Origin of the sequence: Bradyrhizobium lablabi (assembly GCF_001440475.1) — a bacterium.
Taxonomy (GTDB): domain Bacteria; phylum Pseudomonadota; class Alphaproteobacteria; order Rhizobiales; family Xanthobacteraceae; genus Bradyrhizobium; species Bradyrhizobium lablabi.
Genome location: NZ_LLYB01000033.1, coordinates 1 through 56,598 on the forward strand (window position 1 = coordinate 1; position 56,598 = coordinate 56,598).

Here is a 56,598-nt window from a genome sequence, read left to right on the forward strand (position 1 = left end):
CGTCGCGGCAGGCGGGCGGGGGCTTCGCGTGAAAGTTTTCGTAAGGCATCGCCAGTCGTTCCTGGCGCGAAGCGTCGTTCGACCAGCGCTTCGGCATGGGCCGCAAGAAGTCCGGATTCGTTGGTTTCATCGGCCAGCAATGTCTCGTCTTCGCCGCGGCCTTCCTCCTGCAGGCGAACGACTTCTTCATCTTCCGCGCCCGCATGATCGACTGCTTCGCTGCCGAGGAAATGCAGGTCGAACAGGCGATCGTAGGTGGCACGCCGCTCGGGCGGCGGGGCGAGCGTCGCCAGCCCCGCTTGGCGGATCGCTTCCATGCTGCGTGGCCCCAACAGTTCGATCGCTGCCAGGAACGCCGTGGTCTGTTCCGGCGCCACCGCAAAGCCGTTGACGCGCAGCAGCGCGACAAAGGATACGAAGACGCCGGCGGCGCGCGGTAATCGAAGTTCGTCACTCACGCGGCAGCCTCCGCAATCAGGGCATCGAGCCGGCCGGAGATGAAGGTGAGATCCTCCTCGTCCTTCAACGCGACGCCGATCGAACGCTTGAAGGCATCCGGCCAGCGCGCGCCGCGCGCGTGCAGGAGCGTGGCCGCTTCGGCCCAGTCCACGGCTTCCGCAATGCCGGGCGCCTTGCTCAGTGGCTCGCGCCGGAGCTTGCCAACGGCGACGACGACGGCGCGCGCGGTTGCTTCGGCAACACTCGATGCCCGCATCATCACGATGCGCGCTTCGCGCTCGGCGGTGGGATAATCGATCCAGTGATAGACGCAGCGGCGGCGCAGCGCCTCGTGCAGGTCGCGGGTGCGGTTCGAGGTCAGCACGACGACAGGCCGTTCGGCGGCGCGCACCGTGCCGCGTTCGGGAATCGAAATCTGGAAATCGGAGAGGAATTCGAGCAGGAACGCCTCGAACTCCTGGTCGGCGCGGTCGATTTCATCGATCAGCAGCACGGTGGAGTCGGGCGCGCGCAAGGCGGCGAGCATCGGCCGTTCGATCAGGAACGTCTCGCCGTAGATATCGATGCTCTCCTCGCCGGCCTGGCGGATCGCAAGCATCTGTCGCGGATAGTTCCACTCGTAGAGCGCGGCGGATGCGTCGATGCCCTCATAGCATTGCAGGCGGATGAGGCGGCGGCCGAGCACGGCGGCGATGGCCTTGGCGGCCTCGGTCTTGCCGACACCGGGCGCGCCTTCCAAAAGCAGCGGCTTGCCGAGTGCCAGCCCAAGATAGGCCGCCGTTGCGAGGCCGTCGTCAGCAAGGTAATACGCCGTGCGCAAGGCACGTTCGAGCGCCTCGGGGCTGTCGATGCCAACAATGTTGCCGCGAACCGTCATGCAAAACCTCAGCGCCTCGCTTGCGGTCGCGCGCCGCCCTGCGCCTTGATCGCCCGCAGGACTTTTTCCGGCGTGATCGGCAATTCATCCATCCGCACGCCGACGGCATTGAAGATCGCGTTGGCGACCGCGGGCAGCACGGGGTTGGCGCACATCTCGCCGGGGCCCTTGGCGCCGAACGGCCCGTCGGCGGCGGGGCGTTCCAGCACCGCGATATCGTGCGGGCAGATGTCGCCGGGGCCGGGCATCAGGTATTCGACGAAGTCGCGCGGGCCGTGCGCCGGATCGGGATAATAAGGTTCGGGCGTTTCAAACAGGGCGTGGCTGACGCCCATCCACGCGCCGCCGACGAGTTGTTGCTCTACCAGGCGTGGATTCAGTGCACGGCCGAGTTCATATGCGCTGTCCATGCGCACCATCGCGACCTCGCCGGTCTCGTCGTCGACCTCGACTTCGGCGACCAGGCAGGCGTGCGCGTAGCACGTGGCGGGCGACATCTCGCCGGTCTCGGGGTTCACTTCCGACAGCGGCACCAGAAAGATGCCGCGTCCCGAGATCGTCCTGCCTTGCTTGAACTGCGCCGCGATGGCGACGTCCTTGGTGGAGATCGAGCGGTGCGGCGCGCCCTTGACGTGGATGTTGCCGCGCCCGTCGGTGTCGAGGTCGGCGGCGTTGACCTCCAGCTCCTCAGCGGCGGCCTCCATCATGACGCCGCGGGCCTCTTTTGCTGCCGCCATCACCGCGTTGCCGACGCGATGGGTGCCGCGCGAGGCGAACGAGCCCATGCAATGCGGGCCGGTGTCGGAATCGGCGGTATCGACATAGACATCCTCGACCGGTACGCCGAGCGTCTCGGCGCAGATCTGCCGTGTCACCGATTTCATGCCCTGGCCGAGATCGATCGACGACAGCGACACCGTGAACTTGCCGCTGGGGTTGGAGTGAACCAGCGCCTGGCTGGGGTCGCCGCCGAGGTTCATGCCGATGGGATAGTTGATCGAGGCGATGCCGCGTCCGCGATGCTTTGCCATGGTCAGCGCCTCCTAGTGCCGAAGACGGAGGAGAAGCGGGTGGCGCCATGCGAGGGTGACGAAGCCGGGGGCCTTGGCGGCGGGGCAGGCGGTGTCGGCGCAGATGGCGGTGGCTGGACGGCCGCCGCCGCAGGCGCGCGGTCATAGGTGGTGCGCTGCTGCGAAACCGCGGCACGTTGCAGGGCAGGCTCGAGCGGCGTCGGCGAAATCGCCGCGCGGCTGCCGCCGCCGTCCTTGCGCGACGACATCCGCTTCACCTCTTCGCGCAGCGGCCATTTTGCCTTCTCGGCCGCGACCTGCACGCATTCGATCAGGGCGGTGTTCTTGGCCTCGCGCCGGTGCGCCTTCATGTCGCCGTCGCGATAGGCGTTGAGGATGCGGAATTCCATCGGATCCATGCCGACGAGATGAGCGAGCTTGTCCATCTGGCATTCGAGCGCAAAGTCCATCGCGGTGACGCCGAAGCCGCGCATCGCAGTCGCAGGCGTGCGGTTGGTGAACACGCAATAGACGTCGCCATGGACGTTCGGAATCGTATAGGGCCCGGGCAGGTGAGCCACGCATTTGACGACGGCGTAACTTGAGAGCCTTGTATAGGCGCCGCTGTCGAAATAGGCGCGGATCTTGCGGGCGACGATGCGGCCGTCGCGCATCACGCCGTCTTTGATGTAGATGCGCTCGGCGCCGCGCGGCGAGCCGAACTGCATCTCCTCTTCACGGCCGAGCTGATAGCGCACCGGACGTCCGGTCAGCATCGCACCGAGGATGGCGAGCGGCTCGGTTAGCGTATCCACTTTGCCGCCGAAACCGCCGCCCACGGTTCCACCGATGAAATGGAAGGTGTTGGAGGGGACGTCGAGGATTTTTGCGCAGGTATCAAGCGAGAAGAATAGCGCCTGCGTCGAGGTGTAGACGACATAGCGGCCATTGGTGTCGGGCGCTGCGATCGAACCATTGGTTTCGGTCGGCGCGTGCTCGATCGGCGACATCTGGTAGCGCTGTTCGAGGACATGATCGGCCTCGGCAAAGCCGCGCTCGACATCGCCGAAGCGCAGTTTCTGATGATCGTAGACGTCGTGATAGACGAAGGTGTTCTTGGGGTAGACGTCGTTGACGACGGGCGCGCCGGGCTTAAGAGCTTCCTCGACGTCGAACACCGCGGGAAGCGGCTCGTAATCGACACGCACTTTCGCGATCGCCTCATAGGCTTCACGCGGGCTGTCGGCGACGATGGCGACGATCGGCTCGCCCTTGTAGCGCACCTTGTCGACCGCCAAGGAAGGTTCGTCGTCCTTGCCGAAATTGATCAGGCTAAGGAGCGTGTTGAGATTGACCGGCACGTCGGCGCCACGAATGATGCGCCGGACGCCGGGCGAGCGCTCCGCTTCCATCGTATCGACTCGGCGCAGGCGGGCGTGGGCGTGCGGGCTGCGCAGGACCTTGAGATGCAGCATGCCCTGCAGCTTGTGGTCGTCGAAATAGGTCGAGGTGCCCGTGACATGGCCGAGCATGTCCTGCCGCTGCGTGCCCTTGCCAATCTCTTTCAGATTGTCGTCGCGCTCGTCGGCGAAGATGTCCTTGCGCAGTTCCAGCATAGTCGTTTCCTTCAGGCGCGAGCCCGTCCGCCAGAGGCAGCGGCGAGGACGGCATTGATGATCGGCTCGTAGCCGGTGCAGCGGCAGATATTGCCTGATATCGTTTCGATGACCTCGGCGCGGGTCGGCGAAGGATTGCGATCGAGCAGCGCCTTCGCCGCCATCAGCATGCCCGGGGTGCAGTAGCCGCACTGGGCTGCGAATTGCTCCATGAAGGCGCGCTGCAGCGGATGCAGGTTGGGGCCGTCCTTCAACCCGTCGAGCGTTTCGACGGCGCGCCCGTTGACGGTCTCCGCCAGCGTGAGACAAGAAAGATGCAGTTCGCCGTCGATCAGCACGCTGCAGGCGCCGCAGCCGCCCTGGCCGCAGCCGAATTTCGGCGTCATGTCGCCGATCAATTCGCGGAGCGCGACCAGCAGATTGACGCCGCCGTCGACGAACACGGCGACGTCGCGGCCATTGTGACGAAACTGGAGCGGAGTTTTTGTCATGAACGCTTACTCCAGGCCGGACAAGAGACGGCGAAGATGGACGCCAACGATCTCGCGGCGATACCAGGCGCTGCCGAGCGCGTTGTCGGCCGGCGATACGCCCTCCGCTGCCGCCGCGGCAGCCGCGCTGATCGCGGAATCGTCGAGCGGACGTCCTTCGAGCGCTCGCTCGGCGGCCCGGGCGCGAATTTGCGTCGCGGCCATCGAGCCCAGCGCGATGCGCGCGCCCGAGACACGGCCGCCGCTGACCGGCAGATGTGCGGCCAGCGTGATCACCGAGCCGCCCTTCGGCTTGATGCGGGCGATCTTGCGATAGCGGAAGGCGTCGGCGCCCGCGGGGCGCTGACAGGAGACCGCCAGCACCAGCGCGCCGCTCTGGCGTTCGCGGGACTGCAGGAATTCCTCGATGGGCATATCGCGGGCGCCGAGGCCGCCCTGCACGGAAACGGTGGCGTCGAGCGCGAGCAGGGCGACGGTGAAATCGCCATAGGGGTTTGGTGCGAACAGATTGCCGCCCACCGTGCCCATGTTGCGCACAGCCGGCCCGCCGATCGAGCGCGCGGGCGCGTGCAGAAAGGTCAGCTCGCGCTCGGCCAGAATTTTTGCGAAGGTAACTCCGGCCCCGATCGTAACGCGCGAACTTGCGACGTCGATGCGCATCAGCGCGCGGTCGGTCGCGCGCACCACCGTCGAGATCGAAACATCGCCCTCGTTGAGGGCGCGCATGACAAGCGTGCCGCCGCCGAGATAGCGCGCGCTGCGGTCGGACGACAAAGCGGAAGCCGCCTCGCTAAAACTCGCAAATGTCCTCACCGTGACGGGCATGGCGTTGCCTCCGCGTTCATGTGGCCTCCTTCAGGTGCCGGCGAATGGCGTCGAAGCCGGCTTGATAGATCTCTTCCGCGACCATCTGGGTCAGCCGCTCGGCATCCGCGGGCCGCGTGGTGAACCGGGATTCCCAGTGCCAGAAGGTGCGGTCGCCGTCGGTGACCGGCAGCAGGCGGACATGGGCGACATAGTTGAACATCGGGATCGGCGTATCGAGCAGGCAATAGCTGAAGGTCTGTTCGAGGTCCGACAGCGCCAGCAATTGCTCGCGCAACTCCGAGCCGTCCTGCAGCTTGAAGCGCCTGATACAGCCGATCTTGTCGGAGGCCTGCGCGCGCTCGATCGTGCTGGTTGCTACCGCCGGGTGCCAGCGGTCGTGGCCGTTGAAATCGCGCAGCACGTTCCAGACCGCGCCGGTCGGCGCGTCGAGGATCGTGCTTTTGACGATATGCGGCACGCTAGCCTCCGAAAGCGCGCTTGAGCGCGTCGAAGCCGCCCTGGAACACGCCGGCGCCGATGTTGTTAACGAGTTCGTTCTCGCGCTCGGGCGCGCAGTCGAACTCGGCGGTCCATTCCAGAAAAGTCTGGTCGCCGTCGGTCACCGGCGTCAGCCGCAAGGTAGCAACGTAGTTCTCCACTCCCATCGGCGACTCCAGGATGGAGTAGGTGCAGAACATGTCGTAGTCGGAGAGCCCGAGCAGCTTTTCGCGGATGCGATCGCCATTGCGCAGGCGGAAATCACGCACGCAGCCGATCTTGTCCGAGGGCTCGCCGCCCTCGATGCGGCTCTCCGCGATGGCGGGATGCCAGTTGGGCATGCCGTTGAAGTCGCGCACCCGCGCCCAGACGCGGTCATTGCGGGCGTTGACGACGGTAGAGACGTAGACCCGGGCCATGGCTTGCTCTTATCCCTTCTTGCGCGGACCGCGCTCGGCAGGGGGCTCGCCGGGCGCGTCACCGGAAGGCGCTGCGTCGGATTTCCCCTTGCGGGATGTCGAATCCTTGATGCCCTGCATGTCGCGGGCCTCGCGAATGAGGCCGGGCATCTTGGCAAGGCTTCCGCCCTCGACGCCGATATCGGAAAGGATCGAGTCGATCAGTGGCGCCTGGACGCGATAACGCAGCGCCGAATCGATCACCTCGTCGGTGGCGCTGCGGCCACCGCCACCGCCGCCGATGCCATTGCCGTTGAGGCCGTCGACACTGAGAATGCGGATGCCTTCGATCTTCTCCATCGGCTTGACGCTCTCGCGCACGATGCCCTCGATGCGGTCGAGCAGCTTGCGGCGGAACAGCGAGTAGCGCGCCTGGTCGGTGAGCACGTTCTCGGCTTCGTTGAGCAGCCGCTGTGCTTCGGCCTCGACCGCGGCGCGCACGCGCTCGGCCTCGGCCGCGATCCTGGTTTCTTCCGCCTGCTTCTCGGCGAGCAGCACTTCCACGGTCTTGCGCCGCTTGGCGATCTCGCTTTCGCGGGCGGTGACCACGCGCTCGGCCGCTTCCGTCGCGTGCACGCGGGCATCCTCGGCCGCGACTTTGGCAGCGGATTCCTCCAGCGATTTCTGATAGAGGGCGATCGCCTTTTCCATCAGCGCTGTCTCGACGTCCTTTTCTCGACCAACCTCTAACTTCCGCAGGTCGCGCTCGCGGCCTATCCGCGCTTCGTCGAGGCCTCGGTCGGAGGCGATGCGAGCCCGCTCGACTTCCTCGCGGGAGGCGATCTCGGCTTCCTGCAGCGCCTGGACGCGGGCGACTTCGAGTTGCTCGATCGCGCGGCGACGCGCCAGCCGCGCGGCTTCTAGCGCCTGTTCGCGCGTGACGTCGGTGGTCTCGACTTCCTTGCGCGCGTTGATCTCGGCCTGCTTGACCTGCCGGTCGGCATCGATCCGTTCGGAGCGTTTGGCGGCGAGCGCAATTACGCGCTCCTCGTCCGCGATCTCGACCGCTTTCTTCTGGTCGATGTTGAGCACCTCGCGGGTCTTCGATGAGGCGATGCGTTCGGCCTCCAGCGCCAGTTCGACCTCGACGCGCCGGCGTTCGATCGCGTCGCGCCGCTTGAGTTCGGCGGTCTCGATGGCCTCGGTGCGGTCGATTTCGAGCCCCCGCGTTTCCTTCTCGGCCCGGATGCGCTGAGCGGCCACCGTCTTTTCCTGGGAAATGCGGGCGGCCTCGATCGCCTCGCGCGAGGCGATGTCGGCTTCCTCGATGGCGCGGTTGCGCGCGATTTCGAGCGAGCGAACGCGCTCTTCCTGGGCGATGCGAGAGGCTTCGGTGGTCTCTCGCGCCGTGATCCCGGCGACTTCCAGCGCCTGATTGCGTTCGATCTCCAGCTTGCGCGTGGTGTGCTCGGCGGCGATCCGCTCGGCTGCCAGCGTCCGTTCGCGGGCGATCCGTGCGGCTTCGACGGCCTTCTGCGCCTCGATCTCCGCCTCCTGGATGGTGCGAACCTGCGCGATCTCCAGCGACCTTGTGCGCTCGTCGGAAGCGATGCGTTCGACATTGACGATCGTGGTCTGGGCGATACGGGCCTTTTCGGTTGCCTCGCGCGCAGCGATTTCAGCTTCCTCGACCGCACGGGTGCGCTCGATTTCGCGCCTGCGGGTTTCCTCCTCATTGGCGATCCGCGCGTCGGTGATGGCGCGATCCTGCTGGATGCGCGCCTTCTCGACCGCTTCGCGGGCCATGATCTCGGCTTCCTCGACCGATCGCGTGCGTTCGATGTCACGCTGGCGGACTTCGCGCTCGGAGGCGATGCGGGCGGTATCGACCGCGCGCTGATTGGCGATTTTTGCTTTCTCGATCTCCTCGCGCGCCAGCAGTTCCTTTTCCTCTACCGCGCGCGTCCTCTCGATCTCGCGGTGACGGGTCTCGCGTTCGGAAGCGATGCGGGCTTCGGCGATGGCAAGCTCATTGGCGATGCGGGCCTTCTCGATGGCCTCGCGGGCGGAAATCTGCGCCTGTTCGGCCTCGGTCTCGCGCAACGCGCGTTCGCGCGCCACTTCCGTGCGCTGCAGCGCCCGGCGCATCTCGATATCGCGTTCCTGTTCGAGGCGGGCGGTCTCGCTCTCGCGCTCGATTTCAAGTGCCTGGCGCTCGGCTTCGAGATTGCGGGAGCGGATCTTGATCATCGAATCCTGCTCGATGTCATTGCGCAGCTTGCGCCTGGCTTCGATGTCCTCCATCAGGCGGGTCAGACCCTCGGCGTCGAACCGGTTCGACGGGTTGAAATATTCCAGATCGGTTTGGTCGAGATCGGTTATGGCGACCGATTCAAGCTCGAGTCCGTTCTGGGCCAGCGCTTCGGCGGCGGCGGCCTTGACGCGGGCAACGTATTCGCCGCGCTGCTCATGCATCTGTTCCATGGTCATCTCCGCGGCGACCGAGCGGATCGCGGAGACGAACTTACCGGAGAGCAAAGCGTGCAACTGCTCGGGTTCGAGGGTGCGCCGTCCGAGCGTTGCGGCGGCAATCGCGACCGCCTCGCGGGTAGGCTGCACGCGGACGTAAAAGTCCGCCTCGATGTCGATCCGCATGCGGTCGCGGGTAATGACCGCGTCATGCTTGGCGCGCACGATGCCCATCGGCAGCACGTTCATGTTGACCGGCGTGTAGTCGTGAATGAACGGCAGCACGAAGGCGCCGCCGTTGATCACGACGCGTTCGCCCAACAGACCAGTGCGGACGAAGGACACTTCCTTCGACGAGCGGTGGTAGAGCCAGTTCACGATATAGACGATGATGGCGATCACGACGATCGCAACGATCAGCCAGAGGATCAACTCGCCAACCAGAGTCCCCGACATCTTCTCCTCCCTTTGCCCTCGGCGTTACCGCGCGCCGATCGCCTTGAATTTACGAACCTGTTCCGTGAGCGCGCGCTCCACCGGCAGGCGCTCCATCGAGGAAGCGCCGTAGAAGCCGTGGCACTTGCGCGTATGTTTCATGATGAAGTCGGCATCATCTGGCTCGGCGATGGGCCCGCCATGAGCCAGCACCAGTATGTCCGGATTGACGCTGAGCGCCGCCGCCGCCCAGGTGTCGATCTGCTCCGGGCAGTCTTCGAGCTTGGGCGCGGTGTGCGCGCCGATCGCGCCGCCGGTGGTCAGGCCGAGGTGGCAGACGATGATGTCGGCGCCCGCGATCGCCATCGCGGCGGCCTGGCTTTCGCTGAATACGTAGGGCGTCGTCAGCATGTCCTTGTCACGTGCCTTGGCGATCATGTCGATCTCCAGCGCGTAGGACATTCCAGTTTCCTCAAGGTTCGCGCGGAAGACGCCATCGATCAGCCCGACGGTCGGAAAATTCTGCACGCCGGCAAAGCCCAGCGCCTTGAGCTGATCGAGGAAGGCGTCCATGTCGCGGAATGGATCGGTGCCGTTGACACCGGCCAGCACCGGCGTCTTGGTGACGACCGGGAGCACCTCGCCGGCCATCTCCACCACGATCGCATTGGCGTCGCCGTAAGGCATCAGGCCTGCGAGAGAACCGCGGCCGGCCATGCGGTAGCGGCCGGAATTGTAGATGACGATCAGGTCGACGCCGCCGGCCTCCTCGCATTTGGCCGATAGCCCGGTGCCGGCGCCGCCGCCGACGATCGGCTCGCCCCTGGCGGCCATGTTGCGGAACTTCTTCAGGATCGCTGAACGTTCGAACTTCGCCATGGTCACCTCGCGACTTTCCGACGTGTCCCCGGGCGTCCGATCAGAGGACGGAGCGCGCCAGCGATGGCGGATGCAAATTCGGGCTCGTTGATGTGGCGCTTGATGCGGATGAGTTGGCGATTGCCGGTCTGGCGCACGCTGCGTTCCAGCGCGGTGAACAGCGCGGCGTCGGCTTCCGGATCCCAGAACGGCTGTCCCGGTGCATCGAGTGCGGAGACGCCGCCTTCGGGGAGGAAGAATCGCACCGGCCCGTCCATCCGGTTGAGCCTGTCGCCGATCCAGCGCCCGATCCGGTCGTTCTCCTCCGGCGTGGTGCGCATCAAGGTCACCTGCGGATTGTGAACGTGGAATTTGCGCGCGCGGTAGCGTTCGGGAATCGTATCGGGCGCACCGAAATTGACCATGTCGAGCGCGCCGACCGAGCCGATGAAGGGGAGGCGGCTGCGAATGATCGCGCCAAAGCGATCGTCGGTCGCCGGGAATACGCCACCCATCAGGAGATCGCAGACCTCAGTCGTCGTGAGGTCGATCACCGCTGCGAGCATTCCGGAATCGACCAGCTTCTCCATCGAGCGGCCACCGACGCCGGTGGCGTGGAAGACCAGGCACTCGAAATCGTTGCGAAGATCGGCCGCGATCTTCTGCACGGCCGGCGTCGTCACGCCGAACATGGTGATGCCAACCGCCGGCAGATCGGCCTGCCCCCTGCGCTCGTTCGCGGCTTGATTGTCGAGCCGCGCCTTCACCATGCCGGCAATGGCGTTGGCGCCGTTGGCGAGCACGGCGCGCGAGATCGAATTGAGGCCCTGCACGTCGGTGACCGAATACATCATTGTGATATCGGCAGGGCCCACATAGGGGCCGACATCTCCCGATGCGACCGACGAGATGATGAGCTTTGGCACGCCGACGGGAAGGGCTCGCATGCCGGGCGCGACCAGCGATGCGCCGCCGGAGCCGCCGGCCGAAATGATGCCCGCGATATTGCCCTGGCGGCGCAGCCAGTTGGCGAAGGCGTCCGCCATCGCGGAGACCGACGCGCCGCGATCGGCGCCGAACACGCCCGACCCGCCGCGCCCATGATTGAGCGCGATTTCCTGGGCGGAGACGTCGCAGGTGGAAAGCTTGCCGCTGGTGGAGACGTCGATCAGCCGCGTCCGCAAACCCTGTCCGGCAATCACGTCGCGGATGAAACGCAACTCCTCGCCCTTGGTGTCGAGCGTTCCGACCACGAGAACGACGGGAGGGCCGGACGCGCTTTGGACGATGACGCCGGCCTGGCGCCTTTGCCGGGTGGCGTCTTCGATCCGCGTAACGCCCGCTGAAAGCGTGCGCGCTGCGGCCTCGATGCGCGCAATGGGGGCCGGCTGCGACCAGCGTGTCGGCAGCGTGGGATTGGAGATATAGATCCGGACTGGCGCCGTGCCTGGCGCGCGCGGCGGCACGGGACGCGCCTTGGCCTCGGCGCTGGCATCGGCGGCGTCGATTTCCGGGTCCGGCCCGGCATGGACGCCAACGACGCCGACGCCAAGCAGGCGTTGCTGCAGCTCGCGGTCGGCGGCCAGGCGCGCGGAGTCGATGATGCGGTTGACGCGGCCATTGACCATGATCGCCACATTTTTCGAGATCGCGGTGGCGACGCCGATATTCTGCTCGATCACCAGCACCGACATGTCGCCGTCCTCGCCGAGCCGCACCAGCATGTCCTCGACCTGGGCGACGATGACGGGCGCAAGCCCTTCGGTCGGCTCGTCCATGATCAGAAGCTGTGGATTGGTCAGGAGCGCGCGCGAGATCGCCAGCATCTGCTGCTCGCCGCCGGAGAGCTGGCCGCCGCCATGGTCCTTGCGCTCGGCCAGACGTGGAAATGTCTCGTAGATGCGGTCGATGGTCCAGGCGCCGCGCCGCATCCCGGCAGCTAACCGCAGATGCTCGTCGACGCTGAGCGACCGCCACAGCCGGCGTCCTTGCGGAACATAGCCGACACCGATCTGCGCAATCCGCGCCGGACTGAGACGGGTGATATCCTCGCCGCGCACGCGGACCGAACCGCCGCTCGCCCGCAGCAGGCCCATGATGGTCTTGCACAGCGTGGTCTTGCCCATGCCGTTGCGGCCGACCACCGAAAACACGCCGGAATCCAGCGTCAGGTCAACACCCTGCAGCGCATGCGAATGGCCGTAATAGACGTCGAGGCCGCGGACTTCGAGGGCGGGCGTGGAGCGGCGGACCTCACTCATGGCCGGCCCCCAGATAGAGTTCCTGAACCTCGGGGTCGGCTTCGATCTCGTGAGGCAGTCCCTCTTTGAAAACACGGCCGTTGTGCATCATCGTGACGCTTTCGACGACGCGCAGCGCGACGTCCATGTCGTGCTCGATGATGATGTAGCCGATATGGGCGGGCAGCGACGTCAGGATCTCGATCAGCTCGCGCCGTTCGGTGGGGGATAGTCCGGCGGCCGGCTCGTCGAACAGGATGAAGCGCGGGGCGCCGGCAAGCGCGAGCGCGATCTCGAGCTGCCGCTGCTGGCCATGTGCGAGCTCCGCGACCCGCTGCTCCCTGACCGATGTCAGATGCACGGCCTGGATCAGCGCTTCGGTCGCATGCATGAGCGCGTCGTTTGTGCCGGGGCGCAGCACCGAAAATCGCCCGCGGGAAACGCCGCGGCAGGCAAGATAGACATTGTCCCGCACCGAGAGACCGGGGAATAGCGCCGAGATCTGGTAGGTGCGGCGCAAGCCGCGCCTGATCCGCTCATAAGGCGGGAAGTGGGTGATGTCCTCGCCGAAGAAGCGGATGGTGCCGGAGGACGGCGGAAAATCGCCGGTGACGCAATTGAACAGCGTGGTCTTGCCGGCGCCGTTGGAGCCGAGCACGGCGCGGCGCTCGCCCGGGCGAACCGTGATGGTGACGTCGGTGAGCGCCGCGAGCGCCCCGAACAGCCGCGTCACGCCGCGCAGTTCCAGCGCCGCGCCGGCCGCAACCGATGAAAAACGTGGCGCAGCGTTATCCATGCGGCTTCCCTCCGCTTGGACGCGCGCCGGTGGCCGCAGCGCGGCGGCGCCAGCGCTCCCACAGTCCGATCACGCCGTCCGACGACCAGAACACGATCGCGAGGAAGCCGAGACCGATCAGCAGCCGGAAGCGATTGCCGTCGAGCCCGAACTTGACCAGCAGATCGAGCGCGAAGGTGCGCAGGATGACGAAGATGAAGGCGCCGATGTAGGGGCCGACGGGACGGCTGATGCCGCCGACAACGGCGATAATCAGGATGTCGATGCAGGCGCCGACGCTCACCGAGCCGGGCGAGATCTGCCGGTAGTTCCAGACCTGCAGGACGCCGCCGAGCGCGGCGATGAAGGCCGCGAAGGCGTAGGCCGCGACGCGGTGCGCGTTGACATTGAAGCCGAGCGCCGCCATGCGGCGGGGATTGTCGCGCACGCCCTGCAGCGCGAGGCCGAACGGGGCGCGCGAGACATATTGAACCGCGAAATAGCAGAGTGCCGCGACACCCAGCGTGACGTAATAAAAGGGGATGTCGGAGCGCCAGTCGACGCCCCAGAATTTCGGCGTCGCGACCGTGTTGATGCCGGTATGTCCGCCGAAGATCGCCCAGTTCTGGTTGGTGAAGTAGTAAAAGGCCGCGCCGATCGCGAGCGTGATCATGATGGTGTAGATGCCCTCGGTGCGCACCGCGAGCGCACCGCCGAGCGTGCCGAAGGCGGTCGCGAGCAGCAGCGCCATCGGCGTTGCGAGCCACCACGGCCAGCCGAGGCTGATATTGGTGTTGGCGCTCATGCCGAACACGGCGACCATATAGGCAGCAAAGCCGGCGACCGTGAGCTGCATCAGGCTGACCATGCCGCCATAGCCGGCCAGGAACATCAGGCTGAGGGCGATGGTGCCGAGGATCAGCGTCGTGGCAAAGATCTCGATCAGGAAGAAGCCGTTGGCGATGAACGGCATGATCAGGAGGATCACGGCGACCAGCCAGACCGCCGGCTTGTTGAATTCCGGCCACGCCAGCAGTATCGCGCGCGCCTTTGCCGGCTGACTGGTCTGAGGATGGGTGCTCTGGACCAACGACATGTCATCGCCTCGCCAACAGGCCCTGCGGCCGCAGCGCCAGCACCAGCACCATGATGAGGAAGGTCACCACGATCGCGTAGGTCGGGATGTAGACCGAGCCGAGCTGCTCGGCGAGACCGATGATGACGGCGCCGAGCGCCGCACCCGGGATCGATCCCATGCCGCCGACGATGACGACGACGAGGGAAGCCAGCAGAAAGCGGGTGTCCTCGCCGGGCGAGATCGACTGAAAGGTTCCGCCGACGACCCCCGCGATACCGGCAAGCCCGGCGCCGAGGGCGAACACGGCCACGAAAACGAGCTGAATGGGTACGCCGGTGGCGGCGAGCATGTCGCGATCATCGACGCCGGCGCGCACCATCATCCCGATGCGGGTCCGGTTGAGCGCCAGCCACATCGCGATGCCGATTATGACGGCGGCTGCGAAGATCACGAGCCGCACCAGCGGATAACGCAGATAGACGGCCTCGCCGGAGGATCTGACCGCGGTGGCCAGCGGCAATTCGATCGGGCCGACCAGCCAGCTCGGGGTCTGGATCTGGTAGAAGTCGCCGCCGAACGCCCACAGCATCAGATCCGCAAACACGATCGAGAGCCCGATCGTGACCATGGTCTGGCGCAGATCCTGTCCCTCCATGCGGCGGAAGACCACGATTTGCAGCACGACGCCGACCAGGGCGACACCGATAAACGCGACGATGAAGCCGAGGATCCAGGAGCCGGTCCAAACGCTGATGGCGTAGCCGATATAGCCGCCGAACAGATAGAGCGAGCCGTGCGCGAGATTGACGTTGCGCATCAGCCCGAAGATCAACGTGAATCCGCTCGCCACCAGGAAGTAGAGGCCGCCGAGCGTGATGCCGTTGAAGACGGCGTTGAGAAAGACCCGCTTCCTGCCGAACGCCTCTTCGAGGCCGGGCGGCCAGACGGCAAGGATCAGCCACAGCAACACCGCGACCGCGATCAGAAGGATCAGCGCCCATGCCGGATGGCGTTCGATGAATCTTGTCACGGTAGCAGCGCGGCCGTCACCATGCCGTCCTCCCAGACGCCGCGGCCGTTTCGGCTCGCGTTTTGAGGACCATCCTAATGGGGCCGCGGAGCTTGCACTTGATTGTCAGTATCTTTTCGCGCGCTCTGCGCTCAGGGGCGCAAGACTTTGGCGGCGCGGCGGTATTCGGTCGGCGCCATCCCGACATTGGCGGCGAAGAAACGGGTGAAGCCGCTCTGGGAGGAGAAGCCGAGATCGAAGCCGATATCGGCGATCGGCACCTCGGTCGCGACGAGTGCGTCCAGCGCCTGTTCCATGATCAGTGTATTGAGATAGAGGTTCGGGGTGACGCCGGTCTGGGTGCGGAACAGCCGGTAGAAGTGCGGGCGCGACAGCCCGGAGGCCCGCGCGATCGAATCCAGTTCGATCTCCGCGCCCGGGCTTTCCGACATCAGCTTGATGGATTTGCGGACGCGAAAGTCGGTGATGGCACTGGCGGTGCGCGTCTCCTGCACCGGCTCGGAACTCTGCCAGCTTTCCTCATAGCAACCGTCGATCAACTGCCTGAGTTCACTATCGAGGGTGCTTAGCGATGGTGCGCCGCAGACCAGCGCCGCGGTTCGCCGAATATGCCTGTCGAGGGCGACCGTGCGCTTGAAACAGGTGTGGCCGAACCGCAGGCCGTGAGCCCGTGCCGCGTCGGGGGCAAACCATTCGGCATTGACGTAGAGCACGAAGAAGATCGCGCCGTTCTCCACATCGGTTGGGACAAAATTGTGTGGTTCCCAGGGGTTGATGGCAACAATGGAATCTTCTGCAAGAAGCCATCGCTCATCGCACACATCAATGCGCGCCGGCGTTCCACCGACATGAAAAATCAGGTGCCCTTCGCGATGCGCATGCATGTTGAAGGGGCGGTTCAACTGATAGACCGTCGCGCGACCGAACCGGCCGTGGAAGACGGCGAGAGCCTTGCTCATGCCTTCCCTCCCGCGGGATGTTCTTGTCTTTTGGAACCAGCGTTCAACATCCGCCGCGAGAATGCAAGGGAAGATCACGTCCAGGTTCGGGCCCCGGCGTCGCCGGAGCCCGTTCGCAAATGCGAAGAGTCAGTACTTCTTACACTCCGGAACCGTCCGGCTCGGAAGCCCGATCTTGGAGAACACCGCAGGATCATAGCCGAGCGTCTGGTTCACGTTCGGAATCACCTTCACCACCTTGCTGAACAGAGCGCCCTTGCCGTCATCCACCACCTCGGTGACGAAGTTGGTGCCGATGGCCTGGCGGTTGGAGTCGAGCTTGATCTTGCCATTGGGCGCATCGAGCTCGATCTTGGCAAGCGCTTCTCTGTATTTCGCCTGGTTGTTGCTGAGATCGCCGTTCACCTGACGCAGTGCCAGGATCAGCGCCATCGTCGAGCCGTAATAATTGGTGGCGAGCAGCGAGGGGCTGGGGAAACGCTTGTTGGGCGGGAAGGCGTCTTGGTAGGCCTTCACGAACTTCTGCCAACCCGGATCCTCCCAGGTGTCGGCCTGGCCGCTCGCGGCAATGGTGCCGAGCAGAGCGTTCTTGGCATTGCCCTTGGCGGAGAGGATGGTCTGGTCGACCATGATCGAGCCGCCCATCAGATGCGCCTTGCCGCCGGCTTGCTGATACTGGTTCAGGAAGTTGACAGCGTCGGCACCGCCAAGGCCGAGATAGATCGCGTCGACATCATCCGGCAGGGCGGCAATGACGGAGGCAAAGTCCTTGGTGCCGAGCGGCACCCATTGCCGGTTGGTGATCTGTCCGCCGGCGCCGCAGAACTCGAGCACGAGCCCGAACACCTGCGTGTAGATGAACGAATAGTCTTCGCCGACCGTTGCGATCTTCCTGTAGCCCTTGGTCTCATAGGCGTATTTGCCAAGCCCGACCTGCCATTGGGCGCCATCCATGTTGTAACGGAAGAAGTTCGGCGCCGGGTCGACGAAGGTGGTTTCCTGCGCGCCGGAAGCGGCGTTGATGAAGGTCAGCTCCGGCCGGGTCTTGGCAAAATTCTTGACTGCGATGCCTTCATCGCCGGACAAGGGTGAAAGCAGGATCTGGACCTTGTCCTGCTCGATCAGCTTGCGTACGGCGCGAACCGCTGAATCGGGCGTGGCGTCCGTCGAGGCGATGATGAATTCGAGTTCCTTGTCGCCGACCTTCTTGCCGAGCGTGTTGATGGCCGTCTGATGTCCGCGTATGCCGTCTTCGCCGAGCACGGTATAGGTGCCTTCGAGTGTCGCGGTAACGCCGACCTTGATCTTCTCTTGAGCTAAGGCGGCGCCGGAAAGCAACAGGCTGCTCAGCGCGACCAGGCCCGCACAGCTTTTAAACATCGAACCCCTCCCTTGTATCGTCAGTTTTTGTATCTTCAGGTCGTTCCAAACTCGCCATGCCGTGAACGGCCGATTGCTTGATCGTGCAGCCGGAATGCATGGCGACCGGGACCGACGGGCGAAAACTAACTGATGACGGAGGCAGAGCGCTCAGCTTCACCTGCCACAACTTGACCGGTAGTCTCATTTTGCATGTTGCGCCGCGACGAGGTTTTGCAGTGATGGAGGGCGGCGATTGAAGGTGGCGGACTGCAAAGATGACGCAATAAGTCCCTGATTTCACTGATGGGCAGCGCTGTTTGGAAGGTTGGGGTTTCCGAGGATACGAACGAATGCCCAAAAGCAAACACATGACCGAAGAGAACAGCATCCCCGAACGGAACCGCGCGATTGTCAGGACATTTCTTGCAGCCGTCTTGATCTGGTGTGCCGGCGGCATGGCCGCCGCGGGCGCCGAGCTTTATCGCACGAAGGTCACCGTGACAGGGCAGGGCGAAGCGAACCGCATCGCCGGCTTCGCGACATGTCTGGAAGACGTCCTCATCAAGGTATCCGGCGCGCAGAAACTCGCCGGTGATCGGCGATTGGCACCCTACAAATCGAAAGCAAAGGATTTTGTCACGACCTTCAGCTATCGCGATCAATTCCTTGGCAAACCCATTCGCGATGAGCAGGGCACCCGTGATCGGCCCTACGACCTGACGGTCGATTTTGAGGAAAGCAAGATCGATGAAATTCTCAAGAAGCTCGGCCTCAAGCCCTGGCTGTCACACCGTCCGGTGCTTGCGGTCTTTGTCGCGATGGAGCAAGGCCCAAGGAACTACATCGTGACCATTGATGGAGCCCTGTCCGACCTGCAGCGCGACGCCTTGCTCGCCGCGGCTGACAAGCGCGGCATGCTTATCGTGCTGCCCGGCGGGGCGGCATTGGCGAAATCGAACATCAATGGCGAGACGCTCGGGACGATGCCATTGTCGGCGCTTGCGCCTGTTGCAGCCGAGCAGGACGCGGAGGCGGTTCTGATCGGGCGACTGGTCTGGGATGACCGGCAACTCGGCTGGACCACGCAATGGCAGATCGATTGGGCCGGCCAGACGCACCGCTGGCAGGTTCGCGGCGTGACGTTCGATGAAGCCTTCCGGCGCGGCATCGGCGGTGCGGCGCAGATATTGTCCGGGCAGTAGCGGCCCGAGCAGCCGCTTGCGTTACGGTGATCCGCGCCGGGGATTATCTTGAGGTCTGACCGGCGGGCCCCCATCCACGGAGCCAAAGTGCGGATGCGACGATGCCGCCGGAAATCAGCGAGCCCGCGGCCACGGCGATGAAGAGCTCGCGCAATCCTCCGCCAATGTAGGCGACGACGATCCAGCCTAGCCCCGCGGCGACGATCAGCCGGACCGTTCCTCCGAGAACCGGCCACATCACACGGCCTGCCCCTTGGCCTGCGAAATAGAGCAGCATCCCGAGGCCGACGACGCCGTAGAACGGCGCGACGATGCGGAAATAGGTCGAGCCGGCGGCGAGAACCTCGGGCTCGGTGCTGAACAGCGCCAGCCAGGCGTGTGGAAATATCGTCACGACAAGTCCGAGCAATTCGGTGACAGCGGCCGCAAACAACGCGGCAACCCATGCGATGCGCTCCGCCCTTCCGATCTGGCCTGCTCCGATATTTACCCCGACCATGGTGAGCGCGGCGCTGCCCAGCGCGAACAGCAGCGGAATCTGGATGTAATCCAGCCGCGAGGCGATGCCGTAGCCTGCGATGGCGTCAGTGCCGAACAGCCCGACGGCGCCGGTGACGAGGACGACGGTGAGATTGGACTGGATGGTGCCGATCGCCGACAACCCGCCGACGCCAAGAATATTGCCGAATAGCCGCCACTTGACGAGCCGCACGTCGAAGGGCAGGCGCAACGAGGTCCGTGCCGAGCGCATGTAGGCGATCAACACGAGTGCGCCAACGAGATAATAGACGATGACGGCGACGCCGGCTCCCGTTACGCCGAGCCGCGGAAAGGGGCCCCAGCCGAAGATCAAGGCCGGCGAAAGCGGAAGCAGCACGAACACGCCCAGCAGAGTGATGGCAGCGGGCGCAACCGTGTTGCCTGCGCCGCGTAGGGCTGCTGCCAGAAGGCTGACGATCCAGACCAGGACCGCGCCGGAGAAGATGACGTGGCCATATTCGAGGGCCGCGCCGAGCGCTCCGGCCTGACCGCCGAGCAACCGGTAGACCGCCTCGCCAAACAGCCATTCGGCGCCGGCAAAGACGATGCCGAACGCAATGGCGAGAACGAGTGCGTTCAATGCGAGTGCCTCGGCCTCGGCCATATGGCCCGCGCCGATCGCGCGCGCGATCGCCGATGCCACGCCGCCGCCGATGCCGCCGTTCGACATCATCTGCATCAGCATGAAGATGGGAAACACCAGCGTGACACCCGCCAGGGCTTCCGTGCCGAGGAAGCTGACGAAATAGGTCTCCGCGATCCCGACAAAGGTTTGCACGATCATGACGACGAGCGTCGGCAAAGCGAGCTTCAGAAGCGTCGGCAGAACCGGCCCGTCGAGCATCGCCTTCTTGACGTTCACCGCGTCGCTTTCTTTCCGGCCGCCGGCCACGGCTACCGCTCGCGGCAAGGACGGCTGTTGGGAGGACAGGGTCGTCATGATCGGCTCGGCAGGTCTCGAATGAACTCCACCAGCGCGGCGCTGACCTCGTTCGGCCGCTCCTGCTGGGTCCAGTGGCCGCAGCCCGGAAGCATCTGAATCTTGCGCAGGCCGGGAACGAAATTCTTCTGGCTGGCGAGCAACTGGTCCGTGCCGGGAAAGGAGAGCAGGAAGTCGCGATCGCCTGCGATGTAGAGCGCTGGTACAGTCACCTGCAGGCCGGCGATCGCGCCGGTGATTTCCCAGTTGCGATCGATGTTGCGGTAGTAGTTGAGCGCGCCGCGAAAGCCGGTTCGCTTGAACTCCTCGCCGTAAAAGTCGATGTCGCTTTCGTTGAGCCAGGATGGCAGAGTCTTGGGCGCGCCGGGTCCCTGCAGAAATCCGCCGCCCTTCGGCACCATGCTGAGGTTTAGCGCAGGTCCGCCGGCGGCGACGGCCGCGCGGGCCGCGGCTACGCCATCGCCGGATGCGCCGAACAGCATGTTGCGAATGGTCGCGCGCGGATCGCGTCCCAGCTCCGCTTCGGCCGGGCCGGGCTCCATGAAATAGAGCTGATAGAATTGCGCAGTCTCCGTGCGCGGCATGAGGCTGGTCGGCAGCGCCTTGCCGCGCGGGCGGAACGGGACGCTGAGCGCCGCGACCGCCCTGAAGCGGTCGGGACGCATCAGCGCCGCCTGCCAGGCGATGCTGGCGCCCCAATCATGACCGACGATGACGGCCGTCGCTGCGCCCAAAACATCGAGAATGCCGACCATGTCGCCGACGAGATGCAGGATTGTGTACTGGTCGATCGCCTCCGGCGCGTCGCTCTTGCCGTAACCGCGCAAGTCGGGCGCGACTACGTGGAAGCCGGCGGCGGCCAGCGCGTCGATCTGATGCCGCCAGGAGAACCATGACTCGGGGAAACCGTGCACCAGCAGCACCAGCGGTCCTTCGCCCTGTTCGGCAATGTTGAGACGGATGCCGTTGCACTCGATGATCCGTTGCGTCGTTTTGCTCATTTTTCCATCCCGTTCCGATGTTGCCGCGAATGCACTTGACGCGATCGCGTCAGGTGCAACTCGCAGCGCGAGCGGCGCCAATGCCGCGGTCAGTAGCTGGCGTCTGTTCATGATGTTTCCTCCGGCTCAAGCCTGCGCACGGGCGGCCACCGGCGGCGCCGCCAGTTCGGACTGCTGCTCGCGGACGAATTGCTCGAACGTCTTCGGCCTGGCGCCGCCGATTTTCTCGATCGTGTCGGTCACGGCAAATCGCGCGGCTTCCGCCGAAAGGCTGGCGGCGCGGAGCGATTTCCAGAGCGAGGACAGATGCTCGACCGCATGCGCGTTCCAGCCGCGCGCGAGCACCTCGCTACGCCACTGCTCGTCGGTAATCTCCTCGTAGTGCACGTCCCTGTCGAAGACACGCGCGAAGGCTTCGACGATTTCCCTGATGGAGTTGGTGCTGCCGATGACGGGATATGCGGTGCCGGCCGCCCGCTCGTGACCCGTGAGCAGGCCGACCGCGATCCGCGAAACATCTTCGGCTGCGATCAGCGGAAGGATGGTATTTTCATGGCCCAGCGGCAGGCGGATGGCGCCGCGCGCCGGCAGGCTTGCGCCAACGAGGCGCGCCACGTTCTCGTAAAATACGGTGGCGCGGATATGCAGCGGACCGACGCCGGCCCATTCAAAAACCTGTTCGGAGAGATAGTTCTGCCGCATGCGCGGTGTCGGCGCGTCGATCGACGACCAATACATCACGAGATTGACGAGCCGGGAAACGCCATGCTTGCGCGCCGCAAAGGCCATCGCGGCGGTCGCGTCCGCCAGTCCCTCCTGGACCGGATAGGCGAAGTAGATCGACGAGACGCCACCGGCGGCCTGTTCGACAGAACGGACGTCAAGGAAATCGCCGACGACAATTTCGGCGCCGAGCGACTTCAAGCGATCGGAGCGTTCGTCGCTCTGGCGCACGAAAGCGCGGACGCGAGCGCCGCGTTTGAGCAGCATTTCGGAAACATGCCGGCCGGTCCTGCCCTGCAGGCCGCCCGCCGCCGAAGTTACGAGGATTGGTTTCGTCATCGCGCCGATCCTTTACTGTCGTAGTGGGTTCTGGTACTAGTAAGTACCACGAAGTTCGATATATGGTACCACGTGGTACCAAGTCAAGCGGGATTTGATACCGATGAGTCCAAGGACGAAACCGCGCGAGGAAGAAGCCGACGGGGCCGCCGTCCGGAAGAGGATTCTCGGCGCGGCTATGGCGGCGTTCATGGAGGGCGGCTACGCGCAGACCAGCACGCTGGAGATTGCGACGCGTGCGCGCGTTTCGAAACGCGAGCTTTATTCGCTGTTCGGCAACAAGGAAGCGATGCTGGTCGCCTGCATCACCGAGCGCGCCCAGCGATTGAAGGCGCCGGCCGATCTGCCCGAGCTGCGCGACAGGGAAACCCTGGCCAACGTACTGACCGCTTTTGGAACGAAGCTTCTGACCGAGACGACCGATCCGGTGGTCGTCGCCGTGTTCCGGTTGGCGATATCGGAAACCGTGCATGCCCCTAAGGTTGCGCAGGCGCTGGAATCGATCGCGCGCAAGCCCACCCGCGATTCACTCTGCGCGATCATGGCCAAGGCAAGGTCAGCGGGGCTTTGCGATGGCGATCCTGCCGTGATGACCGAACAATTCCTGGGGCTGCTCTGGCGTGACCTGATGACGGGCCTGTTGCTTCAGGCCGCCGATCGGCCGAGCGACGGCGAAATCGCGCGACGGGCGCGAGAGGCGACGACCGGGTTTCTAAGTATCTATCCGAAGCCCAGGTAACATCATCCGTCATCGCCGGCTGGTGGATCATGTGATCTCGAATGATCAGCCGTTTTGGCTTGACCGCGGTGTGCGGTATTTCTACGTCCATTCGGATCACCCACCCGCACATGGAGAAGGTCACGCCGTGGCATTTGAACTGTTCAATCTCGCCGGCAAGCGAGCGCTCGTCACCGGATCGTCCCAGGGGATCGGGCTCGCCATCGCGCGCGGGCTCGCCGAACACGGTGCCGCCGTCGTCCTGAACGGACGGGAGCGCAACAAGCTCGAGGCCGCCGCTGCGAGCCTGACCGCAGCCGGACATAGGGTTGCCGTCGCCGGCTTTGACGTGACCGTCGCCGAAGATGTCCGCGAAGGCGTTGCCACGATCGAACGGACGAACGGGCCGATCGATATTCTCGTCAACAACGCCGGCATGCAGTTCCGCACCCCGCTGGAGGATTTTCCCGCGGAGAAATGGGAGCAACTGCTCAGAACCAATGTCTCGAGCGCCTTCTATGTCGGTCAGGCCGTTGCGCGCCATATGATCCCGCGCGGAAAGGGCAAGATCATCAACATCGCTTCCGTTCAGAGCGAGTTGGCGCGGCCGGGCATTGCCCCGTACACCGCCACCAAGGGAGCGATCAAGAACCTCACCCGCGGCATGTGCGCCGATTGGGCGAGGCACGGGCTGCAGATCAACGCCATCGCGCCGGGCTACTTCAAGACGCCGCTGAACCAGGCGCTGGTCGACGATCCCGCCTTTTCAGCGTGGCTGGAGAAACGGACGCCGGCCTCGCGCTGGGGCAATGTCGACGAACTGATCGGTGCCGCCGTTTTCCTGTCGGGAGATGCGTCGTCGTTTGTCAACGGGCATACGCTGTATGTCGACGGCGGCATCACGACTTGTCTTTGATTGCTAGCGTGTCGGCGAAGTTTCGAGGACTTCGTTTCCCCGTTAACGCGCGCCTCCGGGAAAGAATAGGGCCCGGCAACCGAATGCCGGGCCCTGCCAGATAACGATAGCCTACTTCTTGTAGGCGGCGATCACGGCTTCGCCATCGGCCCCGGACTTCTTGAGCCAATCGGCGGTCAATTGCTCGCCGATCTTCTCGAGGCCGGACTTCAGCGCGGGCGGCGGCGGCAGCACCTTCATCTTGTTGGCCTGAAGCTGTTCGAGATACCACTTCGCCTTTTCTTCCGCGAGCTTCCAGCCGCGTTCTTCTGCGACTGCCGCGGCCTTGAGGATCGCGTCCTGGGTCGGCTTGTCGAGCGCGTCGAACGCCGCCTTGTTCACGAAGGTGACGTTCTTCGGAATCCAGGCCTGCGTATCGTAGAAGTGCGTCATGGTTTCCCAGGACTTGCTGTCGTAACCGGTCGAGCCCGAGGTCATGAACGCGTTCACGACGCCGGTCGCCAGCGCCTGCGGCAGTTCGGCGGCCTGGATGGTGACGGGCTGCGCACCGACAAGCTCGGCGATGCGCGAGGTGCCGACATTATACGCCCGCCACTTCAGCCCCTTCATATCCTCGACGGTGTTGAGGTCCTTCTTAGCATAAATGCCCTGCGGTCCCCACGGCACCGCGAACAGCAGCATGAGGCCCTGCGAGGCGAGCTTCTTTTCGATCGCGGGTTTCGAGGCGAGCCAGAGCTTCTTGGCTGCCGGATAGCTCGTCGACAGGAACGGGATGACGTCGATGCCGAACATCGGATCTTCGTTCTCATGCAGCGAGATCAGGACCTCGCCCGCCTGCGCCTGTCCGGTCGCGACCGCGCGCTTGATTTCCGGCGCCTTGAACAGCGATGCCGCGGGATGCACGGTGATCTGCAGCTTGTTGCCGGTGGCGTCGGCAACGTCCTTGGCAAATGCGATCAGGTTAACCGAATGCGGATTGTCCGCCGGATAGGCCGCGGGAAGATTCCATTTTGTCTGCGCCATTGCGGGAACGGCGAGCGCCGCGACGCAGGCGGCCAACGCGCAGGTCTTTATAAGTTTGAACATGACAATCCTTTCTCTAGCCAGGGAACGCTATCTGCGGCAGCACCATCACGATGGAAGGAAAGACCGTGATGATCGCAACCGCCAGAACGAGCAAGAAGAAGAACGGCAGGGCGGCCTTGGCAACCGTGTTGGAATCCTTGCCGCTCATGGTCTGCAGGACGAACAGGTTGAAGCCGACGGGCGGAGAGACTTCCGCCATCTCCACCACCAGCACCAGGAAAATGCCGAACCAGACCAGATCGAAGCCGGCCTGCTTCACCATCGGAATGACGATGGCGGTGGTCAGCACGATCATGGAGATGCCGTCGAGCGCCGTGCCGAGCACGATGTACATCACGGTGAGCGCCGCGATCAGGGCATAGGGGCTGAGCTGGAGGCTGTTCACCCAGTTCGCGAGCGCCAGGGGAATGCCGGTATAGGCCATCGACGTGCCCATGTAGGAGGCGCCCGCCAGGATCAGCAGGATCATGCAGTTGACGCGCGTCGCGCCCATGACGCTGGCCCAGAACGATTCCCAGCTCAGCGCGCCTTGCCACCATGCGATCGCGAGCGAGCCCAGCACGCCCCAGGCCGCGCATTCCGTCGCCGTCGCCCAGCCCATCAATAGCGACAGAAAGACGAAGATGATCAGAAGCAGGCAGGGAATGAGATTGAGCGATTCCGAAATACGCCTGCGAAGGGTCATGGCCGGTTCGGCCGGCGGCGTACGGTTCGGATTGGCGAGCGACCAGATCGCGATGTAGCCGGAATAGAGCGCCATCACCAGCAGGCCCGGCAGGAATCCGGCGAGGAACACCTGAATGATGGAGACGTTCGCCTGCACGGCGTAGACCACCATGGTGATCGACGGCGGGATCAGGATGCCGAGCGTGCCTGCACCGGCGAGAGATCCCAAGCTCAAGTCTTCGTCATAGCCGCGCTTCTTCAATTCGGGCAGCGCGATCTTGGCAACCGTCGCGCAGGTCGCGGCTGACGATCCCGACACCGAACCGAACACGCCGCAGGCCAGCACATTGACGTGCATGAGCCGGCCCGGCAGCCAGTTCAGCCACGGCGCAAATCCGCGGAACATTTCCTCCGACAGGCGCGTGCGAAACAGGATTTCGCCCATCCAGATGAAGAGCGGCAACGCGGCGAGCGACCATGATGCGCTGTTGCCCCATACGGTGGTCGCCAGCACGCTGCCGGCTGGAATGTTGCCTCCGGCGAATTGCATGCCGGCCCATCCCGTCGCCATCAGGGCGACGGCGATCCAGACGCCGGCGCCGAGCAGCAGCGCGAGAAAGCCGAGCAGGATGGCGGCGATGGAGAGCAGCTCCATGTCAGACCCCGCTCTGCATGGCGCGCTCGACGATCTCCTCGGCGCTCTGCGGCTTCGGCAATTCGTAGCGCGGCGCATTGCCGCGCAGCACATGGATCAGCTCATCCACGAAGGCGATGAAGAGAACCACGAGGCCGCCGCTATAGCCGAGTTGCGGAATCCACAGCGGCACCGCGATCACGCCTTGCGAAATGTCGGAGAATTTCCACGACTGCCACGTCATGATCGCCGCGTGCCAGGCGAAAAAGCCGATGAAGCCGACGCCGACGACCAGCGCGACGATCTCGACATAATGGCGGACCTTGTCGCTGAGGCGGTCGATCAGCAGGCCGACGCGGATCATCTCGCCATGCTTGAACGTGTGCGCGAGCCCGAGGAAGGCCGTCGCCGCCATGCACCAGGAGATGAAATCATCGCCCGCCGGAATATTGATGCCAAGCGGCCGGCCGGCCGACAGCAGCATCATCAGCACGAAAATCGCAATGAGGAAAAGTCCGGCGAGGTAGCCGGAAAAAAGGTAGAGCCGATCAAGAAACACGCGGATCATATTCAGGTCCTTACCCCCCTCGCACGCCTATCGCCCGGAAGCAATAGACGTACCAATTCCCGTAGCCGTTCCCTTCCGGAAGGGCCTGCCGATCCTGGCCGAGCCGAAAGCGGATGGCTGAAAATCAGTCCCCAGAAGAGGGGGCAGGTTTTCGGAGTTGCGCGAGGACGTCAAGGCGGGAGCGGGCAAATCCTGCGGATACGGTCGCGGGAAGGGCAGCCCGCGTTCGGTGGGTTACGGAGCGTTCAGAGTGTGAACGCGAGATGCACAACCTGTGGGTCGCTGCCGCGGCGGGCCTGGAAGCCGAATTTGCTGAACACCTTTCGCATCGCGGCGTTCTCGGGCAGCACCTCGGCGATCAGTTCCTTCAGTTCTGCCTTGCGGGCGATGACGGCGAGATGACGCATCAGCAGCGTGCCGATGCCCTGGCCCTGATAGTCGTCGATGACGACAAAGGCGATCTCGGCCTTGCCGGGTTCAATGACGATGTAACGCCCGCCGCCGACGATGACCTTGCGTCCGTCTTCCTCGGCAAGCGCGACCAGGGCGACGTGATCGGCAAAGTCGATGTTCATGAAGAAGGCAATCTCCTTCTCCGAGAAACCGCGCTTCGCCACGAAGAAGCGGCGTTGCAGCGACTGTGTCCCGGTGCGGCCAATGGCCGCCAGCATGTCGTCCTTGTCATCAGGCCGCAACGCGCGGATTTCGATCCCGCGGCCGTCACGCAAGCGTTCGGTAGCGGAGTAATTTTCGCGTGCTGTCATCGAACTTCCTCCCGGCCCAAGCAAGGACGGCGAGCGCGCGGGCGGGATTGACCTAAATCAAAGTCCGCCGGGTCCGGACCGCCTTCTATCCGACCCTGCCGGTAGAAGGATCTACATCATGACTTTGGAAAAACCGGAACTGCCGGGCGGTGCAATGTCCGGGCTCGTTGCCAAGGCGGTCGAATATATGATGGATGCAGGACAGCGCAGCGTGCTGTTCCTCGACATCATGCGCCAGCGTGGCGATCAGTACCGAGACCATGTCGCCCAAACCGCGCCGCATGTCCTGAGCTACGCCGCGGAACTGATCATCGACGGTCGGAAACTCGATCAGCCCGTCAACTACGCGCTGGTGCGCATCATCCCGCCCAAGGGCGTGGAGATAGACCTCAAGCGCCGTCCCTTCATCGTAGTCGACCCGCGTGCCGGTCACGGTCCCGGCATCGGCGGCTTCAAGGCTGACAGCGAGATCGGCGTCGCCATGAAGGCTGGCCATCCCTGCTACTTCATCGGATTCCTGCCGGAGCCGATGCCGGGCCAGACGATCGAGCGGATCGCACGCGCCGAAGCGATCTTCATCGAAAAGGTGATCGAGCGACATCCCGAGGCCGATGGCAAGCCGTGCGTGATCGGCAACTGCCAGGCCGGCTGGGCCGTGATGATCCTTGCTTCGCTGCGGCCGGAACTGTTCGGCCCGCTGATCATTGCGGGCGCGCCGCTGGCCTATTGGGCCGGCGTCCACGGCAAATACCCGATGCGCTATTCGGGCGGCCTGCTGGGCGGAAGCTGGCTCACGGCACTTACCAGCGATCTCGGCGCCGGGAAGTTCGACGGCGCCTGGCTGGTGCAGAATTTCGAGAACCAGAATCCTTCGAACACGCTTTGGACCAAGCAGTACAATGTTTATTCCAAGGTCGATACCGAGGCCGACCGCTATCTCGAGTTCGAGCGCTGGTGGGGCGGTCACGTCAATCTGAACGCCGAAGAAATCCAGTTCATCGTCGATGAACTCTTCATCGGCAACAATCTGGCCGCCGGCCGGGTCAAGATGTCTGATGGAACCGCGGTCGACCTCCGCAATATCCGATCGCCGATCGTGGTATTCTGCTCCAAGGGCGACAACATCACGCCCCCGCAGCAGGCACTTGACTGGATTCTCGACCTCTATGCCAACGTCGATGAGATCAGGGCCTACGGGCAGACCATCGTCTACACGGTGCATGAGACGATAGGACATCTCGGCATCTTCGTTTCCGGAGGCGTCGCCAAGAAGGAACACGCGGAGTTCTCCAGCAATATCGACCTGATCGACGTGCTGCCGCCCGGCCTTTATGAGGCGACATTCGAGGCGAGAGGGGCCGACACGACCAATGAAGACCTTGCAGTCGGGCAATGGGTCATGCGCTGCGAGGCACGCACGCTCGACGATATCAGGGCGATGGGAGGGAATTCGCCGGAGGACGAGCGCCGCTTCGAAACCGCCAAGCGCGTCTCGGAGAGGAACCTCGAGGCTTACCGGAAGTACGTGCAGCCATGGGTCAAATCGATGGTCACGCCGCAGCTGGCGGAGATGATGCGGAACTGGCATCCGCTCCGGCTGCAATACGAGGCGTTCAGCAGCAAGAACCCGTTCATGACGGCGGTGGAGAACGCGGCCGAGAAGGCGCGCGATGAGCGCAAGCCGGTCGACGACGACAATCCCTTCTTCGCCCTCCAGGAAAAGGTATCGAAGCAGATCGTCAGCTCGCTCGATCAGTGGCGCGACCAGCAGGAAGCGCTCAGCGAAGCGATGTTCCTGGCCATCTATGGTTCGCCGGCATTGCAAACCGCTGTTGGCGTCGACCCGCAATCCACGCCCTCGCGCCTTCGCGAGATGGACCCGAAGCACCGCGAGCGTCTGCAGGCACGCATCGCGGAACTGAAATCGAAAATCGGCACCGGTGGCCTCAGGGAAGCCGGCCTCCGCGCGTTGCTCTATGTCGGATCGGCCCGCGGCATGGTCGACGAACGCAGCCTCGAGGCGCTGCGGCGGATTCGCCAGGCCGACGAGTCGGCGCGGCTCACGCTCGCCGAGTTCAAGATGCTGGTACGCGAGCAGTTCTTCATGCTGTTGATCGATCGGGACGCCGCACTTGCCGCCATTCCAAAACTCCTGCCCAACAACAAGGACGAGCGCCGCAAGGCCTTTGCGGCGATCCAGGAGGTGCTGTCGGCCAGTGCCGAAATCTCGGGCGAGGTGGCAAAGCGCCTGAAAGAGGTGGCCGGACTTTTCGGGCTCGATGAGGGGCATACGGCAAAGAAGGCATCATAGAGGCGGAACGCTGAGGACGAACCCGTCCTCAGCGTTGCTTCGCTGCCCGGTAGATCATCCAATAAACGAAGCCGACCAGACCGGATCCGCCGACGATGTTTCCGAGCGTCACGGGCACTAAATTGTGCACGATTCCCGCGAGCGTTATTGACGAGGCGTCAAAGCCGGCCGGTACGCCGCCGGTTTGCGTCAGCAGCCAAGCCAACGGCAGGAAATACATGTTGGCGACGCAGTGCTCGAATCCCGCAGCGATGAAGGCGGAGATCGGCAATAAGAGCGCGACAATCTTGTCGGTGACCGACCGCCCCGCATAGGCCAACCATACAGCCAGGCAAACCAGCAAATTGCATAGAATACCTTTGACAAACAGGGTGAAGGTATCTGGTTGAATTTTCGCCACAGCAGTATTCAGTATCGACAGACCGATGCGGCCGCCGTTCATATCGAGATGATGAGAAAAGAACACCAGCAAGACCAGGCCAAGCGCACCGGCTAGGTTGCCGAAATACACGGTGATCCAGTTGGCAAGCATCTCCTTCATTGACACGCTACCGCTCGCCCAGGCCATGACGATCAGGTTGTTGCCCGTGAAAAGCTCGGCCCCTCCCACCAGAACCAGTGCCAGCCCCAACGAGAACACGAATCCACCCAGGACCCGTGTTGTCGCGAAACCGAGCTCGGCATCGCTGGCAACGATCGTATAGTACAGGGCGCCCAACCCGATGCTACCACCCGCAATAACCGCCAGCATGAAGGAAGCCAGGAACGGGAGCCTTGTCTTCTTGACGCCGACCTTCTCGATTGCCTCCTTGATCTCGGCCGCGCTGTAGGCGTTCAGGCTAAAGAGGGGCGGTTGTTGTGCCTCTTTATCCGACATGCTGTCTCTCCTGTTCCCACTGCTCGCCGCCGTGAGCGAGGAGCGCGTTCGGCAAGGTGGGCGAGTGCCGTCGGCTGAGTTCAGCGACGCACGGCCGTTCGATTTCGGCCGCCGCTCAGTTGGCGCTGTTTGCCACCGTCAGAAGGCCGACGATCTGTATCGCGATCACCTTCACCAGCGTCATTGACGGGAAGATCATGGCGTAACCGATGTCGGGCCGCTCGGTCGGGGCCATTTTGGTCGAGTAGACGAGGATGGCGGGGTTGCCCGTGGCTCCCGAAGCCACGCCGACGAGATCGTCATAGGGAATTCGCATGACGTAATGACCAACCAGCAGAACGATGGCTACCGTGGTGAGGAGAACAGCGACGCCAATGAACAGCATGGTGAAGCCGGATTCGGCGACGGTGCGGACAAAGGGTTGGCCGGCGTTGACGCCGACGGTAGCAAGAAACATCGCAAGGCCGAAGTTTCGCAGCACGATGTTGGCCGGAAGCGGCATGGTCCAGAGCATGGGCCCGGTGCGGCGCAATTTTCCAAGAATGAGCGCAACGATGAGTGGCCCGCCGCCGATACCCAGGGTCACGATGCCCACGCCCGGAATCGGGATCGGAACCAGGCCGAGCAGAACGCCGAGCACCATCCCGAGCCCGAGGGACACGTAGCTGAATTCGGCGGTCGCCTTGATGCTATCGCCAAAGTGCTTGCGGATGTCTTCCTTGCGATCCGGCGGCGTCAATACGCCGACCCGATCGCCAAATTCGAGCATCAGGTCGGGCGAAGGCACGAGGTCGGCATCATAGCGGCGAACGTGCAGCAGATGCGCCGGAACGCCCGATGGCATCGGGAGGCTGGAAAGCGGGATGCCCACCACGCTTGCCTTGCCGACGAAGACCCTGATGTAGTCCAGGTCGGCGCGGTCGCTGGCCAGCCGGCCCGGTTCGAGTTTTCCGAGCCCGGCCGCGGCGTTCGCAATTGCATCCTGGCTGTCGGCCACGACCAGCACCGCATCGCCGGCGGACAGAACCGTCCCATCCGTGGGAACGATATTCTGTCCCGCCTTGCGGACCATCGTCACCTGGACACCCTTAAGAAACTCCTTGCTCAATTCACCGAGCGTGCGGCCGGCAAAGCCCGCGCCGATGGAAATCTCGCCCATGTGAAAGCGCTGCACCTTCGCGGGAAATTTCGGCTGCACCAATCGTGTCATGAAATAGATGCACAGAATGGGGCCGATGACGCCGAACGGATACGCAATCGAATATCCAATCGACGGGTCCTTGGTCTTGGTGACGTCAAGGGCAGCCTGCAGCGTTGCCGTGCTCGTCATCGATCCGGCATAGATGCCCAGTGTGTGACCGATCTTGACGCCGAAGATCTGTCCGAGGCCGAGCGCCATGCCGAGGCCTGCCAGGCACGCTACCAGCGCAAGCAGATTGTATTTTTGCCCGGAGCCGACCATGCCTTCAAAGAACTGTTTGCCGTAGAGAATTCCGATGCCGTAAAGGAACATGATCAGGCCGGTAAGACCGATGGGACCTGTGATCTGGGCTTTCGGTGCGAATGCACCGATGGCGAGGCCAACGAACAGCACGGCGCCCACACCGAGCGAGAAGCCGCCGATATTGATCTGGCCGACGAGATAGCCGACCCCGATCGCGAGGAATGCCGTCAGGATCGGCTGGCTTCCGATAATGTCGCGGGCAAGGTCCAACATCTGTTTCTCCGGATCGGTATCAACCTGTTAGCGGGCGCGGCAGCCCGCATCGCGAAACTGGCCGATAACCCGGTTCACCAGTTCGCGGGAGGGAGGCGGCGTATCCTTGTGCTTGTAGTCGATGCCCATCGCCTTCCACTTGAACGAACCCATCTGATGGAAGGGCTGCACCTCGACCCATTCGACGTTCTTCATGGGCGCAACGAACTTCGCGATGCCTTCGACATTTGCGGGATCGTCGGTGAGACCGGGCACAAGCGTGAAGCGGACCCAGACCGGCTTGCCGATCGACGCGAGACGCTCTGCGAAGCGCAGCGTCGGCGCGAGGTCCCGTCCTGTGACCTTGCGGTAGGTGTCCGGATCCGAGCTCTTGATATCGAGCAGCACCAGGTCGACGACCGACAAAAATGATTCATCGGCGCGATCGCCAAGGAAGCCCGAGGTCTCGATTGCCGTGTGCAGGCCCATTTCCTTGGCGCCGGCGAAGATACGCTTGACGAAGGCGAGCTGCACCATCGCCTCGCCGCCCGATATCGTCAGTCCTCCATCGATGCTTCGCAGCGCCGGAGCAAATTCACCGAGACGGCGCAGCACCTGCTCGGCCGATACGTAGGTTCCGTCCTTGAGATGCCAGGTATCAGGATTATGGCAATAGGTGCATCGGAGCAGGCAGCCCGAAACGAACAGCACGACCCGCAGGCCGGGACCGTCGTACCGGGATGAAGTTTCGTACGAATGGCAGTACCCGAAAGCGCCTTGCTCGTCCTTGAACTTGTCCTCATCGGGCGCGTCGGGCGAGGCGCCCGTACGCAGGTCGTGACGGCTTCCCGATTCGAGTGCACCCGGAGTCGACATCGATGACCCCCTTGGGGCTCAGATCTGGCCGTGGAAGGTGCGGCTGATCACGTCCCTTTGCTGTTCCGGCGTCAGGCGAACGAAATTGACGGCATAGCCCGACACGCGGATCGTGAGCTGCGGATACTTGTCCGGATTCTTGATGGCGTCTTCCAGCGTCTCCCTGTCGATCACGTTCAGGTTCATGTGGAAGCCGCCGCGCCCGAAATAGAGGTCGAAGGCCTTGGTGGCTTCGTCGACAAGCTGGGTTTCGGAAAGATGCGCCTTCTGCGGAGCGACGGAAACGGTGTAGCTGATGCCGTCGAGCGCATCCTTGTAGGGCAGCTTCGCGACCGAGAGGCACGAGGCAAGCCAGCCATGGCTGTCCCGGCCATGCATCGGGTTCGCGCCAGGCCCGAACGGCTCGCCCTTGCGGCGGCCGTCGGGCGTATTGCCCGTAGCCTTTCCGTAGACGACATTCGAGGTGATGGTGAGGACGCTTTGCGTGTGCGTCGCATTCCGGTAGGTCGGATGCTTGCGGATCTTCTGCATGAAGCTCGTCACGATTTCCGAGGCGATCTGATCGACACGGTCATCATTGTTGCCGAACTGCGGGGTCGATATGTTTCCTTCGTTCTGGTAGTCGATCACCAGGCCGGTCGCGTCACGGGCGACGCGAATCTTTCCGAACTTGATGGCGGCGAGGCTGTCGGCAACCACCGACAGGCCGGCGATCCCGAACGCCATGGTGCGCAGGATGTCGCGATCATGCAGCGCCATCTCCAGTCGCTCGTAGAAGTACTTGTCATGCATGTAGTGGATGCAGTTCATGGCATGGACATAGGTCCTGGCGAGCCATTCCATGGTCGAATCGAATTTCGCCATGACGTCGTCGTAGTTGAGGAAGTCGCCGGCAACCGGCATGCTTTGCGGTGCGACTTGTTCGCCGGTAACCTCGTCGCGGCCGCCATTGATGGCGTAGAGCAGGGCCTTTGCGAGGTTCACGCGGGCGCCGAAGAATTGCATCTGCTTGCCAAGCCGCATGGCTGAAACGCAGCAGGCGATCGCATAGTCGTCGCCCCAGTATGGCCGCATCAGATCATCATTCTCATATTGCAGCGATGACGTGTCGCGGCTCACCTTGACGCAGAAGCGCTTGAAGGCCATCGGCATGTGATTGGACCACAGCACCGTGATGTTCGGCTCCGGTGCGGGCCCGAGATTGGTCAGCGTGTGGAGCATGCGGTAGCTGCTCTTGGTCACCAGCGCCCGGCCATCGAGATCCATGCCGCCGACGCATTCGGTCGCCCAGTAGGGATCGCCGCTGAACAGCGCATCGTAGTCGGGCGTGCGCAGGAAGCGCACGATGCGCAGCTTCTGCACCAGTTGATCCCAAAGTTCCTGCGCGCCTGCCTCGTCGAGGGCGCCTTCCTTCAGATCGCGCTCGATGTAGATATCGAGGAAACTCGAGATGCGCCCGATCGACATCGCGGCGCCGTTGGCTTCCTTGATCGCGCCGAGATAGGCAAAATAGGTCCACTGGAACGCCTCCCGCGCGTTCATCGCGGGCTGCGTGATGTCGTGACCGTAGAGTTTCGCCATCGATGCAAGGTCTTGCAACGCACGCATTTGCTCGGCAAGCTCTTCGCGCATGCGGATGACTTCATCGTTGGGCCACATGTCGTCGATCTGGGCGCGTTCCTGGCGCTTGACCTCCAGCAGGCGGTTGATCCCGTAAAGCGCGACCCTGCGATAATCACCAATGATGCGCCCGCGGCCGTAGGCGTCGGGAAGACCGGTGATGATGCCAGATCGCCGGCAATTCATGATTTCGGGCGTATAGGCGTCGAACACGCCGTCATTGTGCGACTTGCGGTATTTGGTGAAGGCTTCGTGGACCTTGGCGTCCGGCTCGAACCCCGCCGCCTTGATGCCGGTTTCCACCATGCGCAGGCCGCCAAACGGGAAAATCGCCCGCTTGAACGGCTGGTCCGTTTGAAGGCCGACGATCACCTCGTTGTCACGGTCGATGTAACCAGCCGGATGCGCCAGCAGGGTCGAGGGATTCTGTGCGTCGACTGCAAGGACGCCCTTCTTTCGTTCTTCGGTAAAGTAGGGCTGCAGCTTGGCCCACACCGCCTTGGTGCGTTGCGACGGTGGGGCGAGAAACTTTTCGTCCCCCGTATAGGAAGAGACGTTGCGGACGATGAAGTCGCGTACGTTGATCGTGGATGACCAGTCGCCTGGCTGGAAGCCCCTCCAGGCATCCGTCTTGGCGTCCTGCTTGAGCGCTGCGCTACCCTTCATGATGCGTCTCCCATCCCGAGGAAATTGGTTTGAGGCCCGGCCGGCGGTACCATGCTGTTTTCTGCATGCTAGAGGCGGCGCGCGGGCGCTCCGCTTGATCTATGTCAAGCCGGAACGAGACCTTGGGCGTGCGTCAGCCAAAATTTGTGCAACGGTCCACTTTGGGCGCGGCCGATTTCCGCGGGCCGCCTTCGTGCGGCAGACGCTTGACCTAGATCAACGTTACCATGGCAGCGCGCTCCAAGCTCCAATGAATAAGCGAAGTGGGGTCGATGCTGCAGCTTTGCCGAATCCGCGGCGTCGTTGGTCCCGCTGCAACTTGTCGGAGCAAAAATGATGAGCACCAAGCCAGCCGCAGCGATTGGGACGCAGCCGGGATCAAAGTACGACAAGCTTATCGCGGCCGCGAAAGGCGTTCCGACGGTATCGACCATTGTGGTGCATCCCTGCGACGAGAGCTCGTTACGCGGTGCGATCGAGTCCGCGGAGGCCGGGATCATCAAGGCGATCCTTGTGGGGCCGGCTGCCAGGATCAAGGACGCAGCCGCCAAGCACAATCTGAACATTTCGGGCTGCGAAGTCGTCGATACGCCAAACACGGAGGCGGATGCCGCTACCAAGGGCGTTGAATTGATCCACCAGGGCAAGGGCGAGGTCCTGATGAAGGGAAGCCTGCACACCGACGAGATCATGCGAGCGGTGACCGCGAAGGTCGGCGGGCTGCGAACCGACCGTCGTATCAGCCATGTCTTCGTCATGGACGTGCCGGCCTACGCCGATACCGTGTTCGTCACCGATGCCGCGATCAACATCGCCCCGGACCTCGATGCGAAGCGGGACATCATCCAGAACGCCGTCGACCTCTTCAATCAGGCGGGCTTCGGCACGACGCCGCGGGTGGCGATCCTGTCCGCGGTCGAGACGGTCACCTCGAAGATTCCGTCCACCATCGAGGCCGCTGCGCTGTGCAAGATGGCCGACCGCAAGCAGATCACCGGAGCGTTGCTCGACGGGCCGCTTGCCTTCGACAACGCTATCGACCTCGAAGCCGCCCGCATCAAGGGCATCAAGTCGGAGGTCGCCGGCCGCGCGCAGATCCTGGTCGTGCCCGATCTGGAATCCGGCAACATGCTGGCGAAGAACCTTACCTATTTCGCCAAAGCGGACGGCGCGGGTGTCGTGCTCGGCGCGCGCGTTCCCGTCGTGCTGACGTCGCGCGCAGATTCGTCGCGGTCGCGGATGGCGTCCGCCGCCATTGCCGCGCTTCAGGCCAATGCCCGCCGCAAAGCCACTCCAATCGCCGCAGCGTGACCGCCATGGATACGATCCTCGTCGTCAATGCAGGTTCCTCAAGTGTGAAGTTTCAGATCTTCGCAGTCGATGGCGAAGGCGGACTTCGGCGCCAGATCAAGGGACAGATGGATGGCATCGGCAGCCGACCGCGGCTGCGCGCCAGCGGTCTCAACGGCGATCCGCTGGCCGATCGGGCCTATCCGATCGAAGCCGTGGCCGATGTTCCGGCGGCGATGGCGGTGGCAGGTGCCTGGCTGCGCGATGAGCTCAATGTAAATCCCATTGCGGTTGGCCATCGCGTCGTGCATGGCGGACCGGATCATGCGCGCCCGGTGCTGATCGACCACGCTGTCGTGGCGCGCCTGGAGCGCTATGTCTCGTTGGCGCCGCTGCATCAGCCGCATAACCTCGCGCCGATCAGGACGCTGCTCGGCAAATTCCCGACATTGCCCCAGGTTGCCTGCTTCGATACCGCATTCCATCGTGATCACGATGCCTTGGCGGATCATTATGCTATCCCGCATCAGCTTCATACCGAGGGTGTCCGGCGGTATGGTTTCCACGGGCTGTCCTACGAATACATTGCAAAGAGCCTGCCGCAGGTCGCGCCTGACATCGCCGGCGGTCGGGTGATTGTCGCTCACCTCGGAAGTGGTGCCTCGATGTGCGCGATGCGCGGCGGAAAGAGCGTCGAGAGCACCATGGGCTTTACCGCGCTCGACGGGCTCGCGATGGGAACCCGGCCGGGCCAGCTCGATCCCGGCGTCGTCCTCTACCTCATCGCGGAAAAGGGCATGTCGGCCTCGAACGTGCAGAATTTCCTTTACCGCGACTGCGGCCTGAAGGGGCTGTCCGGCGTCAGCAACGACATGCGGGAACTGGAGACGAGTGCAGACCCGCGTGCGGCGTTTGCAGTCGACTATTTCGTCTACCGCGTTGGTCTCAATGCCGGCATGCTGGCGGCGGCGCTGCAGGGCCTCGACGCCTTCGTGTTCACGGCCGGGATCGGCGAGAATTCAGTCTCGATCCGCGCCCGCATCGCCGAAAAACTGGCCTGGATCGGCGTCGCGCTTGATCCGGCAGCCAATGCAAAGCACGCCACGAAAATATCCCGCTCCGACAGCCGGATTCCCGTCTACGTCGTGCCCACCGACGAAGAGCTGATGATAGCTCAGCACACGCTGGCGCTGCTGATGACCCAGCGATCGCCGTCCCAACAACGCAAGAGAGTGTCATGAACATCCCGGTTTTCCCCGAGACCAAGGTCGCGCTGAAGGGCAAGAAGGGGTTGATCGTCGGCATTGCCAACGATCAATCCATCGCGTGGGGCTGCGCCAAGGCGTTTCGCGCATTGGGGGCCGATCTCGCGGTCACCTACCTCAACGAAAAGGCGAAGAAGCACGTGGAGCCGCTGGCCAAAGCGCTGGAATCGCCGATCTTCGAGCCGCTCGACGTCATGGTCGAGGGTGAAACCGAGAAGGTATTCGAACGGATCAAGAAGGAATGGGGACAGCTCGACTTCCTGCTCCACTCCATTGCTTTCTCGCCGAAGGGCGCGCTGCACGGCCGCGTGGTGGATGTCGACCGCGAAGGCTTTCAGAAGACCATGGACGTGTCCTGCTGGTCGTTCCTGCGGATGGCGCATCTGGCGGAGCCGCTGATGAAGAACGGCGGCACCATCTTCACCATGACCTATTACGGCAGCCAGATGGTGGTGAAGAACTACAATGTCATGGGCGTAGCCAAGGCGGCGCTCGAAGCGGCGGTGCGCTATGTCGCGGCAGAGCTCGGTCCGAAGGGTATTCGCGTCCATGCCATCTCGCCGGGGCCGCTCGCGACCCGCGCCGCCTCAGGCATTCCCGAGTTCGATGAGTTGATGGACAAGGCGCAGTCGCAGGCACCGGCGCGCAGCCTCGTCAGCATCGACGACGTCGGCAGGGCCACCGCATTCCTTGCGCTAGATGGCGCCAAGCTGATCACCGGCAGCGTGCTTTACATCGATGGCGGCTATCACATCATCGATTAGGCCGGCTAAAGCGGGATGATTTTTCTTCGAATCGTCATCCCGCTTTATCTTTTTGTTTGAGCATGATCGTTTCGGAAAACCGCTACACACTTTTCCGGATCATGCTCTAGCGGTAATGCAGGCCGATCACTTCGGCGACGCAGGCCGGCCGTTGGCCGCCTTCGATCTCGATCGCCACGCGATAATGCACCCGCAAGCCGTTGGGCGGTACGTCCTCCGCTTCCGCGATGCTCACGCGGCCGCGCAGCTTTGAGCCTGCGGGCACCGGCGCGAGATAGCGGATGCGATCGGCGCCGTAGTTCAGCGTGTTCTTCAGCCCCTTCAGGCCCATCACCGCGCGGATGAACATCGGTGTCAGGCTCAACGAAAGCAGGCCATGCGCGATGGTCTTGCCACCAGGCATTTCTTCTTTTGCTCGCTCTTGATCGACGTGGATCCACTGTTCGTCGCAGGTTGCTTCCGCAAACTTGTTGATGCGGTCCTGCGTAATCTCGATCCAGTCGCTGACGCCGACCTCCTTGCCGACGGCGGCCCTGAGGTCGTCGAATCCGTTGAAAACCTGCATGGCGTCGATCCGCGTTCTCGTTTCTAGAGCTTCATCTCCGGCACCCTGTCCGGAATGGCGAGCTCGGCTTCCGTCACCGCCAGCACCTCGGCGACTTTCAGGCCCGGCGCCGTCTCCAGCAGCGTAGCCTTGCCGCCGGGGAAGGCGATGACCGCCATATCGGTCACGACGAGGTCGACCGGACGTGCCGAGGTCAGCGGCAGGTTGCACTCGGCGACGATCTTGGACTTGCCCTTGGCGGCGTGCTGCATGGCAACGATCACGCGCTTGGCGCCAGTCACCAGGTCCATCGCGCCGCCCATGCCCGGTACCATCTTGCCGGGGATCATCCAGTTGGCGAGATGGCCGCCGGCGTCCACCTGCAGACCTCCGAGCACTGTAATGTCGACATGGCCGCCGCGGATCAGGCCGAACGACATCGCGCTATCGAAGGTGGCCGCGCCCGGCAGCGCGCTGATCGGCCTTCCACCGGCATCGGTCAAAAGCGGGTGCGCCATGCCCTGCTCGGGAATCGGGCCGGTGCCGATCAGGCCGTTCTCGGACTGAAAGAAAACATTCAGCCCGGCGGGGACGTAATTCGCGACCAGCGTCGGAATGCCGATGCCGAGATTGACGAGATTGCCGGACCGAAGCTCCTGCGCCACGCGGCGGGCAATGATGGTTTGTGCATCCATGGGTCACCCGTTCGCGATGAGATAGTCCACCAGCGGGCCTGGCGTGACGACATGATCGGGAGCGATGACACCGACCGGCACGATATGTTCGGCCGTGACGATCACCGTGTCAGCCGCCATCGCCATGACTGGATTGAAGTTGCGGGCGGTGAGGGCGTAGGAAAGGTTGCCGACGTAGTCGGCGAGGAACGCGTGCACGAGCGCGAAATCGGCGCGCAGCGCCGTCTCGAGCAGGTACGATTTTCCATTCACGTCGATCCTCTGCTTGCCGCCTTCGACCAGGGTGCCGACGCCGGTCGGCGTCAAGACGCCGCCGAGGCCGCAGCCGCCGGCGCGGATGCGCTCGACAAAGGTGCCCTGCGGGATCAGGTCGACGGTGATCTGCTTGCCCAGCATCTGCTGCTGCGCTTTCGGGTTGAGCCCGATATGGGTGCCGATCATGTTGGTGACCTGGCCGCCGTCGAACAGCTTGCCGACACCCTTGCCGGGCACCGCCGCATCGTTGCTGATCAGGGAAAGGCCCGACTTCTTCTGCCGCACCAGCTCGTCGAGCAGGCGTTCCGGCGTGCCTACGCCCATGAAGCCGCCGACCATGATGCTCGCGCCGTTGGGGATCATCGCGACGGCTTCTTCGGCGGAGACGGGCTTCATGATCTAACTCCGGCAATCGATCGGAGGCGGGATGGTTGCTCGAAAATGTGATGCCGGCCGAAATGCCGACCTTGATCTGGGTCAAGGGTAAGGGCCCACCCGTTCACGCTTCCGCGTCGCGCCGGATGCCGATGCCTTCGAGCAGCTCCGCCCACAGTTTCCCAACCTCGCGATGCCGGCCTTCGACCTCCGAACTGACCGCATCACGAGCCGGCTTGAGATCTTCGCTCTTGAGGAAATGAATTGCGGCTCGATCAGGCGGCTGCTCTCGAATTCGATCCGCCGCAAGGCCATTACGAAGTCATCGCCTGTCTCTGGTCGTTTCGGGACGGGCTGGAGAGGTGGGGACGCTGTTCGAGCGAATTCTGGAACAAGCGTTCGGGGTGTCGCAGAGCATCTGGCTCGGCACGCCGGTCAATCTGACCCTCGAGCGGTAAAGCGGCGAACTGCAACGGCGGATGCCGGAGCTCCGGCATCCTCATCTGTCGGCTCGTGGTAGTACCCGGCACCGGGCATTCGATGAATCTCGAATCGCCGGCCTTGTACGCCGGCTATTTCGGCGCATGGTTCGGCGGCCTCAAGGCCTAGCCGGCGTCCGTACTAACGATGCCGCTGAAGCGACCGCTGCAGGGTGGTGGCCAAAAAGCCGCGTTGCGCGCGCCACGCCAGCCCCGGGCCGCGTCGATAACGCTGAACTTACTCAAACACTACGAAAACAGTGCGAAAGCCAATGCCGCGGTGGAGGTCAAAGCCGCGCAGATCGCGCCTGCCGCAAAGATCAGTTCTCGGTACTGCATCGTCCAAGGGGCCCCTCTACGCATCACAGCAACTCCGCTGGGGGTAGGGCATCATCTTCCCCAATCGTGAAATCGGCAAATCACAAGCTCGCGTTGAGCGGTATTGGCTTGTTGGGCTGACCTATGGATGTATCTCCCATGGATGTATCTTGGGCCCAGTGGCTATTCGTTACCGGAAGGCTGCCTGCCTCCCGGGTTGATCTGAGTCAAACCGTAACCATGCAGAAGGCGGAATTCTCGCTGCCGGCAGACACGAGGGGCACGGCTTGCGGACCATCCGACAACTCCTCGCAGGCGAGGACGAAATCCAGCTGGCGGTCCGGCTCGCGCTCCTTGCGCTCTTGATCTACTGGTCGTTCGTCGTGCTCCGGCCGTTCGTGCCGATCCTCGCCTGGAGCGTGGTTCTTGCCGTTGCGCTCTATCCTGTCTTCAGCTGGCTCTCCGGCCTGCTCGGCAACCGTCCCAGGCTTGCCGCAACCCTGCTGACACTCGTCAATTTCGGCATCGTCATCGGTCCTGCGACCTGGCTCGGGCTCGGCGCGGTGGAGGGGATTCGCGATTTTGCGGCGCAGCTCGATGCCGGCACGCTCGTCGTGCCGTCGCCGCCCATAGGCGTCAAGGAGTGGCCAATCATCGGCGCGCAGCTCTACACCCTGTGGGAGCACGCATCGACCAATCTGCACGCGGCGATGCGGGAATTGGCGCCGCACCTGAAGCCGCTGGCCGGAACGATGCTCGGTCTTGCCGGCGGCGCCGGTATCGGGACCCTCAAGTTCCTCCTGGCGGTCGCGCTGACCGGCTTCCTGTTGCCAGCCGGTCCCCGGCTGGTCGCGGCGAGCAACCGCTTCCTGGCGCGCGTCGTGGCCGATCGCAGCGAGAGTTTCCTGGTGCTGGCGGGCGCCACCATCCGCTCGGTGGCGCAGGGCGTGATCGGTATTGCGGTCGCGCAAGGCCTCGTGATCGGGATCATCCTGAAGCTGGCTGATGTACCAAAGGCAGGACTGCTGGCCTTTGGCGTGATGATACTCGGTATCCTGCAGATCGGCTCGGCCGTGATCGTGATTCCGGTCCTCATATGGATCTGGGCGACCAAGTCCTTTATTGCGGCGCTCGTGATCACGCTTTGCCTTCTGCCGGCCTCGCTCGCCGACAACGTGCTGAAGCCCATCGTGATGGGACGCGGACTGACGACGCCCTCGCTCGTCATCTTCCTCGGCGTCATCGGCGGCACGCTGGCGCATGGCATCGTCGGCCTGTTCATCGGGCCAATCATCCTGGCGGTCGCCTGGGAATTGCTCACGGCGTGGGTGCGCGACGACGGTGCGACGGAGGTGCCGGTTGACACCGAGGCGGCGGCTCAAAAAAGCGCGGTACAGGGAATTGGAAAAGCGCGATGATGATCCAGCTCCTGGTCGGCTCATGCGTCAGCGTCATCAACATCGTGGTTCATGCGTTGGCGACCGTCGCCGCCATCGGCATCGCCCGCCGGGCCGCGCTCAAAGACACACGGCGTCCGCGCCTCTATCTGATGGGTGTCATGGTCGCGACCGTGCTGGTGCTCATGCTGGGGCACACGGTCGAGGTCGTCGTCTGGTCGCTATCCTACGCCGTGGTTGGCGCAGCACCTGAGGGCAGCGATCTCCTGTATTTCGCGTTCGTCAACTACACGACGCTCGGCTATGGCGACGTCATACCTGTCAAGGAATGGCGGCTGGTTGGCCCGATGGCTGCGATGAACGGCATCCTGATGTTCGGATGGTCCACCGCGGTGCTGTTCGAGGTTTTGCTCAAGACGATCGAGCGTCTCGGCGCGATTGCCGCGCCCGGAACGTCCTTCAGTGTTGCAGATCGTAGCTAGCGAGCTTGTCCCGGTCGCGCAGAACGATTTGCCGCTGGTTGTTGCCGATGAAATTGAGGATGCCGAGATCGTGCAGCCGCGACAGCGCGCGCGACACTGTTTCCAGCGTCAGCCCGAGATAGTCGGCGATGTCACGCCGGCACATCGGCAGCGCGAGAATGCCTGCCGCCGTCGAACGGTGGTCCATCTCGATCAGGAATGCCGCGACGCGCTCCAGCGACGTCTTGCGCCCCAGCAGCAGCATGTGATCTTCGGCGTGCCGGAGATTGCTCGTTGTCATGCTGAGCAGATTGCGGGCGACCTTTGCATCGCTCTCTGCCACCAGCTCGAGGCTGCGTCGTTTCAGCAGGCGGACGGTGGTGTCGATGATCGCTTCGGCGGTAAAGCGGTGCTCCGTCCCGATCTCGAGCCCGAAAATATCGCCGACGAGGTGGAAGGCGCCGATCTGACGGCGGCCATCGGAGAGCAGCTTGTAGCTCCGCACGGCGCCGGTCGCCACTTGATAGACATAGTCGGCCGGCTCCTTCTCGCCGAAGATTTCGGCACCCTTCTTGTAGCTGAATTCATTCAAATTGACTCTGATCGGCGCCCCGCCCTTGGGGTCACTCTCTCCAAAGATGCCGGGGAATTCAGCAAAGCTGGTGCTGATGCGGGCGAACATGGACCATCTCCTTGCTAGAACGAACCAGGCGCTCTGGTGGTGGCCTCGATTTCTCGCACTTTTGAATGCGACGCCGCTGTCCCATTCCGAGAAAACCGTTTCATAATGGGGGTCATTCTCGCGATCGCTGGCATGCGGTCCATTGTCCCTGAGGACAGGTCGGATGCGTCAACATGGCTGTCGCGGATGCGGTATCCTGCGACGGCACACGGGGTATTCGCGGCCGCTGCCGGATGCTAGTTTTACCCGAGATTCTTTCAGGGGCATCATGGTCAGGATCTGTGGGTGGATTATCGGGCTGCTTGCTTTGCTGGCGCCGATCTGCGTTTCGGCACAGCCGGCGCGGCCGCATTCCATCCTCGTGCTCGACCAGTCGGATTTGCGCGGACCGTTCCATTATCAGCTTTGGTCGGGACTTCGCGGGGTGCTCGACGCCCGCGCAGGTGTGCGCGTGACGATCTACGGCGAGAACCTCGATCTGCCCCGCTTCGGTGGAGCCGCCTATACGGAAAGCCTGAAGCGGCACCTCAAGGAAAAATACCGGGACAGGCCGATCGACGTCATCGTGGCAATAGGCAGGGGAATGCTCGAGCACACGTTGAGCTGGCGCGCGGAATTGTGGCCGGACACCCCTGTCGTATTCGCCATGCTGGACGAGAGTGACCTTGCGAAGCTCGAGCGGCAAACGGAAGTGACGGGGGTCATTCTCGATAATTCCCTGGCTCGTGCCATCAAAGCTGCGCGGGCGGTGGTGCCCGACCTCGACACAGTTGCCCTGGTGGGGGATGCCTGGGAGCGGCAGGCTCTTTTCAGTCACTGGTCAGAGGAAATTCCCGTCGCAACATCGGGCCTGAACGTGATCGATATCATTGGGCAGAAGATGTCCGATATCCGCAAACGGGTTGCCGAATTGCCGGAGCGGAGCGCCATTATCTATACAGGCGTGTTCTCGGACGGCGAGGGCACATTCTATCCTGCGGCGACTGCGTTCGGGCTGATTGCCGAAACGGCCAACCGCCCCATCGTCGTCGGTGCTGAACCGCTATTGGCTATGGGTGGGATCGGTGGATACGTCCTGCTCGCGACGGAGATCGGCACGGAGGCCGCGAAAATTGCGCTGCGCATTCTCAACGGCGAACGGGCCGGAGATATCCCGCCGGTTAGCGGCGGCGTGAAGCCGCTTTTCAGCTGGCCGCAGATGCAGCGTTGGAACGTCAGCGAATCCAGCCTGCCCGAAGGCAGCGAAATTCGCTTCCGCGACCAGACGTTCCTGGAGAGATATCGCTGGCAGAGCATGGCCGTTGTGGCGGCGCTGTTGCTCCAAGCCGGGCTGATCACGTTCCTGCTGCATGAGCGGCACTTGCGGCGCGATGCCGAGGTGGAATCGCGCAACCGGATGTCCGAACTCGCTCACGTCAATCGGAATGCGACGGCCGGCGAATTGTCCTCCTCGATCGCGCACGAGCTCAATCAGCCGCTGGGCTCGATTCTGACCAACGCCGAGACTGCCGAGTTGATCCTGAAGTCGGAAAATCCCGATCTGAAAGAGGTCAGGGAAATCCTCGCCGACATCAAACGCGACGATCAGCGCGCCGGCGAGGTGATCCGCCGGCTGCGCGCCTTCCTGAAGCGCACGCCGTTCGAAACACGGGAGATTGATCTTAATGAGATCATGAACGAGGCGTTCAAGTTCCTTTCGGTGCAGGCTTCGGGCCGCAACGTCGCGCTCTACCTGCAGACCGCTCCGGGCGAGTTGCGCATCAACGGGGATCCGATCCAGCTGCAGCAGGTCATCCTGAATCTGGTCGTGAACAGCATGGATGCCATGTCCACGATTCCCTATGGCCGCACCGTGATCGGCCGCACGGAATTGAACGGCGGATCCGCGGTCGAGATTTCGATCTCCGACTCCGGTCCCGGCATCCCGTCCGACAAGCTCAGCCAGGTGTTCGACCCGTTCTTCACCACCAAGGACCAGGGCATGGGGATCGGACTTTCCATTGCGCGCAGCATCATCCTCGCCCACAAGGGAAATATCTGGGCCGAGAACCAAACCGGCGGCGGCGCGACATTTCATTTCACGCTTCCATTGGCGGCATAGGAGATGAGGTTGCCGGGTCACGTTCACGTCGTCGATGACGATGCTTCGTTCCGGACCGCGATCGAGCGTCGCCTGAAACTCGCCGGCTATCAGGTCGCGACCTATCCGTCAGCGCAGCAACTGCTCGACAGCCTGCCGGATGACAGCGAGCCCGGCTGCATCCTGCTCGACGTGCACATCCCCGGCCTGAGCGGCCCTGAATTGCAGGGACGGCTGAACGAACTCGGCCTGACCTTGCCGATCGTATTCCTGACCGGGCATGCCGATACGCCGACGACCGTGCGGACCATCAAGGCCGGCGCGGAAGACTTTCTCACCAAGCCCGTGGAATCGGAGCAACTGCTCGGCGCCATCGAGCGGGCGTTGGCGCGTCATGCCACCGTGCGCGATGAACGGTCCAGGCTGGGAGAGGTGCGGGCGCTGGCGGCGGAACTGACGCCGCGCGAGCGGCAGGTGTTCGGCCTCGTCGTGCGCGGCAAGCTGAACAAGCAAATCGCCCATGACCTCGGAACGACGGAGCGCACCATCAAGGCGCATCGCCATCAGGTGATGGAAAAAATGAAGACGCGGTCTTTGGCCGAGCTGGTGACGCTGGCTGAGCGGCTTGGCATGCTCGACTGATACACGCCAAGGCTGAACCTGTACCCAAGGACAGGTGAAGATTTTCCGACAGAGAGTATCCTGATCGGAACGCCTGCGAATCTCGTAGTCCGAAAAAGTGGTTTAGGTGAGGAACCCTCGTCCATTCCAAAGGTTACTCGGGCTGCAGCGGTGACGATGAAAGTTCCCGAATAAGCTGAAGGCGGAGCACGTTGTTGCAGCGCAAAGCCGTCTTTGTCGTTGATGACGACCCTTCCATGCTGAAGGGGATGCGCCGGCTGCTCGGGCGGCACGGCTTTGAAACCGTGCCGTTCGAAACAGCGAGCGCCCTGAAGAATCATGACAAGTTCGATGAAGCCTTTTGTCTGGTGCTCGATATCAATCTGAGTGACGGATCGGGCATCGAGCTGCGTCACCAATTGGCAGAATCCGGCGTGAACGTGCCGGTCATCTACATCACCGGCAATGACAACCATGCCACGCGAATGGCTGCCATGGCCTCCGGGTGCATCGCTTATCTGACGAAGCCGTTTACCGCGCAGTCGCTGATCGAGCCGATCGAGCGGGCGGCGGCTCTTGTGTAGCTCATTCGTCGATCTTCTGCTCGAAGACTTTTTCCGGTGTACCGCTGCGAACGGCGGCAAACTTGTCGAGCGGCAGCGATGTCGTGACCTCGAGCAAGTTCGTGTCGACGACCTCCACCGTCAGGCTTTTGCCTCTCTCCAACTCGCCAAGCAAAGCAGGGCTGGCGACGTCGCCGGCAATACAGGTATTGGTGAGGCACCAGGTGAAGGGAATCTTGTATTCCGGCCCCTTGTCCACACTGAGCTTGACGCCCGGCGGCATGTATAGCCCGACCGGCAGGAACAGCTGCAGCCGTGCCGTGCTGTCGTTCTCGCGCTCGGTCACATAGACGCGCACCGCCGTCTGGCCGGTCTCGAAGGTGCCGCTGATGGTAGTGCGGCAGACCGTCGGTGCGCCGCCCGGCTTGAAGCAGATCTTTTGCCACTCGCCATACCTGATGCTGCGGGCCTCGCGCTGGCCGCGCATGGCGAATTCATCTGACGCGGCGCTTGTGGATTGTTGCGCAAGTGTCGGTTCATTCGCCGCCAGGACGAGTACAAGGCCGAAGCATAGAGACAGCCTCGCTGAATGTCGCATGGTTGCTCACCTGTGCTTGTCGAGGAAAGCGCCGACTACCGGCGACCAGATCGCGACGGCGTCCGGCGAGCCGACGAAGAAGTGCCCATCGCCGCCATGAGGTGGAAACAGATGGTACTCTGCATTGCCGCCTGCGGCGGTGAAAGCCGCATGCATTCGCTTCGACAGCTCCGGTCCGAAAAAGGTGTCGTTCTCGATATACAGCCACAGCATCGGCACCCGCGACGTACGTCCGAAATCGCCTGCTGCTTCCACCAGCTTGTCGGGTGCGCAGTTGTTATGAGGCTTTCCGTCGACGCGGCCGCCCCGTCCCGCCGCGAAGGTGATGATCGCCTTGACCTGCGGAGGATTCGCGCTCGACAACGCGATCGAGCCCCAGCCGCCTGCGGACTGGCCGATCACAATGACATTGCGTGGGACAATCCGCTTCAGCTCGGCCATGTAGTCGATGATCCAGAGATTGAGCTGGGCGGCCGCGAGCCCTGCATCGCGGAAATTGGGGTTGCTGCAATTGCCGATCTTCGAAAAGAACACAGTGAAGATTCCGGCTTCCGGCACGTTGAGAGCTGTCGCGCCGTAGCCCGGGCCGGACGGCGCTGCCACCATGTAGCCGCGCCGCGCGAACCACATCGCCGCATCGCGAAATTCGACCAGCGGAAAGAAGCTGCGCTGCTTGGGATCGAGCGATACGCCGTGGTTCATGATAGCGAGCGGAAAGGGGCCGTCGCCGACCGGGCGCACCACATAGGCGATGGTCGGAACGGGTAGGGGCAGCGCCCACACCTCTTCCTGCAATTGCGGTTCATCGGCTGCGATCGCCAATGACGCTGTCACGACGGTTGCGGCGATGATCAGCAGGCGTAACAGGCGCATGCCTTGCATCCAGTTTCGAGGCCGTTCCGAAGTCTTGTTGGCCCGTGGAGCGAAACGTTGATCTGGATCAACGGGGGCAGGCGACGATGATGCGCCAAGAGGCCTTGCTGCTCGCGCGGCAACGCGCCCGGTTGAGGCGGCAAAACCGCGCGCTGAGGGATATTCATGAAATTGAGAGAGACGAGATTTTTTCCCCCTGCGCAGTGGTTCGCCGAATACCGCACCGGCTGGTTACGCCACGACATCATTGCCGGCGTGACGCTCGCCGCCTACGCGATTCCGGTGTCGCTGGCCTATGCGGCGCTCGCCGGGCTGCCGCCGCAGGTCGGTGTCTACGGCTATATGCTCGGCGGCCTCGGCTATGCGCTGCTCGGCTCTTCGCGGCAGCTTGCGGTCGGTCCGACCTCGGCGATTTCGCTGATGATCGCCGCCACGGTCGGGGCGTTGGCGGGAGGCGATTACGTCCGCTATGCCCAGATCGCCAGCCTGGCGGCCTTTTCCGTCGCGGCGCTCTGTCTGATCGCCTGGATTTTTCGGCTCAGCATGCTGGTGCGCCTGATCAGCGACAGCATTCTGGTCGGCTTCAAGGCCGGCGCCGGGCTCACCATCATCATGACGCAACTGCCGAGCCTGTTCGGCGTTGCCGGCGGTGGACGCAATTTCTTCGACCGCCTGATAATGCTCGTTGGGCAGCTTCACGGCATTCACTGGATCGTGCTGGCGGTCGGCCTTGTCGCGATCCTGCTGCTCCTGTTCGGCGAACGCTTCTTGCCGGGCAGGCCGGTCGGGCTTGCCGTCGTCATCCTGTCGATTCTCGTCGCGACGGCGCTTGGCCTGCCGGCGCTCGGGGTTCCCGTTACCGGCGAGATCCCGAAGGGGTTGCCGAGCCTCGCCATGCCGACCTTCGGGCTTCTGGATTTCGATGAATTGTTTCCGCTCGCCGCCGGCATCCTGCTGCTCGCTTATGTCGAAGGCGTCTCGGCAGCGCGGAGCTTTGCCGCCAGGCATGGCTACGCCCTCGATGTACGGCAGGAATTTCTGGGGCTGGGCGCGGCCAATCTCGCGGTATCGTTCGGCCATGGTTACCCCGTCGCAGGCGGATTGTCGCAATCCGCCGTCAACGACCAGGCCGGCGCGAAAACGCCGCTCGCGCTCATCATCTGCTCCCTGACGCTGGCGATCTGCCTGCTCTTTCTCACGGGTCTTCTGACAAATCTTCCGAAGGCCGTACTGGCCGCGATCGTCTTCACGGCGGTCTACAAGCTCGTCGACGTTGCCGCGCTCAAGCGCATGTGGCGGATCAGCCGGATCGATTTTTTTGCTGCAGCGATTGCCCTGGTCTCCGTGCTGCTTCTCGGCATCCTGCAAGGGATTCTGCTGGCGGCGCTCGCTTCGATCTTCCTGCTGCTGGCGCGGGCCTCGCAGCCCAACATCGCCTTCCTCGGCCGCGTCCCGGGAACCGGCCGCTACGCCGACAGCGCGCGCAACCCGGACGTCGAGCCGCTTCCCGGCATCATCGCCTTCCGCCCGGAAGCGTCGCTGCTTTACATCAATGCGGAAACCGTTCTCGACGCCGTGCTGGCAAGGCTCGCGGCCGCGCCAGACACCAGGCTGGTCGTGTGCGGCCTTTCATCCTCGCCTTTCATTGACCTGGCAGGCGCCCGGATGCTGCACGACCTCCATGCTGAGCTTGCCGCGCGCGGCATCGCCTTCCAGATCGTCGGCGCCCGGGGGCAGGTCCGCGACGTCCTGCAGGCCGATGGCCTTGCCGAGAAGACCGACAGCGCCAACTGGACCCGAAGGATGGACAGTTTGCTCGGCGATTTGAAGATCGCCTGACCGTGTTGCACCGCCGCGTGCGGTGACGCGTCGAAGGCGAGGTGCTGCATTCAAGACCAGCTTGCGTTGACTTGAATCAAGGGATGCCGCCGGGAGGGGGAACAGCATCGGCCAACCGTCCCCGCAAGCTTTCCGGAGATCCGACCGACATGTCTGAGGATACCAACATCCTGCTTACCGTGTTCGGCTGCTTCGCAATGATCCTCGCGCAATAGGCCGGCTGCAGTCTGGAGCCCGGATCATGGTGGTCCGGCTCGAACCTTAGAAGGAAACGCCATGAAGAAGTATTGGACGCGAATGATGCTGGCTGCGGTGCTGGGATTGTTGGTCTCGGCCGGACTTGCGACGCCGACGATGGCGGAGGTCGGTTCGGTTGCCGTCGTGTTTACCAAGGGCGGTTTCATCGTCGGCGTCGGCGGCGGGGAGGGCGTCCTGACCTTCCGCGGCAAGAGGTATCCGTTCACCGTGTCGGGTATGAGCGTGGGCTTCACGATCGGTGCCTCCACGACCAAGTTCGTCGGGCGAGCGCTGAACCTGCGCAGCCCCGGCGATCTCGCCGGCAGCTATGCGGTGGCTGGCGCGGGCGGTGCGGTGGCGGCAGGGGCCGGCGGCGTGCAGTTGCAGAATGCCAATGGCGTCATCCTGCAGCTCAGTGGGCCCAAGGTCGGCGCCGAAATCTCGGCGGCCGTCGGCGGTGTGACGATAGCGATGCGATGAACAAGAGTGAATGGGAGTCGCCTTGCGCGGCTCCCGTTCGCAAACCTAAAGCGTGATGACTTTTCTTCGAATCGTCATCCCGCTTTATCTTTTTTGTTTGAGCATGATCTTTTCGGAAAACCGCAACACACTTTTCCGGATCATGCTCTAGTACCGTTCTTCGACGAACTTCATGCCGCGCAGGCTGGCCTGGTCGTCGTAGCGGCCCTTGTGCGAGCGCTTCGGCAGCTTGACCTGGTCGCGCGCGATCTTCTTGTAGGGGATCGTGTTGATGATGTGCGAGATGACGTTCAGCCGCGCCTTTCGCTTGTCGTCGGAGCGGATCAGGCGCCACGGCGCGTGCTTGGTGTCGGTCGCCTCGAGCATCATGTCGCGCGCCCGCGAGTAATCGTACCAGCGCCCGAACGACTCGGTATCCATCGGGCTCAGTTTCCATTGCCGCAGGGGATCCTCGATGCGTGCATTGAAGCGGGCTTCCTGCTCCTCCATCCCGACCTCGAGCCACAGCTTGATCAGGATGATGCCGCCGTCGACGGCGAATTTCTCGACCTGCGGGCACAGCTCCAGGAAGCGCTTGTGGTCCGCCGGCGAGCAGAATCCCATGACATATTCGACACCGGCGCGATTGTACCAACTGCGGTCGAAGATCACGATCTCGCCACCGGCGGGAAACTGCTCGATATAGCGCTGCAGGAACAGTTGCGTTTTCTGCCGGTCGGAGGGTGTGGGCAGCGCGACCACGCGAAACACCCGCGGGCTGACCTTTTCGGTGAGGGCCTTGATGGTGCCGCCCTTGCCGGCGGCGTCGCGGCCCTCGAACAGGATGATGACCCGGAGCTTTTCCTGCCTCACCCATTCCTGCAGATGGCAGAGCTGCACCTGGAGCTTGCGCAACTCCTTCTCGTACTCCTTCCGCTTCATCTTCGTCTTCGACTGGCTGCCGTTCTTGGACATGCGCAATGATTCCCGGTTCAATGGCGATCGGTCCCGCTAGCCGTCCCAGCTAATGGTGATGCTGATGTCGCCGGGGACGCCGCCGGGAAAATCGACGATCTGGTAGCGGATGCGATAGCCGCGCGGCTGCAGGTAGTCGCTCCAGAGCTGGAAGATTTCCTTGGGGATTCCATTCAGGGTCTTTTCCCAGCCTTTTTCCATCTGGTTGATGGCTCGGCCGCGGTCGCTGCATAGCGAATTCGGGAAGCGGTAGACCTGCACCTCCGTCAATCCGTTGCGCACCGCCCGCTGGATCACGGTCGAGGCGAGCTTCACCTTTTCATCCTCGGACAGGCCCGACGGCTGGCTCAGCTTCTCGATCAGGGCATGCTTCTCGGCCTCTGTCGCAGCCATCCGCTTGGCCATCTCGTCGGCCTTTTGCGCCTCCTTTAGGGCCGTCTGCTTCTGGATTTCCTTCGCGCTGGGGATCAGGTCGTCGATCTTGGTCATGTACGTCACTCCCGAATGCCGTTCGCCGCATTGGATGTTCCAACGTTACGGCTGGCGCCGCCGGGCACTTCTTGATTCAGATCAAGCGTTGGGAGACCATAGTCCCCACTCTGCATGCGGGGCGGGGCCTTCGGGCGACCTGACAGGGGGAGTACGAGCTTTGAGCGAACAGATTCATCCGTTGGCGCCCCACCATCTGCCGTTCTTTATCCCCGGTCCCGATGGATCGGACCCCCTGATGGTGGTGATGGGGATTTTCCTTGTGGGTGTCATCTTGTGGGTCGGCACCCTGTACTGGAAATTACATAGCCTGCCGGAGCGCATGGCGCACCGGACCCACAAGCTGCAGTTCGAGATCGTCGCCGTTCTCGGCCTGATCTCGCTCTTCACCCACATGCATATATTCTGGATTGCGGGCCTGTTGCTCGCGATGATCGACCTGCCCGATTTCAGCACGCCGTTGCGCAGCATTGCCGGGTCGGTCGAACGCATTGCCGACGCTGCGCCGGGCACGCCCGACGCCGAGCCCATCTCCGACGCCGCGGCTCCGCCAGGCGGCAAGTCCGGCGCCAGAGGCACCGCGAAGGAAGAGGTGCACAGCCATGCTTGAGCTGATGATCTGTTCGCTTGTGACGATTGTGCCGGATTACCTCTACCGCCGCTATTGGCAGGGCAAGCGGTTCGGCAAGGAGATCACGTTCTTTTCGGTCTGGTATGAACTGCGCTGGGGCATCACCGGCTGCCTGATGCTGACCATCGGGCTGATCACGATGATCTTCTACTACCATCCCTCGACGACATCGGCGGCGATTTACTTCCGCACGGTGCCCATTCTGCCTGAAGGCTCCGGCCGTGTCGCCGAGGTGAATGTCGGCTTCAGTGAGCCGGTGAAGAAGGGCGATGTCCTGTTCCGGCTCGACAGCTCCAAACAGCAGGCCGCGGTCGAAACCGCCAGGCGCAAGGTGGCCGAAGTTGATGCCTCGATGATTAGCGCGAAGGCGGATGTCGCCAAGGCGGACGCCCAGATCGGCGAAGCGAAGGCCAACTTGCAGCAGGCCAGGGACGAGTTGGACGTCAAGAGCGAGTTGCAGCGCCGCAATCCCGGCATCGTGCCGCAACGCGACATCGAGAAGCTGCAGGTGCTGGTCGATCAGCGGCAGTCCGGCGTCGACGCGGCAAACGCCGTCAGGGAGTCGGCCTCCTTGCGCCTCTCCACGCTCCTGCCCGCCGAGAAGGCGAGCGCCGAAGCAGCGCTGGCGCAGGCGCAAGTCGATCTCGACAAGACCTACGTTCGGGCGGGTGTCGACGGGCGGGTCGAGCAATTTCTGGTCCGCACTGGAGACGTGGTCAATCAGCTCATGCGGCCAGCGGGCGTATTGATCCCCGAAGGCGCCGGCCGAAATATTCTGCAGGCGGGTTTCGGCCAGATCGAAGCCCAGGTCATGAAGCCGGGCATGATTGCGGAAGCGACCTGCATCTCGAGACCCTGGGCGATCATTCCGCTCGTCGTCACGACGGTGCAGGATTTCATCGCGGCCGGGCAGTTCCGGAGCGGGGAGCAGTTGGTCGATCCACAGAATCTGCAGCGGCCCGGCACGATCCTCGTCTTCCTCGAGCCGCTTTACAAAGGTGGCCTTGAAGGGGTCACGCCGGGCTCCAGCTGCATCGTCAATGCCTATACCAGCAATCACGACGTGATCGCCGACCCGAAGACCGGCGCGCTGAAAGGCTTCGCCCTGCATGCCGTCGACGCCACCGGCCTCGTGCATGCGCTCCTGCTGCGCATCCAGGCGCTGCTGTTGCCGGTCAAGACACTGGTGATGAGCGGTCACTGAGGGGAAAAATGAGATGAATCGCTTCTACATCAACGCCGCACCCGCGGCGCTCCTGCTTGGCGTCTTGCTCGGATATTGCAGTTCCGCCGGCGCGTTTGACCTCAACGGCGCGTGGGCAAGCGACGCCGACAATTGCGGCAAGGTTTTCACACGCAAGGGCAACCAGATTACCTTCACCGATATGTCCGACGTCTATGGCGGCGGCTTCATCGTGGAGGGCGACCAGATCACCGGAAAATTCGCGCGCTGCCGCATCAAGGCAAAGCAGGATGAAGGTACGACCATCAACCTTCTTGCGGCCTGCGCCTCCGATATCATGCTGCAAAGCGTACAGTTCAATCTCAGGGAAGTGGATGCCAACACCGTCATGCGCCTGTTTCCGGGGATGTCGGGCATGGAGATCAAATACGCGCGCTGTCCGGCGCCGTAGCAGAGACGCGGTCGGGCGATGCCTTGATGCAGGTCAAGGCCGTACTCCATGGGCGCGCGCTGAATCCGTTAGCGGGTGGTGCCAGATAACCGGCGAAGGGGAACTTTGCCGCAGTTTCCTCGCGTGCCAAATCATGCTGCTATGGCTTCGTGTTGTGCTGTGCAACGGGAAGCCAGGCAGCCGTGAAGCGTCGCTCGGGGATCGAGATCGGCGAAAGGCGTCTGACCGGAATGGTCCGGCGCCTTCTCGTGCTGCTGGCGCTGACCAACGGGCTCCCGGCATCGGTTTACGCCAGCCAGCCGGACCACAAACGGATCATGATTCTGCATTCGGTCGGCCGGGAATTTCGGCCGTGGAACGAGTATGCCAGAACCATGCGCGCCGAACTGGACCGCCAGTCGCCCTGGCCGCTGGACGTTCAGGAGCATTCCCTGGTTGCCGCGCGCTCCGCCGACGTCAACTCGGAAGCTCCATTTCTTCGGTATTTGCAGGCGCTCTACGCCAACCATCCGCCGGACCTGGTCATCGGCGTCGGCGCCCCCGCGGCTTCATTCATTCAACGCACACGTCAGCAGCTCTTCCCTGCCACTCCGGTTCTGTTTACGACCATCGAGGCCCGTCGTGTCGACTATTCCGTCTTGACCGGCAATGACACGGTCGTAGCGGTCACCCACAGATTTCTGGTTCTGTTCGAGAGCTTCCTCAGGATATCGCCGGAGACAAGGACGATCGCGATCGTCAATGGCGACTCGCCGAACGAGCGATTCTGGCGAGGCGAAATGCAAAGGGAATTGAAGCCGCTCGAAGGGAGGATAGAGATAAGGTGGTACGACAAGTTCTCCTATGAGGACACGCTGAAGCAGCTTGCCGCGCTGCCTTCGCACTCTGCGATCTTCTGGTACCAGATGGTCGCCGATGCCGCCGGAGTTGCGCACGAAGGGGATCGGGCGCTGACGAGACTCTACAACGTCGCCAATGCGCCGATCTTTACGCATGACGATTCTTTCTTCGGCAGGGAAATTGTCGGCGGGCCGATGCATTCCGCACTCGGCCGCAGCCGGATCGCCGTGAGCGTGGCAATGCGCATTCTCGGTGGTGAGAACCCGGGCGAGATAAAGACACCGCCCAGCGAATTTGCAGTGGCCAAATACGATTGGCGGGAATTGCAGAGATGGGGCATTAGCGAAGCGCGGCTGCCGCCGGGCAGCGAGGTTCATTTTCGCGAAGCTTCTGCCTGGGAGAAGTATCGTTGGCAGATCGCTGCTGCCTGCGGTGTTGTCCTGCTGCAGGCCACGCTGATCTCCATCTTGCTCTACGAACGGCGGCGCCGTCATTTCGCCGAGGTCGAAGCGCGCCAGCGCATGTCGGAGCTCGCTCATGTCACCCGCTATTCCATGGCGGGCGAGCTCACCACGTCGATAGCCCATGAGCTCAACCAGCCGCTCGGCTCGATCCTCGTCAACACCGAGACCGCCGCCCTGATGCTGGATTCGCCGACGCTCGACGTGAACGAACTGAAGGAGATACTTGTCGATATAAAGCGTGACGACCAGCGAGCAGGGGAAGTGA

52 protein-coding genes and 1 pseudogene (1 of these 53 only partly in view) are annotated in these 56,598 nt (G+C 63.2%); 18 read left to right on the forward strand and 35 right to left on the reverse strand.

From position 1 onward, the window contains the following. The 16 genes and pseudogenes from CQ14_RS01190 to CQ14_RS01265 all read right to left on the reverse strand — a co-directional run. Positions 1-458, reverse strand: a pseudogene (locus CQ14_RS01190) (hypothetical protein); the annotation flags it as partial. Next, positions 455-1,336, reverse strand: a complete 882-nt coding sequence (locus tag CQ14_RS01195; RefSeq protein WP_057856127.1) for an AAA family ATPase — start codon at positions 1,334-1,336, stop codon at positions 455-457. The pseudogene CQ14_RS01190 and the gene CQ14_RS01195, both read right to left, overlap by 4 nt. Positions 1,337-1,344: 8 nt before the next feature. Then, a complete protein-coding gene (locus CQ14_RS01200; RefSeq protein ID WP_057856128.1) occupies positions 1,345-2,367 on the reverse strand; it encodes a xanthine dehydrogenase family protein molybdopterin-binding subunit in 1,023 nt (340 codons plus the stop codon). Positions 2,368-2,369: 2 nt separating this feature from the next. After that, positions 2,370-3,962 (reverse strand): xanthine dehydrogenase family protein molybdopterin-binding subunit, encoded by a 1,593-nt coding sequence (locus CQ14_RS01205; RefSeq protein ID WP_057856129.1) that lies wholly within the window; start codon positions 3,960-3,962, stop codon positions 2,370-2,372. Positions 3,963-3,973: 11 nt separating this feature from the next. Next, positions 3,974-4,453 carry a (2Fe-2S)-binding protein gene (locus CQ14_RS01210; protein WP_057856130.1) on the reverse strand — a complete coding sequence of 160 codons (480 nt, stop codon included), beginning with the start codon at positions 4,451-4,453 and terminating at the stop codon, positions 3,974-3,976. Positions 4,454-4,459: 6 nt separating this feature from the next. Next, complete coding sequence (locus CQ14_RS01215; RefSeq protein ID WP_057856131.1) at positions 4,460-5,278, reverse strand: FAD binding domain-containing protein; 819 nt, start codon at positions 5,276-5,278, stop codon at positions 4,460-4,462. Positions 5,279-5,294: 16 nt separating this feature from the next. Beyond that, on the reverse strand, positions 5,295-5,738 hold the full coding sequence (locus CQ14_RS01220) for an SRPBCC family protein (RefSeq protein ID WP_057856132.1): 444 nt from the start codon (positions 5,736-5,738) through the stop codon (positions 5,295-5,297). A gap of 1 nt (position 5,739) precedes the next feature. Beyond that, positions 5,740-6,177: an SRPBCC family protein gene (locus CQ14_RS01225; protein ID WP_057856133.1), complete on the reverse strand. Its 438-nt coding sequence runs from the start codon at positions 6,175-6,177 to the stop codon at positions 5,740-5,742. Between the two features lie 9 nt (positions 6,178-6,186). Next, positions 6,187-9,081 carry a flotillin family protein gene (locus tag CQ14_RS01230; RefSeq protein WP_057856134.1) on the reverse strand — a complete coding sequence of 965 codons (2,895 nt, stop codon included), beginning with the start codon at positions 9,079-9,081 and terminating at the stop codon, positions 6,187-6,189. Between the two features lie 24 nt (positions 9,082-9,105). Continuing rightward, a complete protein-coding gene (locus CQ14_RS01235) occupies positions 9,106-9,939 on the reverse strand; it encodes a phosphoenolpyruvate hydrolase family protein (RefSeq protein WP_057856135.1) in 834 nt (277 codons plus the stop codon). Between the two features lie 2 nt (positions 9,940-9,941). Beyond that, complete coding sequence (locus CQ14_RS01240; protein ID WP_057856136.1) at positions 9,942-12,179, reverse strand: ABC transporter permease; 2,238 nt, start codon at positions 12,177-12,179, stop codon at positions 9,942-9,944. Next, positions 12,172-12,954 carry an ABC transporter ATP-binding protein gene (locus CQ14_RS01245; RefSeq protein ID WP_057856137.1) on the reverse strand — a complete coding sequence of 261 codons (783 nt, stop codon included), beginning with the start codon at positions 12,952-12,954 and terminating at the stop codon, positions 12,172-12,174. Before CQ14_RS01245 ends, CQ14_RS01240 begins: the two co-directional genes overlap by 8 nt. Continuing rightward, positions 12,947-14,029 (reverse strand): branched-chain amino acid ABC transporter permease, encoded by a 1,083-nt coding sequence (locus CQ14_RS01250; RefSeq protein WP_057856138.1) that lies wholly within the window; start codon positions 14,027-14,029, stop codon positions 12,947-12,949. The genes CQ14_RS01245 and CQ14_RS01250 overlap by 8 nt, the downstream gene beginning before the upstream one ends. Before the next feature lies 1 nt (position 14,030). Then, the gene (locus CQ14_RS01255; protein WP_057856139.1) at positions 14,031-15,041 is read right to left on the reverse strand and encodes a branched-chain amino acid ABC transporter permease; all 1,011 of its coding nucleotides are present in this window, start codon (positions 15,039-15,041) and stop codon (positions 14,031-14,033) included. Positions 15,042-15,172: 131 nt separating this feature from the next. Next, positions 15,173-16,000, reverse strand: coding sequence for an AraC family transcriptional regulator (locus tag CQ14_RS01260; protein WP_057856140.1), 828 nt, complete (start codon positions 15,998-16,000; stop codon positions 15,173-15,175). A 129-nt stretch (positions 16,001-16,129) separates the two neighbouring features. Continuing rightward, on the reverse strand, positions 16,130-17,380 hold the full coding sequence (locus tag CQ14_RS01265; RefSeq protein WP_057856141.1) for an ABC transporter substrate-binding protein: 1,251 nt from the start codon (positions 17,378-17,380) through the stop codon (positions 16,130-16,132). A 332-nt stretch (positions 17,381-17,712) separates the two neighbouring features. Between CQ14_RS01265 and CQ14_RS01270 the strand changes: the two genes are divergently transcribed. Continuing rightward, positions 17,713-18,564, forward strand: coding sequence for a DUF2066 domain-containing protein (locus CQ14_RS01270; protein ID WP_245320104.1), 852 nt, complete (start codon positions 17,713-17,715; stop codon positions 18,562-18,564). A 43-nt stretch (positions 18,565-18,607) separates the two neighbouring features. Here CQ14_RS01270 and CQ14_RS01275 read toward each other — a convergent pair whose 3' ends face one another. From CQ14_RS01275 to CQ14_RS01285, 3 genes are all read right to left on the reverse strand, one after another. Continuing rightward, positions 18,608-20,044: an MATE family efflux transporter gene (locus tag CQ14_RS01275; protein WP_082649641.1), complete on the reverse strand. Its 1,437-nt coding sequence runs from the start codon at positions 20,042-20,044 to the stop codon at positions 18,608-18,610. Then, the gene (locus tag CQ14_RS01280; protein ID WP_057856173.1) at positions 20,041-21,045 is read right to left on the reverse strand and encodes an alpha/beta fold hydrolase; all 1,005 of its coding nucleotides are present in this window, start codon (positions 21,043-21,045) and stop codon (positions 20,041-20,043) included. Before CQ14_RS01280 ends, CQ14_RS01275 begins: the two co-directional genes overlap by 4 nt. 126 nt (positions 21,046-21,171) lie before the next feature. After that, positions 21,172-22,107 (reverse strand): NmrA family NAD(P)-binding protein, encoded by a 936-nt coding sequence (locus CQ14_RS01285; RefSeq protein WP_057856143.1) that lies wholly within the window; start codon positions 22,105-22,107, stop codon positions 21,172-21,174. A 103-nt stretch (positions 22,108-22,210) separates the two neighbouring features. On the opposite strand from CQ14_RS01285, the gene CQ14_RS01290 reads away from it, so the two are divergent. Beyond that, on the forward strand, positions 22,211-22,846 hold the full coding sequence (locus CQ14_RS01290; RefSeq protein ID WP_063800273.1) for a TetR/AcrR family transcriptional regulator: 636 nt from the start codon (positions 22,211-22,213) through the stop codon (positions 22,844-22,846). 127 nt (positions 22,847-22,973) lie between these two features. Next, the gene (locus CQ14_RS01295) at positions 22,974-23,741 is read left to right on the forward strand and encodes an SDR family oxidoreductase (protein ID WP_057856175.1); all 768 of its coding nucleotides are present in this window, start codon (positions 22,974-22,976) and stop codon (positions 23,739-23,741) included. 111 nt (positions 23,742-23,852) lie between these two features. Here the strand turns inward: CQ14_RS01295 and CQ14_RS01300 are convergent, their stop codons facing one another. The 4 genes from CQ14_RS01300 to CQ14_RS01315 form a co-directional block, all read right to left on the reverse strand. Further along, on the reverse strand, positions 23,853-24,827 hold the full coding sequence (locus CQ14_RS01300) for a TRAP transporter substrate-binding protein (protein ID WP_057856144.1): 975 nt from the start codon (positions 24,825-24,827) through the stop codon (positions 23,853-23,855). A gap of 13 nt (positions 24,828-24,840) precedes the next feature. Beyond that, positions 24,841-26,148, reverse strand: a complete 1,308-nt coding sequence (locus CQ14_RS01305; RefSeq protein WP_057856145.1) for a TRAP transporter large permease — start codon at positions 26,146-26,148, stop codon at positions 24,841-24,843. Position 26,149: 1 nt separating this feature from the next. After that, entirely contained in the window at positions 26,150-26,695 is a 546-nt protein-coding gene (locus CQ14_RS01310; protein WP_057856146.1) for a TRAP transporter small permease, read from the reverse strand. 245 nt (positions 26,696-26,940) lie between these two features. Further along, the gene (locus tag CQ14_RS01315; RefSeq protein ID WP_057856147.1) at positions 26,941-27,459 is read right to left on the reverse strand and encodes a GNAT family N-acetyltransferase; all 519 of its coding nucleotides are present in this window, start codon (positions 27,457-27,459) and stop codon (positions 26,941-26,943) included. A 118-nt stretch (positions 27,460-27,577) separates the two neighbouring features. Between CQ14_RS01315 and CQ14_RS01320 the strand changes: the two genes are divergently transcribed. Continuing rightward, a complete protein-coding gene (locus CQ14_RS01320; protein WP_057856148.1) occupies positions 27,578-29,770 on the forward strand; it encodes a DUF3141 domain-containing protein in 2,193 nt (730 codons plus the stop codon). Positions 29,771-29,798: 28 nt separating this feature from the next. On the opposite strand, the gene CQ14_RS01325 is transcribed toward CQ14_RS01320, so the two are convergent. From CQ14_RS01325 to pflB, 4 genes are all read right to left on the reverse strand, one after another. Continuing rightward, positions 29,799-30,647, reverse strand: coding sequence for a formate/nitrite transporter family protein (locus CQ14_RS01325; protein ID WP_057856149.1), 849 nt, complete (start codon positions 30,645-30,647; stop codon positions 29,799-29,801). Between the two features lie 115 nt (positions 30,648-30,762). After that, a complete protein-coding gene (locus CQ14_RS01330) occupies positions 30,763-32,364 on the reverse strand; it encodes an aspartate:alanine exchanger family transporter (protein ID WP_057856150.1) in 1,602 nt (533 codons plus the stop codon). A 27-nt stretch (positions 32,365-32,391) separates the two neighbouring features. Next, positions 32,392-33,219 (reverse strand): pyruvate formate-lyase-activating protein, encoded by an 828-nt coding sequence (gene pflA / locus CQ14_RS01335; protein WP_057856151.1) that lies wholly within the window; start codon positions 33,217-33,219, stop codon positions 32,392-32,394. 18 nt (positions 33,220-33,237) lie between these two features. Beyond that, on the reverse strand, positions 33,238-35,505 hold the full coding sequence (gene pflB, locus CQ14_RS01340) for a formate C-acetyltransferase (protein ID WP_057856152.1): 2,268 nt from the start codon (positions 35,503-35,505) through the stop codon (positions 33,238-33,240). A 333-nt stretch (positions 35,506-35,838) separates the two neighbouring features. Between pflB and CQ14_RS01345 the strand changes: the two genes are divergently transcribed. From CQ14_RS01345 to fabI, 3 genes are read left to right on the forward strand one after another with little or no spacing between them, the layout of a single operon-like run. Next, complete coding sequence (locus tag CQ14_RS01345; RefSeq protein ID WP_430650119.1) at positions 35,839-36,816, forward strand: phosphate acetyltransferase; 978 nt, start codon at positions 35,839-35,841, stop codon at positions 36,814-36,816. Between the two features lie 5 nt (positions 36,817-36,821). Beyond that, complete coding sequence (locus tag CQ14_RS01350) at positions 36,822-38,036, forward strand: acetate/propionate family kinase (RefSeq protein WP_057856176.1); 1,215 nt, start codon at positions 36,822-36,824, stop codon at positions 38,034-38,036. Then, positions 38,033-38,824 (forward strand): enoyl-ACP reductase FabI, encoded by a 792-nt coding sequence (gene fabI, locus CQ14_RS01355; protein ID WP_057856154.1) that lies wholly within the window; start codon positions 38,033-38,035, stop codon positions 38,822-38,824. The genes CQ14_RS01350 and fabI overlap by 4 nt, the downstream gene beginning before the upstream one ends. A 106-nt stretch (positions 38,825-38,930) precedes the next feature. Here fabI and CQ14_RS01360 read toward each other — a convergent pair whose 3' ends face one another. Genes CQ14_RS01360 through CQ14_RS01370 form a run of 3 tightly spaced genes read right to left on the reverse strand, consistent with a single transcriptional unit; the run spans position 38,931 to position 40,714 of the window. Next, positions 38,931-39,389: a MaoC family dehydratase gene (locus tag CQ14_RS01360; RefSeq protein ID WP_057856155.1), complete on the reverse strand. Its 459-nt coding sequence runs from the start codon at positions 39,387-39,389 to the stop codon at positions 38,931-38,933. Positions 39,390-39,412: 23 nt separating this feature from the next. Beyond that, entirely contained in the window at positions 39,413-40,063 is a 651-nt protein-coding gene (locus tag CQ14_RS01365) for a 3-oxoacid CoA-transferase subunit B (protein WP_057856156.1), read from the reverse strand. Positions 40,064-40,066: 3 nt separating this feature from the next. Next, positions 40,067-40,714, reverse strand: a complete 648-nt coding sequence (locus CQ14_RS01370; RefSeq protein WP_057856157.1) for a CoA transferase subunit A — start codon at positions 40,712-40,714, stop codon at positions 40,067-40,069. A gap of 1,063 nt (positions 40,715-41,777) precedes the next feature. On the opposite strand from CQ14_RS01370, the gene CQ14_RS01375 reads away from it, so the two are divergent. Together CQ14_RS01375 and CQ14_RS01380 are read left to right on the forward strand one after the other, a co-directional pair. After that, positions 41,778-42,908: an AI-2E family transporter gene (locus CQ14_RS01375; RefSeq protein ID WP_057856158.1), complete on the forward strand. Its 1,131-nt coding sequence runs from the start codon at positions 41,778-41,780 to the stop codon at positions 42,906-42,908. Further along, the gene (locus CQ14_RS01380; RefSeq protein ID WP_057856159.1) at positions 42,905-43,369 is read left to right on the forward strand and encodes a potassium channel family protein; all 465 of its coding nucleotides are present in this window, start codon (positions 42,905-42,907) and stop codon (positions 43,367-43,369) included. The genes CQ14_RS01375 and CQ14_RS01380 overlap by 4 nt, the downstream gene beginning before the upstream one ends. Here the strand turns inward: CQ14_RS01380 and CQ14_RS01385 are convergent. Then, positions 43,347-44,030: a helix-turn-helix domain-containing protein gene (locus CQ14_RS01385; protein WP_057856160.1), complete on the reverse strand. Its 684-nt coding sequence runs from the start codon at positions 44,028-44,030 to the stop codon at positions 43,347-43,349. The genes CQ14_RS01380 and CQ14_RS01385 overlap by 23 nt on opposite strands. Positions 44,031-44,298: 268 nt before the next feature. Here CQ14_RS01385 and CQ14_RS01390 point away from each other — a divergent pair, with 268 nt between their 5' ends. From CQ14_RS01390 to CQ14_RS01400, 3 genes are all read left to right on the forward strand, one after another. Next, positions 44,299-46,131, forward strand: a complete 1,833-nt coding sequence (locus tag CQ14_RS01390; protein ID WP_057856161.1) for a sensor histidine kinase — start codon at positions 44,299-44,301, stop codon at positions 46,129-46,131. Positions 46,132-46,140: 9 nt separating this feature from the next. Then, a complete protein-coding gene (locus CQ14_RS01395; RefSeq protein ID WP_057856177.1) occupies positions 46,141-46,752 on the forward strand; it encodes a response regulator transcription factor in 612 nt (203 codons plus the stop codon). Between the two features lie 194 nt (positions 46,753-46,946). Beyond that, the gene (locus CQ14_RS01400) at positions 46,947-47,315 is read left to right on the forward strand and encodes a response regulator transcription factor (protein WP_347337105.1); all 369 of its coding nucleotides are present in this window, start codon (positions 46,947-46,949) and stop codon (positions 47,313-47,315) included. Position 47,316: 1 nt separating this feature from the next. On the opposite strand, the gene CQ14_RS01405 is transcribed toward CQ14_RS01400, so the two are convergent. After that, complete coding sequence (locus CQ14_RS01405; RefSeq protein WP_245320107.1) at positions 47,317-47,781, reverse strand: invasion associated locus B family protein; 465 nt, start codon at positions 47,779-47,781, stop codon at positions 47,317-47,319. Between the two features lie 117 nt (positions 47,782-47,898). Beyond that, entirely contained in the window at positions 47,899-48,765 is an 867-nt protein-coding gene (locus CQ14_RS01410; RefSeq protein WP_057856179.1) for an alpha/beta hydrolase family protein, read from the reverse strand. 165 nt (positions 48,766-48,930) lie between these two features. On the opposite strand from CQ14_RS01410, the gene CQ14_RS01415 reads away from it, so the two are divergent. Beyond that, positions 48,931-50,604: a SulP family inorganic anion transporter gene (locus CQ14_RS01415; protein WP_057856163.1), complete on the forward strand. Its 1,674-nt coding sequence runs from the start codon at positions 48,931-48,933 to the stop codon at positions 50,602-50,604. 300 nt (positions 50,605-50,904) lie between these two features. Next, entirely contained in the window at positions 50,905-51,321 is a 417-nt protein-coding gene (locus tag CQ14_RS01420; RefSeq protein WP_430650121.1) for a hypothetical protein, read from the forward strand. A gap of 147 nt (positions 51,322-51,468) precedes the next feature. Here CQ14_RS01420 and ppk2 read toward each other — a convergent pair whose 3' ends face one another. Both ppk2 and CQ14_RS01430 read right to left on the reverse strand, forming a co-directional pair. Next, positions 51,469-52,275 carry a polyphosphate kinase 2 gene (gene ppk2 / locus CQ14_RS01425; RefSeq protein WP_057856165.1) on the reverse strand — a complete coding sequence of 269 codons (807 nt, stop codon included), beginning with the start codon at positions 52,273-52,275 and terminating at the stop codon, positions 51,469-51,471. Between the two features lie 36 nt (positions 52,276-52,311). Then, positions 52,312-52,764, reverse strand: coding sequence for a hypothetical protein (locus CQ14_RS01430; RefSeq protein WP_057856166.1), 453 nt, complete (start codon positions 52,762-52,764; stop codon positions 52,312-52,314). A gap of 181 nt (positions 52,765-52,945) precedes the next feature. On the opposite strand from CQ14_RS01430, the gene CQ14_RS01435 reads away from it, so the two are divergent. The 4 genes from CQ14_RS01435 to CQ14_RS01450 all read left to right on the forward strand — a co-directional run. After that, on the forward strand, positions 52,946-53,374 hold the full coding sequence (locus CQ14_RS01435; protein WP_057856180.1) for a hypothetical protein: 429 nt from the start codon (positions 52,946-52,948) through the stop codon (positions 53,372-53,374). Beyond that, positions 53,367-54,599: an HlyD family secretion protein gene (locus CQ14_RS01440; protein ID WP_057856167.1), complete on the forward strand. Its 1,233-nt coding sequence runs from the start codon at positions 53,367-53,369 to the stop codon at positions 54,597-54,599. Before CQ14_RS01435 ends, CQ14_RS01440 begins: the two co-directional genes overlap by 8 nt. 13 nt (positions 54,600-54,612) lie before the next feature. Then, on the forward strand, positions 54,613-55,029 hold the full coding sequence (locus tag CQ14_RS01445; protein ID WP_057856168.1) for a hypothetical protein: 417 nt from the start codon (positions 54,613-54,615) through the stop codon (positions 55,027-55,029). A gap of 182 nt (positions 55,030-55,211) precedes the next feature. Next, positions 55,212-56,598 carry the 5' portion of a sensor histidine kinase gene (locus tag CQ14_RS01450; RefSeq protein WP_245320110.1) on the forward strand. The gene runs 518 nt beyond the window's last position, so only the first 1,387 of its 1,905 coding nucleotides appear in the window; the start codon lies at positions 55,212-55,214; its stop codon lies off the right edge, out of view.

Excerpts from the sequence above, each read along its gene's own strand:
- CQ14_RS01195 (WP_057856127.1), bottom strand. The coding sequence starts at position 1,336 with ATGACGGTTCGCGGCAACATTGTTGGCATCGACAGCCCCGAGGCGCTC.
- CQ14_RS01200 (WP_057856128.1), bottom strand. The coding sequence starts at position 2,367 with ATGGCAAAGCATCGCGGACGCGGCATCGCCTCGATCAACTATCCCATC.
- CQ14_RS01205 (WP_057856129.1), bottom strand. The coding sequence starts at position 3,962 with ATGCTGGAACTGCGCAAGGACATCTTCGCCGACGAGCGCGACGACAAT.
- CQ14_RS01210 (WP_057856130.1), bottom strand. The coding sequence starts at position 4,453 with ATGACAAAAACTCCGCTCCAGTTTCGTCACAATGGCCGCGACGTCGCC.
- CQ14_RS01215 (WP_057856131.1), bottom strand. The coding sequence starts at position 5,278 with ATGCCCGTCACGGTGAGGACATTTGCGAGTTTTAGCGAGGCGGCTTCC.
- CQ14_RS01225 (WP_057856133.1), bottom strand. The coding sequence starts at position 6,177 with ATGGCCCGGGTCTACGTCTCTACCGTCGTCAACGCCCGCAATGACCGC.
- CQ14_RS01230 (WP_057856134.1), bottom strand. The coding sequence starts at position 9,081 with ATGTCGGGGACTCTGGTTGGCGAGTTGATCCTCTGGCTGATCGTTGCG.
- CQ14_RS01235 (WP_057856135.1), bottom strand. The coding sequence starts at position 9,939 with ATGGCGAAGTTCGAACGTTCAGCGATCCTGAAGAAGTTCCGCAACATG.
- CQ14_RS01240 (WP_057856136.1), bottom strand. The coding sequence starts at position 12,179 with ATGAGTGAGGTCCGCCGCTCCACGCCCGCCCTCGAAGTCCGCGGCCTC.
- CQ14_RS01245 (WP_057856137.1), bottom strand. The coding sequence starts at position 12,954 with ATGGATAACGCTGCGCCACGTTTTTCATCGGTTGCGGCCGGCGCGGCG.
- CQ14_RS01250 (WP_057856138.1), bottom strand. The coding sequence starts at position 14,029 with ATGTCGTTGGTCCAGAGCACCCATCCTCAGACCAGTCAGCCGGCAAAG.
- CQ14_RS01260 (WP_057856140.1), bottom strand. The coding sequence starts at position 16,000 with ATGAGCAAGGCTCTCGCCGTCTTCCACGGCCGGTTCGGTCGCGCGACG.
- CQ14_RS01265 (WP_057856141.1), bottom strand. The coding sequence starts at position 17,380 with ATGTTTAAAAGCTGTGCGGGCCTGGTCGCGCTGAGCAGCCTGTTGCTT.
- CQ14_RS01270 (WP_245320104.1), top strand. The coding sequence starts at position 17,713 with ATGCCCAAAAGCAAACACATGACCGAAGAGAACAGCATCCCCGAACGG.
- CQ14_RS01275 (WP_082649641.1), bottom strand. The coding sequence starts at position 20,044 with ATGACGACCCTGTCCTCCCAACAGCCGTCCTTGCCGCGAGCGGTAGCC.
- CQ14_RS01280 (WP_057856173.1), bottom strand. The coding sequence starts at position 21,045 with ATGAGCAAAACGACGCAACGGATCATCGAGTGCAACGGCATCCGTCTC.
- CQ14_RS01285 (WP_057856143.1), bottom strand. The coding sequence starts at position 22,107 with ATGACGAAACCAATCCTCGTAACTTCGGCGGCGGGCGGCCTGCAGGGC.
- CQ14_RS01290 (WP_063800273.1), top strand. The coding sequence starts at position 22,211 with ATGAGTCCAAGGACGAAACCGCGCGAGGAAGAAGCCGACGGGGCCGCC.
- CQ14_RS01300 (WP_057856144.1), bottom strand. The coding sequence starts at position 24,827 with ATGTTCAAACTTATAAAGACCTGCGCGTTGGCCGCCTGCGTCGCGGCG.
- CQ14_RS01305 (WP_057856145.1), bottom strand. The coding sequence starts at position 26,148 with ATGGAGCTGCTCTCCATCGCCGCCATCCTGCTCGGCTTTCTCGCGCTG.
- CQ14_RS01310 (WP_057856146.1), bottom strand. The coding sequence starts at position 26,695 with ATGATCCGCGTGTTTCTTGATCGGCTCTACCTTTTTTCCGGCTACCTC.
- CQ14_RS01315 (WP_057856147.1), bottom strand. The coding sequence starts at position 27,459 with ATGACAGCACGCGAAAATTACTCCGCTACCGAACGCTTGCGTGACGGC.
- CQ14_RS01320 (WP_057856148.1), top strand. The coding sequence starts at position 27,578 with ATGACTTTGGAAAAACCGGAACTGCCGGGCGGTGCAATGTCCGGGCTC.
- CQ14_RS01325 (WP_057856149.1), bottom strand. The coding sequence starts at position 30,647 with ATGTCGGATAAAGAGGCACAACAACCGCCCCTCTTTAGCCTGAACGCC.
- CQ14_RS01330 (WP_057856150.1), bottom strand. The coding sequence starts at position 32,364 with ATGTTGGACCTTGCCCGCGACATTATCGGAAGCCAGCCGATCCTGACG.
- pflA (WP_057856151.1), bottom strand. The coding sequence starts at position 33,219 with ATGTCGACTCCGGGTGCACTCGAATCGGGAAGCCGTCACGACCTGCGT.
- pflB (WP_057856152.1), bottom strand. The coding sequence starts at position 35,505 with ATGAAGGGTAGCGCAGCGCTCAAGCAGGACGCCAAGACGGATGCCTGG.
- CQ14_RS01345 (WP_430650119.1), top strand. The coding sequence starts at position 35,839 with ATGATGAGCACCAAGCCAGCCGCAGCGATTGGGACGCAGCCGGGATCA.
- CQ14_RS01350 (WP_057856176.1), top strand. The coding sequence starts at position 36,822 with ATGGATACGATCCTCGTCGTCAATGCAGGTTCCTCAAGTGTGAAGTTT.
- fabI (WP_057856154.1), top strand. The coding sequence starts at position 38,033 with ATGAACATCCCGGTTTTCCCCGAGACCAAGGTCGCGCTGAAGGGCAAG.
- CQ14_RS01360 (WP_057856155.1), bottom strand. The coding sequence starts at position 39,389 with ATGCAGGTTTTCAACGGATTCGACGACCTCAGGGCCGCCGTCGGCAAG.
- CQ14_RS01365 (WP_057856156.1), bottom strand. The coding sequence starts at position 40,063 with ATGGATGCACAAACCATCATTGCCCGCCGCGTGGCGCAGGAGCTTCGG.
- CQ14_RS01370 (WP_057856157.1), bottom strand. The coding sequence starts at position 40,714 with ATGAAGCCCGTCTCCGCCGAAGAAGCCGTCGCGATGATCCCCAACGGC.
- CQ14_RS01380 (WP_057856159.1), top strand. The coding sequence starts at position 42,905 with ATGATGATCCAGCTCCTGGTCGGCTCATGCGTCAGCGTCATCAACATC.
- CQ14_RS01385 (WP_057856160.1), bottom strand. The coding sequence starts at position 44,030 with ATGTTCGCCCGCATCAGCACCAGCTTTGCTGAATTCCCCGGCATCTTT.
- CQ14_RS01390 (WP_057856161.1), top strand. The coding sequence starts at position 44,299 with ATGGTCAGGATCTGTGGGTGGATTATCGGGCTGCTTGCTTTGCTGGCG.
- CQ14_RS01405 (WP_245320107.1), bottom strand. The coding sequence starts at position 47,781 with ATGCGCGGCCAGCGCGAGGCCCGCAGCATCAGGTATGGCGAGTGGCAA.
- CQ14_RS01410 (WP_057856179.1), bottom strand. The coding sequence starts at position 48,765 with ATGCGCCTGTTACGCCTGCTGATCATCGCCGCAACCGTCGTGACAGCG.
- CQ14_RS01415 (WP_057856163.1), top strand. The coding sequence starts at position 48,931 with ATGAAATTGAGAGAGACGAGATTTTTTCCCCCTGCGCAGTGGTTCGCC.
- CQ14_RS01420 (WP_430650121.1), top strand. The coding sequence starts at position 50,905 with ATGCTGGCTGCGGTGCTGGGATTGTTGGTCTCGGCCGGACTTGCGACG.
- ppk2 (WP_057856165.1), bottom strand. The coding sequence starts at position 52,275 with ATGTCCAAGAACGGCAGCCAGTCGAAGACGAAGATGAAGCGGAAGGAG.
- CQ14_RS01430 (WP_057856166.1), bottom strand. The coding sequence starts at position 52,764 with ATGACCAAGATCGACGACCTGATCCCCAGCGCGAAGGAAATCCAGAAG.
- CQ14_RS01440 (WP_057856167.1), top strand. The coding sequence starts at position 53,367 with ATGCTTGAGCTGATGATCTGTTCGCTTGTGACGATTGTGCCGGATTAC.
- CQ14_RS01445 (WP_057856168.1), top strand. The coding sequence starts at position 54,613 with ATGAATCGCTTCTACATCAACGCCGCACCCGCGGCGCTCCTGCTTGGC.